General features: G+C 43.0%; 48 protein-coding genes and 2 pseudogenes (2 of these 50 cut by a window edge). 20 read left to right on the top strand and 30 right to left on the bottom strand.

Annotated features, from left to right (window positions below):
- From F7D20_RS09825 to F7D20_RS09805, 5 genes are all read right to left on the bottom strand, one after another.
- Positions 1–1,970, bottom strand: partial view of an Ig-like domain-containing domain gene (locus tag F7D20_RS09825; protein ID WP_437182667.1) — the 5' portion only. The gene continues 4 nt to the left of window position 1, outside the view; 1,970 of the gene's 1,974 nt are visible here — the first part of the coding sequence; its start codon is at positions 1,968–1,970; its stop codon lies off the left edge, out of view.
- A 30-nt stretch (positions 1,971–2,000) separates the two neighbouring features.
- Complete coding sequence (locus F7D20_RS09820; RefSeq protein ID WP_158463889.1) at positions 2,001–3,512, bottom strand: GH3 auxin-responsive promoter family protein; 1,512 nt, start codon at positions 3,510–3,512, stop codon at positions 2,001–2,003.
- A 212-nt stretch (positions 3,513–3,724) separates the two neighbouring features.
- Complete coding sequence (rnc, locus tag F7D20_RS09815; protein ID WP_158463888.1) at positions 3,725–4,777, bottom strand: ribonuclease III; 1,053 nt, start codon at positions 4,775–4,777, stop codon at positions 3,725–3,727.
- Positions 4,767–6,029, bottom strand: coding sequence for a beta-ketoacyl-ACP synthase II (fabF, locus tag F7D20_RS09810; protein WP_158463887.1), 1,263 nt, complete (start codon positions 6,027–6,029; stop codon positions 4,767–4,769). Before fabF ends, rnc begins: the two co-directional genes overlap by 11 nt.
- Positions 6,030–6,051: 22 nt before the next feature.
- Positions 6,052–6,288: an acyl carrier protein gene (locus F7D20_RS09805; RefSeq protein WP_022252037.1), complete on the bottom strand. Its 237-nt coding sequence runs from the start codon at positions 6,286–6,288 to the stop codon at positions 6,052–6,054.
- A 225-nt stretch (positions 6,289–6,513) separates the two neighbouring features.
- Here F7D20_RS09805 and F7D20_RS09800 point away from each other — a divergent pair, with 225 nt between their 5' ends.
- The 6 genes from F7D20_RS09800 (at position 6,514) to F7D20_RS09775 (ending at position 12,932) form a co-directional block, all read left to right on the top strand.
- Positions 6,514–7,119 carry a DUF4254 domain-containing protein gene (locus tag F7D20_RS09800; protein WP_022252036.1) on the top strand — a complete coding sequence of 202 codons (606 nt, stop codon included), beginning with the start codon at positions 6,514–6,516 and terminating at the stop codon, positions 7,117–7,119.
- A gap of 202 nt (positions 7,120–7,321) precedes the next feature.
- Entirely contained in the window at positions 7,322–8,404 is a 1,083-nt protein-coding gene (locus F7D20_RS09795; RefSeq protein ID WP_158463886.1) for a glycosyltransferase family 9 protein, read from the top strand.
- A gap of 847 nt (positions 8,405–9,251) precedes the next feature.
- Positions 9,252–10,244, top strand: coding sequence for a quinolinate synthase NadA (gene nadA, locus F7D20_RS09790; protein ID WP_158463885.1), 993 nt, complete (start codon positions 9,252–9,254; stop codon positions 10,242–10,244).
- Between the two features lie 762 nt (positions 10,245–11,006).
- Positions 11,007–11,663 (top strand): PAQR family membrane homeostasis protein TrhA, encoded by a 657-nt coding sequence (gene trhA, locus F7D20_RS09785; RefSeq protein WP_158463884.1) that lies wholly within the window; start codon positions 11,007–11,009, stop codon positions 11,661–11,663.
- 598 nt (positions 11,664–12,261) lie between these two features.
- A complete protein-coding gene (locus F7D20_RS09780) occupies positions 12,262–12,600 on the top strand; it encodes a type II toxin-antitoxin system RelE/ParE family toxin (RefSeq protein ID WP_158463883.1) in 339 nt (112 codons plus the stop codon).
- Between the two features lie 2 nt (positions 12,601–12,602).
- Complete coding sequence (locus F7D20_RS09775) at positions 12,603–12,932, top strand: helix-turn-helix transcriptional regulator (RefSeq protein WP_009018157.1); 330 nt, start codon at positions 12,603–12,605, stop codon at positions 12,930–12,932.
- 99 nt (positions 12,933–13,031) lie between these two features.
- On the opposite strand, the gene F7D20_RS09770 is transcribed toward F7D20_RS09775, so the two are convergent.
- The 6 genes and pseudogenes from F7D20_RS09770 to F7D20_RS13290 form a co-directional block, all read right to left on the bottom strand.
- Complete coding sequence (locus F7D20_RS09770) at positions 13,032–13,553, bottom strand: hypothetical protein (RefSeq protein WP_158463882.1); 522 nt, start codon at positions 13,551–13,553, stop codon at positions 13,032–13,034.
- A gap of 229 nt (positions 13,554–13,782) precedes the next feature.
- On the bottom strand, positions 13,783–15,825 hold the full coding sequence (locus F7D20_RS09760; RefSeq protein WP_158463880.1) for a hypothetical protein: 2,043 nt from the start codon (positions 15,823–15,825) through the stop codon (positions 13,783–13,785).
- Positions 15,826–15,923: 98 nt separating this feature from the next.
- The gene (locus F7D20_RS09755) at positions 15,924–16,445 is read right to left on the bottom strand and encodes an HAD domain-containing protein (protein ID WP_158463879.1); all 522 of its coding nucleotides are present in this window, start codon (positions 16,443–16,445) and stop codon (positions 15,924–15,926) included.
- On the bottom strand, positions 16,446–17,282 hold the full coding sequence (locus F7D20_RS09750; RefSeq protein ID WP_158463878.1) for a hypothetical protein: 837 nt from the start codon (positions 17,280–17,282) through the stop codon (positions 16,446–16,448).
- Positions 17,283–17,370: 88 nt separating this feature from the next.
- Positions 17,371–18,282, bottom strand: coding sequence for a helix-turn-helix transcriptional regulator (locus F7D20_RS09745; protein ID WP_158463877.1), 912 nt, complete (start codon positions 18,280–18,282; stop codon positions 17,371–17,373).
- A gap of 171 nt (positions 18,283–18,453) precedes the next feature.
- Positions 18,454–18,546, bottom strand: a pseudogene (locus tag F7D20_RS13290) (Arm DNA-binding domain-containing protein); the annotation flags it as partial.
- A gap of 588 nt (positions 18,547–19,134) precedes the next feature.
- Here F7D20_RS13290 and F7D20_RS09740 point away from each other — a divergent pair.
- The 9 genes from F7D20_RS09740 (at position 19,135) to F7D20_RS09700 (ending at position 28,148) form a co-directional block, all read left to right on the top strand.
- Entirely contained in the window at positions 19,135–19,953 is an 819-nt protein-coding gene (locus tag F7D20_RS09740) for an ABC transporter ATP-binding protein (protein ID WP_158463876.1), read from the top strand.
- A gap of 79 nt (positions 19,954–20,032) precedes the next feature.
- On the top strand, positions 20,033–20,893 hold the full coding sequence (locus F7D20_RS09735) for a hypothetical protein (protein WP_158463875.1): 861 nt from the start codon (positions 20,033–20,035) through the stop codon (positions 20,891–20,893).
- A gap of 18 nt (positions 20,894–20,911) precedes the next feature.
- Complete coding sequence (locus F7D20_RS09730; RefSeq protein ID WP_158463874.1) at positions 20,912–21,292, top strand: GntR family transcriptional regulator; 381 nt, start codon at positions 20,912–20,914, stop codon at positions 21,290–21,292.
- A 44-nt stretch (positions 21,293–21,336) separates the two neighbouring features.
- Positions 21,337–22,212: a GIN domain-containing protein gene (locus F7D20_RS09725; protein WP_194253542.1), complete on the top strand. Its 876-nt coding sequence runs from the start codon at positions 21,337–21,339 to the stop codon at positions 22,210–22,212.
- Between the two features lie 20 nt (positions 22,213–22,232).
- Positions 22,233–22,943: an ABC transporter ATP-binding protein gene (locus F7D20_RS09720; protein ID WP_022251248.1), complete on the top strand. Its 711-nt coding sequence runs from the start codon at positions 22,233–22,235 to the stop codon at positions 22,941–22,943.
- A gap of 88 nt (positions 22,944–23,031) precedes the next feature.
- Positions 23,032–24,315 carry an ABC transporter permease gene (locus tag F7D20_RS09715; RefSeq protein ID WP_022251249.1) on the top strand — a complete coding sequence of 428 codons (1,284 nt, stop codon included), beginning with the start codon at positions 23,032–23,034 and terminating at the stop codon, positions 24,313–24,315.
- Positions 24,316–24,372: 57 nt separating this feature from the next.
- Positions 24,373–25,620 carry an ABC transporter permease gene (locus F7D20_RS09710; RefSeq protein ID WP_158463872.1) on the top strand — a complete coding sequence of 416 codons (1,248 nt, stop codon included), beginning with the start codon at positions 24,373–24,375 and terminating at the stop codon, positions 25,618–25,620.
- 55 nt (positions 25,621–25,675) lie between these two features.
- Positions 25,676–26,791: an efflux RND transporter periplasmic adaptor subunit gene (locus F7D20_RS09705; protein WP_158463871.1), complete on the top strand. Its 1,116-nt coding sequence runs from the start codon at positions 25,676–25,678 to the stop codon at positions 26,789–26,791.
- 19 nt (positions 26,792–26,810) lie between these two features.
- Positions 26,811–28,148 (top strand): TolC family protein, encoded by a 1,338-nt coding sequence (locus F7D20_RS09700; protein ID WP_158463870.1) that lies wholly within the window; start codon positions 26,811–26,813, stop codon positions 28,146–28,148.
- Positions 28,149–28,467: 319 nt separating this feature from the next.
- On the opposite strand, the gene F7D20_RS09695 is transcribed toward F7D20_RS09700, so the two are convergent.
- Positions 28,468–28,878: a hypothetical protein gene (locus F7D20_RS09695; RefSeq protein WP_158463869.1), complete on the bottom strand. Its 411-nt coding sequence runs from the start codon at positions 28,876–28,878 to the stop codon at positions 28,468–28,470.
- Between the two features lie 544 nt (positions 28,879–29,422).
- Entirely contained in the window at positions 29,423–30,469 is a 1,047-nt protein-coding gene (locus F7D20_RS09690; protein WP_158463868.1) for a plasmid recombination protein, read from the bottom strand.
- A gap of 319 nt (positions 30,470–30,788) precedes the next feature.
- Between F7D20_RS09690 and F7D20_RS09685 the strand changes: the two genes are divergently transcribed.
- From F7D20_RS09685 to F7D20_RS09670, 4 genes are read left to right on the top strand one after another with little or no spacing between them, the layout of a single operon-like run.
- Positions 30,789–32,054: a peptidase U32 family protein gene (locus F7D20_RS09685; protein WP_158463867.1), complete on the top strand. Its 1,266-nt coding sequence runs from the start codon at positions 30,789–30,791 to the stop codon at positions 32,052–32,054.
- A complete protein-coding gene (locus F7D20_RS09680; RefSeq protein WP_158463866.1) occupies positions 32,054–32,491 on the top strand; it encodes a SufE family protein in 438 nt (145 codons plus the stop codon). Before F7D20_RS09685 ends, F7D20_RS09680 begins: the two co-directional genes overlap by 1 nt.
- On the top strand, positions 32,484–33,026 hold the full coding sequence (locus F7D20_RS09675) for an RNA methyltransferase (RefSeq protein WP_158463865.1): 543 nt from the start codon (positions 32,484–32,486) through the stop codon (positions 33,024–33,026). Before F7D20_RS09680 ends, F7D20_RS09675 begins: the two co-directional genes overlap by 8 nt.
- Positions 33,027–33,061: 35 nt before the next feature.
- Positions 33,062–34,906, top strand: a complete 1,845-nt coding sequence (locus F7D20_RS09670; protein ID WP_158463864.1) for a sulfatase-like hydrolase/transferase — start codon at positions 33,062–33,064, stop codon at positions 34,904–34,906.
- 70 nt (positions 34,907–34,976) lie between these two features.
- Here the strand turns inward: F7D20_RS09670 and F7D20_RS09665 are convergent, their stop codons facing one another.
- From F7D20_RS09665 to F7D20_RS09655, 3 genes are all read right to left on the bottom strand, one after another.
- Positions 34,977–35,351, bottom strand: a complete 375-nt coding sequence (locus F7D20_RS09665; RefSeq protein ID WP_158463908.1) for a desulfoferrodoxin — start codon at positions 35,349–35,351, stop codon at positions 34,977–34,979.
- A gap of 54 nt (positions 35,352–35,405) precedes the next feature.
- Complete coding sequence (gene rd, locus F7D20_RS09660) at positions 35,406–35,567, bottom strand: rubredoxin (RefSeq protein WP_158463863.1); 162 nt, start codon at positions 35,565–35,567, stop codon at positions 35,406–35,408.
- A gap of 163 nt (positions 35,568–35,730) precedes the next feature.
- Positions 35,731–37,578 carry a calcineurin-like phosphoesterase C-terminal domain-containing protein gene (locus F7D20_RS09655; RefSeq protein WP_158463862.1) on the bottom strand — a complete coding sequence of 616 codons (1,848 nt, stop codon included), beginning with the start codon at positions 37,576–37,578 and terminating at the stop codon, positions 35,731–35,733.
- Positions 37,579–37,810: 232 nt separating this feature from the next.
- Between F7D20_RS09655 and mutS the strand changes: the two genes are divergently transcribed.
- A complete protein-coding gene (gene mutS / locus F7D20_RS09650; protein WP_158463861.1) occupies positions 37,811–40,474 on the top strand; it encodes a DNA mismatch repair protein MutS in 2,664 nt (887 codons plus the stop codon).
- Between the two features lie 107 nt (positions 40,475–40,581).
- Here mutS and F7D20_RS09645 read toward each other — a convergent pair whose 3' ends face one another.
- From F7D20_RS09645 to polA, 14 genes and pseudogenes are all read right to left on the bottom strand, one after another.
- A complete protein-coding gene (locus F7D20_RS09645) occupies positions 40,582–41,205 on the bottom strand; it encodes a YiiX/YebB-like N1pC/P60 family cysteine hydrolase (RefSeq protein WP_158463860.1) in 624 nt (207 codons plus the stop codon).
- On the bottom strand, positions 41,202–41,630 hold the full coding sequence (locus tag F7D20_RS09640) for a hypothetical protein (RefSeq protein ID WP_158463859.1): 429 nt from the start codon (positions 41,628–41,630) through the stop codon (positions 41,202–41,204). Before F7D20_RS09640 ends, F7D20_RS09645 begins: the two co-directional genes overlap by 4 nt.
- A gap of 185 nt (positions 41,631–41,815) precedes the next feature.
- The gene (locus F7D20_RS09635) at positions 41,816–42,454 is read right to left on the bottom strand and encodes a hypothetical protein (protein ID WP_158463858.1); all 639 of its coding nucleotides are present in this window, start codon (positions 42,452–42,454) and stop codon (positions 41,816–41,818) included.
- Between the two features lie 194 nt (positions 42,455–42,648).
- Entirely contained in the window at positions 42,649–43,683 is a 1,035-nt protein-coding gene (locus F7D20_RS09630; RefSeq protein WP_158463857.1) for a helix-turn-helix domain-containing protein, read from the bottom strand.
- 671 nt (positions 43,684–44,354) lie between these two features.
- On the bottom strand, positions 44,355–46,910 hold the full coding sequence (locus F7D20_RS09625; RefSeq protein ID WP_158463856.1) for an outer membrane beta-barrel protein: 2,556 nt from the start codon (positions 46,908–46,910) through the stop codon (positions 44,355–44,357).
- 3 nt (positions 46,911–46,913) lie between these two features.
- Entirely contained in the window at positions 46,914–47,618 is a 705-nt protein-coding gene (locus F7D20_RS09620; protein WP_158463855.1) for a DUF4974 domain-containing protein, read from the bottom strand.
- The gene (locus F7D20_RS09615; RefSeq protein WP_158463854.1) at positions 47,615–48,094 is read right to left on the bottom strand and encodes a sigma-70 family RNA polymerase sigma factor; all 480 of its coding nucleotides are present in this window, start codon (positions 48,092–48,094) and stop codon (positions 47,615–47,617) included. The genes F7D20_RS09620 and F7D20_RS09615 overlap by 4 nt, the downstream gene beginning before the upstream one ends.
- A 75-nt stretch (positions 48,095–48,169) precedes the next feature.
- Positions 48,170–49,132, bottom strand: a complete 963-nt coding sequence (locus F7D20_RS09610) for a nucleotidyl transferase AbiEii/AbiGii toxin family protein (RefSeq protein WP_158463853.1) — start codon at positions 49,130–49,132, stop codon at positions 48,170–48,172.
- Positions 49,119–49,883, bottom strand: a complete 765-nt coding sequence (locus F7D20_RS09605) for a type IV toxin-antitoxin system AbiEi family antitoxin domain-containing protein (protein WP_158463852.1) — start codon at positions 49,881–49,883, stop codon at positions 49,119–49,121. Before F7D20_RS09605 ends, F7D20_RS09610 begins: the two co-directional genes overlap by 14 nt.
- 691 nt (positions 49,884–50,574) lie before the next feature.
- Positions 50,575–51,264: pseudogene (locus tag F7D20_RS09600) on the bottom strand (DNA polymerase); the annotation flags it as partial.
- 34 nt (positions 51,265–51,298) lie between these two features.
- The gene (dinD, locus tag F7D20_RS09595) at positions 51,299–52,135 is read right to left on the bottom strand and encodes a DNA damage-inducible protein D (protein ID WP_158463851.1); all 837 of its coding nucleotides are present in this window, start codon (positions 52,133–52,135) and stop codon (positions 51,299–51,301) included.
- A gap of 232 nt (positions 52,136–52,367) precedes the next feature.
- Positions 52,368–54,932, bottom strand: a complete 2,565-nt coding sequence (locus F7D20_RS09590; protein WP_437182666.1) for a DEAD/DEAH box helicase — start codon at positions 54,930–54,932, stop codon at positions 52,368–52,370.
- A gap of 367 nt (positions 54,933–55,299) precedes the next feature.
- Positions 55,300–56,457: a carboxypeptidase-like regulatory domain-containing protein gene (locus F7D20_RS09585; RefSeq protein WP_158463850.1), complete on the bottom strand. Its 1,158-nt coding sequence runs from the start codon at positions 56,455–56,457 to the stop codon at positions 55,300–55,302.
- A gap of 820 nt (positions 56,458–57,277) precedes the next feature.
- On the bottom strand, positions 57,278–57,671 hold the end of the coding sequence (gene polA, locus F7D20_RS09580) for a DNA polymerase I (RefSeq protein WP_158463849.1). 2,369 nt of this gene lie beyond the right edge of the window; only the last 394 of its 2,763 coding nucleotides appear in the window; its start codon lies off the right edge, out of view; its stop codon occupies positions 57,278–57,280.

Raw genomic sequence — 57,671 nt, 5'->3', positions numbered from 1 at the left:
ATTTTAGGAACATACTGAATGCCTAATTTCTTAGCACGATCAGCGTTCTGATTTTTCACTTTTTTCTCCTTGTCTGGCTTCTGCTTGGTAATGACACCAGGCTTCTGTCGGTCGAGAGGCCGTTCCGTAGGGTTCCAACTCTCGGTAATGTCCCATTTGGCCTTGCACTCTATGACCTCAGGATAGTAATACACCTCTTCTGCCTGCTGGTCTTTATCGTAATCACCAGTATCCCATTTGCCATTATTGTTGCGGTCAACTATCAGGCGCAGATAATATTTCTCGGGCTTGAGATAATAGAACTCCGCCACTCCGTTGACAGCCTTGGTTTCCTTCACCACCTGGTCTTGCCCGTTGAGCAGTTGTACCAGCAGGTGCTCGTTTTCAAGACTTGTTATGTTGACCAGCAAGGTGCTGTATTCGTCGAGCGAAGAAACCTTGAAGCCTTGCTTTACAGGCTTGGAAGCCAGCCCGTAGATATCGACAAATGCAGCCGAATCTATCTCAAGACTGTATTCGATGTCGGGTCGCCACTCGCCCCGCAACTTATAGTTTCGGTTGCCCATATCGTCAAACTCGAAAGGAGCTCTGTACCACAATGTGTCGTGCTTGGCATAAAGATGAATGCCTGCCGTATCGACATGGGCAAGAGGTGTAGGGAACGAGAAACTGATGTTCTTGTCGGGATCCAGCTGTGAAGCCACTCCTATCTTCACCTCCAAAGGCTTGGGAGCCATGACCGAGTCGTAGGGTTCGCCTTTCTTCTTGCGCTTCTCCTGCTTCTTGGTCCATTCTTCCAACTCTTTGTTGAGTCGTTTCTGTCGTTTGGCATACGATTCCTTGGCGAGTACATCGAGGGTATCGGTACGTGAGACAAGCACACCTGTACTGTCGGTCATACGATAACTCAGTTCTATTTGCAGCGTATCCTGATTGACCAAGGCAGTATCGCGAAGCCAATAGGTAAGTGTGTCCTGCTGTAAAGAAGACTCGATAAGGAAGGCGTTTTCTGCATCAAAGTTCAATCCTCTGACCACAGGCATGATGGAATCGCCATAGCTGAAGAAGAGTGAGAAATTGTTGGCATCCTTGCGCTCAGCCTTGAGGAAGTAGCGGTCGGTAAGTGACTCTGTGAAAGCTCTCAACACAATATCATCAGGCAGGAAATGAGTATACGCCACCCGGTCGATAGACTTGATATGCAGAGAGTCGACCCACGTTGTATCCTGACGGGTATCAGGCTTGAAAGATGGCACGATGATGTCGTGAGAGAAGGCTATCTTCTCGCTCTTCTGACTGAACATATAGTTGCCATCCATATCCTGAAGAGCATAGATGCGGTAAGAGCCTGGTGCCACACCCTTGATAACGAAGCGGCCACGGCTGTCGGTACGGCTCACACGAAGCATGGGCTTGGTACGGAAAGCCGAATCGGCGGTGTCGCTGTACAGACCTACGAGAATGCCCTTGATGGGCTCCAAGTTTTCTGATTCGAGCACATAGCCCGACACCTCCATCGTATCTATCTTCTCGCCTGTGGAGAAACTGTAGGTATAGTTTCCCATAGGATTGTTCTCATTATTGTCGCTGATGGCATCAGAGAAATCTATCGTGTACGTGGTATTGGGCTTCAGCGAGTCGACCAGCGATACCTGAATCTTCTTGCCTGCCGTCTTGATTTCGGGCACTTCTATCTGAGGAGGCGACACGACGACTTTCTCTGTAGGATTGTCAATCTTGACATATTCATCGAAGTAAATGTTTATTTTCTTTGATGTCACATTCACTCCTTTGTCCTCAGGACTGGCACCTATCACCTTGGGCGGTGTCTCATCAAACCATCCTCCATCAGGCTGTCCCATCTTGGCACACGAAGCCAAAAGCAAAATGGCAAGGACATAGAAGGGCAAATACATAGCACTTGCCTTCTTATGCGTCTTAATCCATTTGTCTATCTTGTTTATCATCATTATTCTCGTGTATCTACCTTTTTGCGCATATTATAGTTTGTTGAGTTCGAGCATCTCGTCGATATTCTTTCGGCTGTTGCTCAGTCGGGGCACCTTGTGCTGTCCGCCCAACTTACCCTTGCTCTTGAGCCAGTCGTTGAAGAGGTTAGGACGGGCCTTCACTATCTCCAAATGCTGAAGTGTGACGTCGTGGAAACGCTTGGCCTCATAGTCGCTGTTGATTTCCTGCAGATGCTTGTCGAGCAAAGATGCAAACTCGTCAAGGCTTGCCGGCTCCTTGGAGAACTCGATGAGCCACTGGTGGCGACACTTGGCATTACTGTCCATAAAGACAGGAGCTGCTGTATATTCTGCCACCTGCGCTCCTGTTTTCTCGCAGGCATACTTCAATCCCTTTTCGGCATTGTCCATGATGAGTTCCTCACCAAAGGCATTGATAAAGTATTTGGTACGTCCGGTAATGACGAACTTGTATGGATTCTTGCTGGTAAACATGACTGTATCGCCGATGAGATAACGCCACAAACCACAAGAGGTAGTGATAACCATGGCGTAATTCTTTCCCACCTCGATGCCCTGAAGAGGAACCACCGTAGGATGATCGGTACCAAACTCGTCCATAGGTATAAACTCATAGAACACGTCATAATCGATCATGAGCGACATGGCCGGGTCGGATGGATCGTCCTGCAAGCCGAAGAATCCCTCGCTGGCATTATAGGTCTCCATATAGTTCATGCCTGGCGAAGTGATGAGTTGCTCGTATTGTTTGCGATAAGGAGTAAAGGCTATACCGCCATGGAAGAACACTTCCAGGTTGGGCCACACTTCCTCCAAATGTTTTTTACCCGTAAGTTCGAGAACACGTACCAGCACACTGAGCATCCAGCTGGGCACTCCCGAGATATTGGTCACATTCTTATTCATCGTCTCGCGGGCTATACGGTCGCGCTTTACCTCGAAGTCGCTCAATAAGGCTGTCTGCTTCTTGGGCACTCTCACAAAGTTGGCCAAAGGATTGATATTCTCGATGAGGATGGCACTCAAGTCGCCCACCAAACTGCCCGAGACATTATAGTTGGGCGAATGACTTCCACCAAGAATAAGGCTCTTTCCATCGAAGAGCTTGCTTTCGGGATGATTTCTCAGATAATAGGCCACCGCATCGAAGCCTCCTGCATAATGAATGCCATGCAATCCGTCGCGTGACACAGGAATGAACTTACTCTTGTCGTTGGTGGTTCCCGACGACTTGGCGTACCATTTCACAGTTCCTGGCCACAACACATTCTGCTCACCGTGGCGCATACGGTCGATGTCACCTTTCAGCTCCTCGTAGGTGTTGACAGGTATATTGTTGGCAAACTTCTCGTAAGAATCGGTATTGTTTAGTAGATGCTTAACGCCGTATTCTGTATTTTTTCCTTTCTCTAAAAGGTGCATGAGTACATTGTGCTGCAGATGTTCTGCATCATACAAGTACTTCTCCAACTCCTTTTGACGAGGTTTGAAGACGTTACTGACTATCTTTGTTAAACTCATAAGTGATATTAATATCTTTTAAGTTGCAAAATTAACCTAAACTTTTAATATACAGAAAGTTTTTACTATTTTTAATACAAATGGCAGTATATAGGCAAAAAAATACTCACTACAACCATTGCTGATAAGCGGGCAATGCCTGTAGTGAGTATATTTTGGATCATGACAAGTCGCCTGAAATCTACAACGATAATAGCCTTGCTATCCTCTTTTTATTTCTCTCCTTCTTCCTCAAAGGCAGCAGCTTCGGCAGCAGCAATGATGTCTTCCTTAGACATTTCCTTGGGAGTGGAAGAAATATCGCTCAGATCGAACTCCTCTTCTTCTTTCACTTCTACTTTAGGTTCTGTATCCTTCTGGGAAGTCTCTTCGTACACCTTTTCGCAGAAGACATCTACCTGTTTTTCTTCTGTTTCGGATTCTTTTGTGATGATGAAGTCACTCTTTACCTCAGTAACAGGCACACTCTGCACAGGTTCTTCCTCCATCTTGGTACGGTTGGACTTGGCAGCAAAGACGGCGTCAATGTACTGAGGTTTCTTACGAAGTTGTTCCAGAGTAAGCTTGGAGGCAATCTGCTGACTTTCCTTCTTGGAATAGCCCTTGCCTGTTCCGCCCTCTATACCTTCTATAACCACCTTGTAGGTGAATACAGGACTTCCGTTCTTGTCCTTTTCCTGTTCCACCTGTACGAAATCGAGCTTTACACGATTCTTCTGGCTCCACTCTATGAGTTTGCTCTTGAAGTTGACCTCCTTGTAAGCCACCTTGTCGATGTTGATCATTTGTGAGAGAATACGCTTCTGCATAAACTCCATGCAGACATTGTAACCTCTGTCCAAATAGACAGCTCCCACGAGAGCCTCAAAGGCGTTTCCTCCCATATAGCTATTGTGCGAATAGCTGTGGCCACTCGACAGAATGAGCTGATTGATGCCCATTTCCTGTGCCAGCTTGTTGAGCGTATCGCGCTGTACCAGCTTGCTTCGGGTATTAGTAAGAAATCCCTCACGCTTGCCGGGGAAATGCTTATATACGATGTCACCCACTACAGCATCAAGCACGGCATCACCGAGAAACTCCAGTCGCTCATTGTTCATGGGTTTTCCCTTTGCGTTGCGGTGCATGATGCTCTTGTGCATCAGCGCCATCTTGTAATAGCTAATTTCGTGTGGATAAAAACCTAAAATCTGATACAAAGAAAAATAAAGCTCTTTGTCCTTTCGGAAAGAGAGCTTTATTCTATCTATAAAATTATTCAGCATATTTCTTGAATACTACACAGCAGTTGTGACCACCGAAACCGAAGGTATTGCTCAATGCAGCACGAACCTCACGCTTCTGAGCTTTGTTGAAGGTGAAATTCAAGTTATAATCGAGCTCTTCGTCCTTATCATCTTCCTCATGGTTGATGGTAGGAGGTACGATGTCGTTCTTAACACTGAGTACGCAGACCATAGCCTCTACAGCACCAGCAGCACCCAACAAGTGACCAGTCATAGACTTGGTAGAACTGATGTTAAGCTTATAAGCTGACTCGCCGAAGACATTCTTGATAGCCTTAGCTTCTGAAATGTCACCTACGTGAGTAGATGTGCCATGAACATTGATGTAGTCAATATCCTCTGGCTTCAAGTTGGCATCCTCAAGGGCGCGCTCCATAACGAGTTTTGCACCGAGACCTTCAGGATGAGAAGCTGTGATGTGATAAGCATCGGCACTCTCGCCTTCGCCTACCATCTCTGCATAAATCTTCGCACCACGAGCCTTGGCGTGCTCCAGTTCCTCAAGAATCAAGCAACCGGCACCCTCGCCCATGATAAATCCGTCGCGGCTTGCGCTGAATGGACGTGAAGCATGCTCAGGGTCATCATTACGAGTAGACAAAGCATGCATAGCGTTGAATCCGCCTACACCACATTCGCAGATAGCAGCCTCGGCACCACCGCTGACGATGATGTTTGCCTTACCCAGACGAATCAGGTTGAAAGCATCTGCCAATGCGTTGCTTGAAGAAGCACATGCGGATGTAGTAGTGTAGTTAGGTCCGTGGAATCCGAAATGGATAGAAATCTGACCTGAAGCGATATCAGCGATCATCTTAGGAATGAAGAATGGATTGAACTTAGGACCATTCTCCTGATGGGTGCCAAAATAAGTCACCTCGTCCTGGAAAGTCTTGATACCACCGATACCTACACCATAAACAACGCCTACATTGTTTAAGTCTTCCTTCTCAAGATCGATACCGGCATCCTTTACACCCTGCATGGCAGAAATAAGAGCCAACTGAGTGTAACGGTCCAACTTGCGGGCTTCCTTACGGTCAATCCAATCGTTGATGTTCAGGTTCTTTACCTCGCAAGCAAACTTGGTCTTGAAAAGGGTTGTATCGAAATGAGTAATAGGAGCTGCGCCGCTCTTACCTGCAAGGAGGTTCTCCCAAGTTTCCTCAGGAGTATTACCTACTGGAGTTACGGCGCCGAGACCTGTTACTACAACTCTCTTTAATTCCATTTATAATAATTGAAGTTGCTAATTACTTGCTGTTCTCCTCGATGTAAGCGATAGCATCACCAACAGTTGCAATCTTCTCAGCCTTATCGTCTGGAATAGAAATGTTGAACTCCTTCTCGAATTCCATGATCAACTCTACTGTATCCAAAGAGTCAGCACCAAGGTCGTTTGTGAAACTTGCTTCTGGCTTAACCTCTGCCTCATCAACACCGAGTTTGTCTACGATAATAGCCTTTACTTTGCTTTCAATTTCTGACATAATTGTAACTTTTAAAATGTTTATAAATTAATTTCTAATTAAAAATCGGGTGCAAAGGAACACTTTTTTTTTCAAATAAACAAACATTTTATAGAAAAAAGTGCTAATTGATGCACAAACACCTATAAACTGTGCACCATTTTTGTGCTTTTTTGTCTTTTTTGTTGGTAATATGCTTTTTTTTAATTACTTTTGTGCATTATTATTAATTAATCTTTTAACATCATGACATTTACAGAAAAAGCAAACAAAATTTTCAATCAGGCTATTGCCGATTATCATATCAAGGACAACATTGATACTCCTATCAACAATCCTTACGAAGACGGCTCCATTGAGAACCGTTTGTACCTGAAATGCTGGATTGATACCGTACAGTGGCATTTCGAGGATATCATCCGCGACCCACAGATTGACCCTGCAGAGGCTTTGATCCTGAAACGACGCATCGACAAGAGCAACCAGGACCGCACCGACCTCGTTGAGCAGATCGACTCATACTTCCGTGAGTTGTATGCCAAGGTGAAAGTATTGCCCGATGCACGCATCAACACAGAGAGTCCGGCATGGGCTGTCGACCGTCTGAGCATCCTGGCCCTGAAGATTTACCACATGCGTGAGCAGGCTGAACGTACTGAGGCTTCTGCAGAACACAAGGCTAAATGTCAGGCTAAACTCGATGTGCTGCTCGAACAGCAGGTTGACCTCAGTACTGCCATCGACCAGTTGCTCGAAGATATCGAGGCTGGAAGAAAGTATATGAAAGTGTACAGACAGATGAAGATGTACAACGATCCTTCTACCAATCCTGTACTCTACAACAAGAAATAATAAGGTTTACACCTATTATATATATAGCACAATCGAAAACAGGAAAGTCAGAAGAAGGAAACTTAGCGGCAATATTCACAGTATTTCATATCTTTTCCCCTAAAAAGAAAGCTATGAAACGATTGTCACCCAGTTTCCTTCTCTTCTTTGTCTTCCCTTGACTTGAAACAAATAGAGTCCATTACTAAGATAAATAAACGAAATGAAGACTGAGCATATTCTCATCATTCGATTTTCGGCCATGGGCGATGTTGCCATGACTGTGCCTGTGGTTTATTCGCTTGCCACCCAGTATCCTGCCGTCAGGATTACTGTGCTCAGCCGCCCGTTTGCCCGTCCTTTTTTCGAAAATTTAGCTCCTAATGTCGGCTTCATGGAAGCCGACATCAAAAACGAGTATCATGGAATAAAGGGACTCAATGCCCTCTACCGTCGCCTTTCGGCAAAGCATTTCACAGCCATAGCCGACCTGCACAGTGTACTGCGATCCAGCTATCTGCGCATGAGGTTTAATCTCGACAACTTCAAGGTGGCGCATATCGACAAGCACCGCAAGGGCAAACGCCAGCTCACATCACAAAACGACAAGAAGTTCGTACAGCAACCCACATCGTTTGAAAACTATGCTGAAGTTCTTGCCAAACTGGGTTATCCTGTCAAACTGGATTTCACTTCTATCTTTGGCTCAGAGAAAGGCGACCTCAACCTGTTGCCAGAAACGCTGTGGAACAAGGCCAACACAGAAGTAAACAGAGATATCCACAGCGACGAAAAACCCTGGATAGGCTTGGCTCCCTTTGCTGCACACGAGGGAAAGATATATCCATTGCCTCTGATGGAAAGAGTTATACTGGGAGTTATCCACACTTATCCACAATGCAGAATATTTCTTTTCGGAGGTGGAGAGAAGGAAACTGAGGTCATGAACCGATGGGCAGAGACATGGCCCGAAGTATGTAATGCGTCGGCTCAGCTCAAGGGTCTGCAGCAAGAACTCATCCTCATGAGCCATCTGCAGGTGATGGTCAGCATGGACAGCGCCAATATGCACTTGGCATCACTTGTCCACACACCCGTGGTAAGTATATGGGGCGCAACCCATCCCTACGCCGGCTTCATGGGATGGAACCAAAACCCTACCAATGCCGTACAGGTAGACTTACCCTGCCGCCCTTGCAGTATCTATGGCAATAAGCCATGTATGCGAGGCGATATGGCTTGCATGAACCAAATCAAGCCAGAAGATATCATTCAAAGAATAGAAACTGTTTTGAAACAAAAATAAAACATTAAGTAGAGAGCGTATTTATATATGCTCTCTGCAAATATCCCTTTTATTATTTTACTTTTTTGAGAAATAAATAGAAAGCATTCCAAATAGATAAAGAAAAAATACATGGAAAGAAAATATCACTCCATTTATTTAAACTAACCCTTTCTATAATTTCTATTAAATAGACAACTTGTAAAGCTAATAAAAATATCAATATTATATACTTAGTTATTTTTGTCATAATTACTCCAATATTCAAAAATAGAAACTGCAACGCTCAATGCTTGACGAATTAATGTTCTATCCAATTCTGAAAAGCCGCAGTTATAAAAAATATTATCTTTTAAATCTGCTCTGCAAAGATACTATTTTTTTTATAACTACCATTATTACAGGTAAAAAATAATATTATCTTGCACAGGCTATGCATTTAATACAGCAGAACATAGCATAGCATACATACTTTTATCCACAAACCTGTGGAAAAACGCAGGGAAAAAACATCCAATAACTTATTCATAACTTTCAAGATATCCACCAATCACTTTCCTGCCTCCTCGGAATGAGGATATCCACATAGTTATTATTAAGTTTTAATGAAGTTTTTAGGAATTTTAGAACGGAAAAAGATATAAACTTATTAACTTTGCACCAGAATAGGAAAATGTGGATAAAACATCTAAAGCATTAAGAACCAAGAAAAAGAAATGCAACAGATGTATTGATAACTTACTATCAGGGTGTGGATAATAAAACTGGCAAGAAATCGTCCAAATATTTATCCACTTATCCACGTTATATCATCATTCCTATATCCATAAAAAAAAGAAGAAGAAAGAAATAAAATAATAATAATGTTATGGTGAAAAAAGAATGGATAGAGAAAGGTTTTGTCGATGAACCTGTTGATGCAACCTTAGACTTGAAGCAGGAGATCCGCCGACTCTGCAAAGAGAAAGATGCGATCATCCTGGCTCATTACTATACCGTAGGCGATATTCAGGATATTGCTGACTTCGTGGGCGACTCTTTGGCGCTGGCACGCAAGGCTGCAGAAACTGATGCCAAGGTAATGGTGATGTGCGGTGTGCACTTTATGGCAGAAACTTGCAAACTGCTGAGTCCTGACAAGACTGTACTTTGTCCTGACCTGAATGCGGGTTGTTCGCTTGCCGACAGCTGCAAGGCCGAAGACCTGAAGCAGTATAAGGCTGAGCATCCTGGATACAAGGTGGTGAGCTATGTCAATACGACAGCAGCTGTCAAGGCGCTTACCGATTGTGTGGTGACGAGTGGTAATGCCAAGAAGGTGATTGACAGTTTTCCGCATGATGAAAAGATTATCTTTGGTCCCGACTATAACTTAGGCAACTATATCAATAGCGTTACAGGCCGCAATATGTTGCTCTGGAATGGTGGATGTCATGTTCATGAGAAATTCTCTGTCGAGGCAATCGTGAAGCTGAAGAGCGAGCATCCTGAGGCTGTCGTGATGGCTCATCTTGAGTGCAAGGCTCCTGTGTTGGCTGTAGCCGATGTAAAGGGTTCTACTGCCACAATGCTTCAATATGCCGAGAAGCATCCTGAAATCAAGGAGTATATTATCGCCACAGAAGCTGGTATTCTTCACGAGCTGGAGCGCAACTGTCCTGGTGTAACCTTCTATCCTGTGCCACCAGAGGTGAGCGAAGGTGGATTAGGATGCAGCTGCAATGAGTGCGAATATATGAAGATGAACACGCTTCAGAAGATTTATAATGCCCTGAAGTATGATTGGCCCACTGTAGAGGTTGACGAAGCAATCGCACGCGATGCTGTCAAGCCTATCGAGAAGATGCTCTCGCTTTCTTAAGATTTTCAGATAATCATATATTCATCTGAGTCAAGTATCTTACTGAGTCCACTTGAAAAAGTCGAAAATCGTATTTTTTGTCTTTGCAACTTGATAATCAAGAATAGGTTTTCGTAAAATTGACTTTTTCAAGTGGGCTCAGTTTTTATGTCTATTTTCAAGTCCACAAAGGCTGTTGGCTATAACTTCTAACGAATGAAGGGAGTGATAACTTCTCTAACTTCTTTAACTTCTCCTACCTTTAACCTCTAATTTTTTAAACCTCTGAACTGATTCAAAATTTCATTTTTCCTCTTTCATTTTCATCAATTTCTAAATTTACAAATACGCAAAAAACGTCTCTAAATGATGTTTTTGTTAGCTACAAGTGCTTTTTGTAGATGTATTATTGTACTTGATACATTTTTATACAAAGTGTCTATTAACACTAATAAGTTTGGTGTTTTTAAGCAAATGAGTGGTAAAATCGGTTCATTTTAGTTCAAAAAATAATTTTTACCCCCTAAAAGATAAAAAAATCACCTGTTAAAAAACAAATTTTACTACTTTTGCATTGGTTTTAAACAAGGTGCGTTGTGAAACGCAGATATCATCTTTTACTTATACAATTTATATTTACATCGTAATGAGAATTTCCGAGTGCGGAGGTTCTCATTATTTTTTTTTAACGTCACGATGGTCTTCGATTACAGATAATAGGGTTATCTTTGCAAAAGATAAGCTGCACAGGACAAACTATATTTTAAGCACGATAAAAGAAATATGAAACTCAAGATACATTTCAGTCACAAGGAGGAACTTTGGAATTCCTGGTCGCATGCTGGTGGCATTCTTTTGGGAGTCATCGTAGGCATTATTTTCCTGTATTGGTGTTTTACCAATCACAACGGTTGGGCAACGGCAGGAGTGATACTTTATCTCTTTGGCATGCTCATGTCGTACATCGCTTCTACTGTGTATCATGCTCTCTCGGCATGGAGCAAGTGGAAAGAGCGACTGCGCAAATGGGATCATGCTGCCATCTATTGGCATATTGCAGGTTCATACTCTCCCATCACACTCATAGCTATGCGCGATCAGGGTTATTGGGGCTGGAGTCTGTTCTGTTTTATCTGGGCTTGCGCCATTGCCGGAACTGTTATGAGTTTTTGTCGGCTGAAGGATCACAGCAACTTGGAAACCATTTGTTTCGTTGGCATGGGACTTTCCGTGTTGGTTGCTTTCAAGCCTCTTATTGATTCTGTTTCGCCTGCTACGGTCATTTGGATTATTGCCGAGGGCGTTTGTTATATTACTGGTGCTGTGTTCTATAGTATCAACAAGCGCAAGTATATGCATTCTGTCTTCCATTTCTTCGTATTGGCTGGTAGTATCTGTCATATCATAGCAGTCTGGGACATTTTGATGAAGTATATCTAACTCAACTTTCTGATTTACGGAAGTTGTGTTAGTTAGACAACAGCTTTGTGGACTTGAAATTAAACATAAAATATTCCCACAAAAGCTATTGTTTCTAATTTTCTATAATTTTTGAGCCCAGCGAAAGCTCAATTGATAATATTATTTTCCTTTGCGGTAAAATTGTTCCTTAAAGAGCACAAATGTGCCCCACGTAGGGCACATTTGTGCCATAAGTAGGCATTTTGATAGAATCAGTTTTAAAAAATTACGCTAAAATCTGCAGAATAGCTTAAAATGAGCGATTTATGAGTGTTTCACCTCAATAGAGGTAATGATTTGGCAATAGTTCTAACTTCTGTGTTATACATAAGTTTGCTTGTCAAACAACTCTTTTAGCAAAGGTACTACAATTAAGTGGATTAACGAAAATCATATCTATTTTTTAGATTTTATTTTCAGTTGATGTTCGCTTTACCCCAATCCAACCATTGTAAGTTCTTTATGCGTAATTATTCGGTTCCAAAATGTTAAAAAATGAGCTATAAGATACATTTAAGCACCAATTGTTTCTTATTTATGAAACATAATACCTATCTTTGCAGCAAATTGAGAATGTATGGCACAAAATATCTTCCGACTTGTCTTGACTGACGAGGCACAAGACTTTATTGAGAGTTTACCCGAAGCGGTATCTTACAAGATTTACTACAACATCAAGCGTGTTGTAGGTGGAGAACGTAACAAAGAACTTTTCAAGAAGTTGGAAAATTCGGAAATATGGGAGTTCCGTACATTATACAACAAAACTGCTTATCGCTTGTTTGCCTTCTGGGATAAGGACGAAGAAACTCTTGTGATTGCCACCCATGGCATCATTAAGAAAACTCAAAAGACACCGAGTAAGGAAATAGCGAAAGCAGAAGCAATAAGAAAAGAATATTTCAAAAATAAATAATTATGGCACAAATGAATCTTACCCCATTGGACGATGTGCTCGACAAGCACTTTGGGAAAGTTGGCACTCCAAAACGTGATGCTTTTGAAAGTGATGTGGATGAAGCATTGCATGCATACCGTTTGGGAGAAGCCATCAAGAAGGCTCGCATAGAACAGAACTTGACACAAGAACAACTTGGTGAGCGTATAGGTGTGAAAAGAGCGCAGATTTCTCGCTTGGAAAGAGGTTATAGTATAACAATACCTACTATGCGAAGAGTATTCAAAGCTCTTGGTGTGGTAACTGCAACCATTGATTTGGGGATTGCAGGAAAAGTAGCATTATGGTAGATAAAAAGCTATGCATGTGGCTTTAGAGTATTTGAAACTAAAGCCATATGCATTGCTTTCCTTTGACAATAGTCGTGTACCGGTACCTAAAATAATAATTTAAGACAGAATTTTCTTTTTGATTGCTTTTATGCGGTGTTCGATAATATTGTCCCACAGCTTAGAACCGCCCAGTTCTGATGCAGAAATATAATCTCCATACTTTTCGAGAAATTCCTCATTGTAGGTAATAGAATCGTCACCATATCGATCTATTATGTATGCCCAATTCCATCTGTCAGCATACTTTATTAAAAGTTCGTGGGTCATGTCGATACAAGACTTGTCTGATAGCACTTCCCAATCCCAACAATCCTTAAATGTCTCTATGTTGTCTTCTGTAAACAATAGTGTACTACTGTTTGATGTCAATTCGTGCCAGTCAAGTTTGTGCTTGAATTTTTCAAGTAGGCTTTTGGTCCACACTACATTGTAGTTTCTTGAAATTTCTTTCCAGTCCACATAGTTCATATACTTCTCAAGCAACAGTTCTGTCCATGGAAAGTCTTTGGAGAGTTCTTTCCATGCAGCATCGTCCATCATACGAGAAACCAACTCTTTGTTTAACTTATCATTTGCCATATCTTTGAAAATTTAATTACGCTATTGGGTGCAAAGGTATGGCTATGGTGCCCCATTATTTATGACAGGTTAGAACTAAATTAAAATTCCTTGAAAGTTTTATTGTTGATTCAATATGTTAATGGCTCTCATTGCACCGTGCCTGTCTTGCCATATTTTTCCTCCAAACTGTAATTGTCTTTGATGGTATTCTGTATTCAGAACACCATCAAAGTCAAAAAAGATGATTTTAGAAAGTTTCTTTGCCATAAACGATCTTAGGAATTTTATGTTTCTTCATTTCTTTTTCATTGTTCACCATATTATATAAACACATGGCTGCATAGTAGGCATTTGGATGTTGTGGAAGCATCATGAAAGGCAGGCGATTGTCCCATGCTTTTACTGGTGTTCCAAGAATCATACTCCAAGGGCGTTCATACAAATAGAACTCTTCTTCGGGAGCCTGACTTTCTACTATTTGCCCCGTCCTTTTGGTTTTAAACTTATGTGCAATAACTACCCATGTTCCTGACGCCCACATAAAACCATTTTTGTATGGGCACGGAGTGACGTGACGATATGCTTTAAGCAAGGCATAGACTCTGTGCAATACCGTGAAGTTATTATTTACCTTTGAATCTTCGTTTTTCTGTTGCAAGCATGCCAAGACATCTTCCCAAGTGCTGTTCTTTATATAAAACAGCAACGTAGGCAAAAGCGGCTCTGTCAATTGGTTAACAAAGCCCTCACTCAATAATCGACCTGCATTCAAACGAACGATTTCATGAAATCTCCTTTTTGCTTTAGTTCCCAGCCTTGTTTTTCTTATGCACATTAAACTGAATGGAGGATGCTTCACTGCTTCTATCTTTTGCAACGGATTGTTAGAACAATCAACGATTGTAAGCAACGGATTCTTTCTGAGGTTGATTCTTTGCAGCCTATTTCCATGTACATCAAGCACAGAGAGATATTCAGTCTTGCTTAAAGACATTTGTTTCAACATTTGATTTGGGCACAATAGATGCGTCAATCCCTTACAGCCGGAAACGTCTATTGAGCATATTGCCTTTTGAGAAACAATATGGAATCCCGTCAATACGTTCTCCTCGTCTGTTTTTATTGTAATACAGTAATAGCCTGGCGATTGATATGAATGTCTTACCTGTCCCCAGTCATCCACTTTCCATTTTGCTGATTCAGTTTCACCATCACCCCATTCAATTGTGACTATTGCATTCATCATGACCTTCAACTGAAGAACCATGTCGTTACATTTTTGGCAAGTCGCAAGTGTCAGACAGTCAACTATAGGGTTGAGCTTCTTCTTCATCTGTCTAAAAGCAATCTCCAATCGAAGTGGAAACAAGTCTTTCGGCTCATCTCTCCTGTAGAAGCTGTACTTGCCATACTTGTGGCTATCAATATTTTTCCTATAGTACCACATCGCTTCTATATAGTTATGCCTTCGCTCAGCCAACCATCCTAACTGGTATTCTGCTTTGTCTCCCCAGCAGTAACCATTTTCAAGCTCTTTGTAGTATTGAGCCCCTTTGTCGAGATTTTGCTCTACACCTAATCCATAGGTATATAGATGAGCGAGTTTGTGAGTGATTTCTTGCTTAATCGCCCAATCATACCATTCGGTTGTCTGCATTTTCTCATGCAAAGCTTTAAATAAAAGAAACGCCTTGGAAAATTGACATTTATCGAAGTAGTAAAGTGACACACGTTCCATGGAAGGAATGTCGCCTTTAGCCGCAAGATGCTCCAACACTTCCAAAGCCAAACTGTTACCTTCCTGAAGATGGTAGAACAGAGGAAAATGGAAATTGCGCCAGTAGAAAGCGTCATTGCGAACAAATGGAGAAAGCGGATTGTAGGGTTCAGTTTGTGCAGGATGATTCATCAAGTGTTCAAACCAAGGATGGCGCATCATGTCGGCAAACGTAGGATGTTTGCCAAAGATGTTTTCGCAGACAGTCCTTGAACATTCTGTGCATCCCTTTCCTATCACAAAGTCCAGCAGAATCTCCTCCACCAGATAACTATCAGGCTCTCCTGTCAATTCGAGAAGATAGGACAACAGCTGTCTCACTTCGCTTGAATCCTTTGAAAAGTTCAACTGACTGACGGTGTTGTAGAACAGTTCATCTTGGAGGAGAATTTCATCGCTAAGGCTTTTGTCTCCGTAAGCATTAACAACAAGAATCTGACGAAGTATCATATTGAATGTAGGAATACGCAAAGTAGATTTATCCAACTTTTTGTTTGATTTATCATTAGTCATATCTTTGAAACTTTAATTGCTTAACTGAGTGCAAAGATATGGCGATGGTGTCCCACAAATTATGACACGTCGAGACTAAGATTAAATTATTTTGCTTTTTATTGCCGATTCAGAATACCAATGGCTCTCATTGCCAATTCTTCTATAAGACCATCGTAGGGATTGGTTAAAATGAAATGAGGAAGTTGAGATTCCAATATAACATACTCATCATCAATAATGACATACGGAACCTCTTGCATATTATTCTCATGAAGCCACGAAGCTATTTCCGCCCCTTTACAATGAAGCATAGAAGAATCTAACACCTCCAAGTCTGTCGAGAGCAAAATGTTATCACTGATAGCAGACGGAGTTATACCTATTACTTTTCCTGGCAATTGTCTGTCTTTCCACATGTCTTGCATTGCCTCCAAACCGAGATATTTCCATGAGGATTCTATTACGATGTCCGCATGGGTCATATCTACTATGGTTTGCAGTTGTTTCACGGCTTCTGGGTCAAAACAAGTTCCATATTTGTCTTGCCACGCTTTCCTTTCATACAGTAATTGTCTTTGATGGTGTTCTGTGTTCAAAACACCATCAAAATCGAGAAATATAATCTTAGAATGATTCATCTATTTATTGTTGAAAATATCATCGAGATGTTCCTTCATATCATCAAAGATGGCATGATAATACTTCCATTTCTCTGCATCTGTGATACCCTTATCTCCATCCTTGGTCGCTGTAGGATGATAGGTCTTGTAAGCAAGGCTGATGCCTTCAATATCAAGTTTTGCCACAGCATCAACATTATGTCCTGCCAGAGGCTTTAGCGAACCTTTTACGGTAAAGTTATCTTGGATGTAGCTGTAATAGGTGTTTTGACCAGGACCAGTCAAGAAGATGAGAACATCAGGCTTCAATATCTCTATCTCCTGAGGGATGACATGGAAGTATTCTTTCTCCAAATTATGAATGCCAGAATCAACACCCTTGCGTCCACCTACAGACAACTTTGAAATGTTGTTCCAAAGGTATGCTACTTTCTTGTCGGAATACTGTTCGCCGAGAACGAAGTCTTTGATACCCGACATGATACCATTGAATCCCATGCTGAAGAACTTATTCTTAGCCAAGTGATTGTCAGAATCAGTAAGGAAATATTGCCCTTTATAATTGTCAGAATAGAAACGTTGGTATAGTTCTACGAAATCGTCCGACTGTATTTGAGTTCCATCATCCGATACAGGTATGGGCCAATTGAGGGCTTCTTGTCCGAATACCATCACCTTCAAGTCGGCATCAGTCCACCAACTCTCGTCAACATAACCTCCTTGGTTGTTATGTTCCAATGCTACACCCAGCATAAAAGGTGCTTGCACCTTGATGTCTTGGGCATCCAACTGTTGTTTCAGTTCATTCCATTTTGGCTCGTATAAGTTAGCCAGTTGTTTTGTTAAATTGTTCATGATTAATATGGTTTATAATTAAACTTTTGGTTCGTACAAGTATAGAACCTCTACAAAAAACTTTTGTACATGTTATCTATATATTTTGTTAGTCGTTTTCATATAACTCCCACAAGTCACTTACCCAACCTTTCATGGTCTGTCGTAGGGATTGTGGTTCCAATACCTCTATCATATTTCCAAAATGTAACAGTTCCATGATGAAATCATAGGTAGGTCGCAATGTCAGTTCGAAGTCTGCGTAGTCCTTGCAGGTGAATATCTCTTTCTGCGTAGGATGTAGTGGCAGGGAACGAAGATAATGCTGATGTTGTCTATTTGCCCGAACCACAATGCGTTGCAATGGGATGGTCTCGTCTGTTACTATTCCATAGAATGAGGAAAAATAGGTGTTTGCATCAAAATTCTTGGGCATCGTGAAATGCTCTTTGGTTTCCTCAAAATTTTCCAAACGGTCAAGCCCATAGATACGCAGATTGTTATCAACGAGATTCTTCGCCAATAAATACCATCTTTTTTGGAACATCTTTAGGCAGTAAGGTTCTACAGAAAACGTATGGGAGGAGCCATGTATAAAACTTCTGTATGTCAGCGTCACCACATGGTTGTTCTTCATCGCCTCTATGATGTTTGTCAAGTAGTTACGGTTGGATGGTATTTCTTCAACAAGTATTCTGTCTTTCAACTGAATGCTTTGCGACAAGGTATTTGCTGTAGAATACGTATCCAGTAGCCAACGGACCAGCCCACCTTCACTCAAACATTCAGGGTTGGAGATGTAATAGCGATAACCACCTTTTAACCGGCATTCTATGTTTACACCGAGCATCATCAAAATGTTTCCTTTCCATCGGTCGAAGGTTTGCCGTGGCAAAGGCTCTCCATTGCTGATGTTCTCGTCATGTATCCACTTGTCGTTGAGTTCTTTCAGCGACAATCCTCTATCTCCTTTGTTATAGAGTGTTCTTACTATCCAAATATATTTCTCCAATGCAGTCATATTTTGAATCTTTTGTTTGAAAAACGTACAATACTCTTCAATATTGTTTGAAGTCATATCTTATTGATTTCGACTGCAAAAATACGGCTAAGGTGTCTCAATTTATATGACATGTTTAATAAATGAGTGATTTCGAAGCAGATTTTCCTAATTAGGACAAGAATCTTGCTCACGCTCTCTATCGGCATCCCAGATAGCCTTTGTAACGCTCTGCTTGCAACTGAACTGTGCGATAGTTCCGTTGATTGTCACACGTCCCATGACCGATCCGAGCCATCTATTGTGACCGGTCCAAGCCATCTATTATGACCGATTCGAGTCATCTATTATGACCCAGTTAAGGCTTCTATGATGCTTGCATAGAAACTTAAATAACTTTCAAACAAGACTTCCTCAACTCTAAGAGAAGCTTATTTCTCTCCCATTATAACAGCTCCAAAACGAACGATGCAATGTATAAACGCGGAGCGCTTACCCAATGAGAATGAAGGGAGATGAAGGGTGATGAAGGGTGGATTTGTGTCATTCAACCCCTGAAACCCCGATAAACACAGGGGATTCCAAGGGATAGATGAAGGGTGAAGGGTTTTTGTATGATTCCTTTTTTAAAAAAATGGATACCATGATGGCAACAGGTGTCTTATTGCTTTGCATCTCAGTGTGGGACAGATATTTAAACTTTCGTAGTGTTCAGAATTTGAGTATGTTTATATTATTATCTTTATAAAATAAGGTGGAAAAGTTAACGTTGTGTTAAAAGCAAAAAATAATTGCTTGAAAATTTGGAAGCTATTGCTTTTTGTTATACTTTTGCAGTGTAATATTAAAGTAGTACACTAAAACGGTTTGATTATGATACAAGTAAACAATTTGAGTTTCCATTATCAAGGAGTCAAGAGAAACGTGTTCAATGATTTCAATATGACTCTTAAGGAAAATAATATCTATGGACTTTTAGGTAAGAATGGTACAGGCAAGAGTACTCTGCTCTACCTGATCAGTGGTTTGCTGCGTCAACAGCAGGGCACTATTCTTATCGACGGAATATCTTCATGTGATCGTCGCCCAGATGTACTTCGCGACATTTTTATTGTGACAGAGGAATTTTTTCTCCCCAATGTTTCGCTCGATGTTTATGTGAAGATGAACCGTCCCTTCTATCCCAACTTCAGTCAGGAAGTGTTGGACAGATGTTTGCAGGATTTCGAATTACCTCTCTCTCTTAATTTGAACGAACTCTCGATGGGACAAAAGAAAAAGGCTTATATGAGTTTTGCCCTTGCCACAGGTACAAAATACCTTTTCATGGACGAGCCCACCAATGGCCTTGACATCCCATCGAAGAGTCAGTTCCGCAAGGTGATAGCCAACAATATGACCGATGAGCGAATGTTGATTATCTCTACTCATCAGGTTCATGACATCGAGTCTTTGCTCGACCACATTGTTATTCTCAATCAGAATAATCTCTTGCTCGATGCCTCGGTGGCAGATATTTGTGAGGACTATTCCTTCGAGTACCGCACACCTGCAGAAATGGACGATACGGTACTCTATGCAGAGCCTACACTTCAGGGCAATGCCGTGATAGCCAAGCGCAAGGCTGGCAGCCGGGAGACTCAGATGAACCTCGAGCTTCTCTTCAATGCAGTCATCAACGGCAAGTTGTAAATAAAGAGTGAGGTTTCTATTTTTATTTTTTAATTATCATAACTTCTGAACTTTTGAAAGTTCAAAAAAAGACAATAATATGAATAAGGTTTTAGATTTTCATCGTTTGGCAATGGTTTTGCGTTGGGACGCATTATCCAACTGGAAGAAATATGTGCGCAACACCTTGGGATTGGCTTTTGTATTTTCCTTTATCTGTATTTGGTATCAGTTTAATATGCGAAGCAATGGTTATGTTACATATAATGATGTGAAGGACTTATACTTGGGAAGTGTTTCTGGTTTGTTCATGTTTATCAGTTTCATTATTTTCTTTTTCTGTGGGTCAAGAATCTTCATTAACATGAAGACCAAGGCTTCCCGCTCTTTGTTCTTGATGCTGCCAGCCACCAATATGGAGAAGTTTACTTCCCGTTTGCTGTACACCGTTTTAGGAACATCCTTGATGATAGTCGCTTCGTGGATAATAGCCGACATCATTCAGTTTGTGTTCAGCCTCTTTCTTACTCCAGGCATGCAGGGCTCTCTCGTAGGCACGGTTTTTGAAGAGTTGTTCTTGAAAGATAATTTCGACAGTTCTCACTTTATAGTACGCAATGGCACCAGCGTGTTGGGACAGACTTTCCCTGTGGGTATGCTTTTGTTATCGTTGACGATCTTTACCCATTCCTTCTTTACTTTGGGAGGCACTGTTTTCCGCAAGTCTGCCACCTTGCTGACCATTTGCTCCAGTTTCATTCTGATGTTTCTGATGGCATTGATATCTTCCTTCGTGGATGAAGATGTACTGCGTCATCTCGTCCAATCCATTGAACCTAACACTTTCGGATGGCTTATGGTGATGGTTCTTCTGCTTTTGTCGGCATTCAATTACTGGGCAGCCTACAAGCTTTTCACTCATATGCAGATTATCAATAACAAGTGGTTTAACATATTGTAAAACAATAAAAAACAAACTATGGATTTCAGCAACGACAAAGCGATATACATACAGATAGCCGAACGATTGTGCGACGAGATACTGGCAGGTAAATATCGAGAAGACGAGCGTGTGCCAAGTGTGCGTGAATATGCAGTCTTGCTCGAGGTAAACACCAATACCACAGTCAAATCGTACGACCAGTTGGCTTCAGAAGGCATCATCTACAACAAACGAGGGCTGGGCTATTTCGTATCATCAGGAGCCAAGCGACAGATCAAGAAGACTCGCAAGCAGGAGTTTATGAAAGAACGCCTGCCCGAGTTGGCCCGCCAGATGGTATTGCTTGATATTTCACTCGATGAGGTGAAGGAAGCCTTGCAGAGTAAACTCGATGAGATGGATGTAATGCCGCAATAGAAGTTTTTAACCCCCATAAATACATGAAGAAAATGAAAACAAAAATGATAATAACAGCACTGTTTGCTATACTGAGTTTCACCAGTTGTGTCAATTTTATGAGCAAGCAGAATGTTCCACAACAAGTAAAACATCTGGATAACGAGAAAGTCATCAAGCAGTCGTTCGCCTTAAAAGACTTTCATGCCATCAGCAATGCGATAGGTATTGATGTTTACTATACGCAGTCGGCTGCCTATAGTGTTTCAGTGGAAGGCACCGAGCAATGTATAGCACAGGCCAAACTTGAGGTTACCGATGGAGTACTGAATATCATGAACAGATATGCCCATTTCTACAATACTTCCTCTTATAGTCTTAAGGTTTATATCAGTGCTCCCTCTATCGACCAAATCAGCAACAATGGAGCTTTAGATTTCTATGGCGACATCAATCAGAGTAAGTCTTTGGCGATTTCCAACCAAGGTTCGTTCGATTACGACAAGGGAACAGTGAAGGCTGGCCATGTATCTATTGACAATAATGGTTCTTTAGATATTGATAATCCTATGCAGATTACAGATTCTCTTCGAATCAACAATTATGGTTCAATGGATATCAATAACGACATGAATATAGCAGGTTCTGTACATATCAACAATAATGGCTCTTTCGATGTTGATAAAATGATGCATATTACAGGTTCTGCCTTTATCAATAATTATGGTTCATTTGACGGCAGTTTTGGTCTTAAGGGAAGAGACTTCGAGGTTTCCAATTATGGCAGCTTCGACTCATATCTTAAAGCCGATTGTGACTACATCAAAGTTAATTCGTTTGGATCTACCGATATGGATATAACGGGTACAACGAAGCAAATAAGTATCAATGACAAGGGATCTACCGACATTGATACTACTCAACTCAAAGTACTCAAATAAATATAAAACCATTCAAGACAATGATTCACTTAAAAGACGTCAATAAGACCTATCAGGGTGCACAGCCCCTGCATGTGCTGAAAGGTATCAGTCTCGACATAGAGCGTGGCGAGTTTGTGAGTATCATGGGTGCATCGGGTTCAGGAAAGTCTACCCTGCTCAACATATTGGGTATACTCGATAATTACGATTCGGGTGAGTACCGTCTGAATGATGTGATTATCAAAGACTTGAGCGAAACTCGGGCTGCTGAATATCGCAACAAAATGATAGGATTCATCTTTCAGTCGTTCAATCTCATCTCGTTCAAGACAGCAGTAGAAAACGTAGAATTGCCATTATTTTACCAGGGAGTGGGTCGCCGTAAGCGCCATGAGTTGGCTATGCAGTATCTCGACAAGTTAGGCTTGGCGCAATGGGCGAACCACTACCCTAACGAGATGTCGGGTGGACAGAAGCAGCGTGTGGCCATAGCCCGTGCCCTTATTACCAAACCACAGATTATCCTTGCCGATGAACCTACCGGTGCACTCGATTCCAAGACAAGTGTCGAGGTGATGGACCTGTTGAAGGAACTGCACCAGAAAGAAGGCATGACCATTGTGGTGGTGACTCATGAAAGCGGTGTGGCCAACGAGACCGACAAGGTAATACATATCAAGGATGGACTCATAGGAAGTATAGAGGACAACCGGGATCATCATCTTGTGTCGAAAGACTACGTCAAGTAAGTGAAGAACGAAGAGTAAAGAGAGAAGAATTCTAATGACTTCCTCGTATAGTTCTTCGGCTTTACTAACTTATAAATAATTAATGCAAATGAAATTTTCATCCTTCACCTTTCACTCCTCACTCCTGTCAGAGATATGGAGTACGTCGAAGCGCAACAAGCTTCGTACATCGCTTACAGGCTTTGCCGTGGCATGGGGCATCTTTATGCTCATCTTCCTCTTGGGAGCAGGCAATGGGCTCATCAACGCCCAGTTGCAGCAGAGTGACCGATTTCTGGCCAACTCAATGGTAGTATATGGACAGAACACTTCGAAGGCCTATAATGGTCTGAAAGAAGGAAGACCTATCGACCTCAACGACAAGGATATGCTCATCACCGATCATGTCTATGCACATCAGGTAGGCGATGTGGGCGGACAGTTGCAGCAATATAGTGTGAATATCAATTATGGCGACAACTATATAGCCGACCAGACGCTGACAGGTGTTTATCCTTCCCATACCAAAATCAACAAAATAGAGATGCTGAAAGGGCGATTCATCAATCAAATAGATATGCAGCAGCGCAGAAAGGTGGTTGTGATGAGTCGTAGTCAGGCCAAGGAACTGGTAAAAGACTATCGGTTGCTCGTAGGCAAGAATGTCAAGTTGGGCGACCTTTCCTTCAAGGTGGTAGGAATCTACAAGGACGATGAGACGCGACAGAATAACGAGGCATTCACCTCTTTCTATACCGTCAAGACCATTTATGCCAAGGGCGATAAGGCTGGCGACATTGAGTTTACTCTCAAGAATATGAAGAGTGAGGAAGACAATCGGGCCTTTGAGAAAAATTATCGTGCCAGCATCAACAAGAACCATCAGGCAGCTCCTGATGACGAGCGAAGTCTATGGCTGTGGAACCGCTATTTGGACAATATACAGATGAATCAGGGTATCGCCATCATCCAGTCTGCCCTCTGGATAATAGGACTCTTTACCCTACTGAGCGGCATCGTGGGCGTGAGCAACATTATGCTCATCACCGTAAAGGAACGGACTCGCGAGTTTGGTGTGCGTAAGGCCATAGGAGCCAAACCTTGGTCAATATTGAAGCTCATCATCACCGAGAGTATCATCATCACTTCGTTCTTTGGATATATAGGTATGGTGTGTGGCGTGGCAGCCAATGAGCTGATGGACAAAACCATAGGTCATACTACCGTAGATACGGGACTTTTCAAAGCAGCCATGTTTGTCAACCCCACAGTGGGTATAGGTACTTGTATCGGAGCCACCATCACCATCGTGATAGCAGGAACCATTGCCGGACTCATACCTGCTATCAAGGCAGCTAAAATACGTCCTATAGAGGCGTTGAGAGCGGAATAGTCATTTAATGTTTAATGTGAAGTATTTAATTTTTAATTAGGCTTACACCTTTAATATATGCGTTTCGATTTAGATACATATAAGGAGATTCTCGACACCATCACGAGAAACAAGAGCCGCAGTCTCTTGACAGGTTTCGGTGTGTTCTGGGGTGTGTTCATGCTCATTGTCCTGATGGGAGGTGGACAGGGACTGAAGGAGTTGCTGCAAGCTAACTTCTCTGGATTTGCCACCAATACCGCAGTAATATGGGCACAGAATACCACCAAACCTTATAAAGGATTCAATAAAGGACGTTCCTGGCAGATGGAGGAAAAAGACCTGGAACGACTGCGCCAGCGGATGCCTGAGCTTGATGTCATCACCCCGCTCCTCTTCGGAGGAAGAAAAAATGTTGTCTTTGCCGACAAGAGTTTCAGTGGCAGCGCACAGGGCGTCAATTCTGATTATGCAAAAGTCTCTGTTCCAAAGATGTTTTATGGCAGATACATCAACGATATGGATGTGCGCCAGCAGCGCAAGGTATGTGTCATTGGAAAACAGATCTATAAGAATCTCTTCCCAGGTGGCGGCGACCCATGTGGCAAGACGGTCAGGGTGGATTCCACCTACTATACCGTAGTGGGAGTAGACTACCGTTCGGGCAATGGAGTGAACCTTGGAGGACAGGCCGACGAGACTATCACCCTACCCCTGTCTGTCTTGCGTACAGCTTATAATCGTGGTACGGCTGTCGATATCATAGCCGTAACGGGCAATAAAGGTGTTGTGATGAGCAAGTTGTCGCAGCGTATGCGCGAAACCGTTGCACGTGCCCACTCCATTGATCCTACTGACGAAAAAGGACTCATGGTGTTCAATACCGAGGTACTCTTCCAGATGCTCGACAACCTGTTTAATGGAGTCAACTTCCTCATCTGGTTGGTAGGCATAGGCACCCTGTTGGCCGGAGCTATCGGTGTGAGCAACATCATGATGGTAACGGTAAAGGAACGCACCACCGAGATAGGAATCCGGCGTGCCATCGGCGCCACTCCCAGGATGATACTGTCACAAATCATCTCGGAGAGTATTATCCTGACCCTTGTAGCAGGTATGAGTGGCATTATCTTCGGTGTGGCAATCCTGCAGCTGATAGAATTGGCCAATACCACAGACGGTATTTTGGCTGCCCACTTCCAGGTCAACTTCTGGACGGCCATCTTCTCTGCCCTGCTCATCAGTCTCCTTGGAGGTTTGGCAGGACTGGCACCCGCCTGGCGAGCCATGAGTATCAAACCCGTAGATGCTATGCGTGATGAATAAACTATCCAGCTAAAGTTCAATAAGTTACATCATGAAAATATAAAAAAACAACGATATGAAAAAGTATTCCAAACTGATTGTAGCGGCCATTGTCGCCTTGATTTTTGTAGGGACATTCGTCTTCCTGTATCAGAAATCTCAACCCAAAGCTACCGAGTATAGCGAGTTTGTACCTAAGATAGGTGATGTGTTGAAAACCACCGTCATAACAGGTAAGATAGAACCACGCAACGAGGTAAGCGTAAAGCCACAGATAAGCGGTATCATTACCGAGATTTGCAAGGAGGCTGGCGACTATGTGCAGGCTGGCGAGGTGATAGCCAAGGTAAAGGTGATTCCCGATATGGGACAGCTTAGCAGCGCTCAGGCTCGTGTGCGACTGGCTGAAATCAATCTGAAACAGGCACAGGTAGACTTCGGACGTGAGGACAACCTGTATAAGAAGCAGTTGGTTAGCGCCGACGAGTTCGACAAGGTAAAGCAGGCCCTCAAGCAGGCACGCGAGGAAAAGGTGGCTGCCGAAGATGCTCTCGAAGTTGTACGTGATGGTGTGTCGAAGAGTAATGCCAATGCCTCTTCTACCCTCATACGTTCCACTATCTCGGGTATTATTCTCGATATTCCTGTCAAGGTGGGCAACTCGGTCATTCTTTCCAATACCTTCAATGACGGTACTACCATAGCCAGTGTGGCAAATATGAACGACCTTATCTTCCGTGGCAACATCGACGAGACTGAGGTGGAAAATCTTGTTATAGGAATGCCGATGAAGATCACCATTGGTGCCATGCAGGATCTTAAGTTTGATGCCGACTTGGAGTATATTTCTCCTAAGGCTGTAGAGAACAATGGTGCCAACCAGTTTGAGGTGAAGGCTGCTGTTCGTTCTGTCAAGGGTGGCAAGATTCGCTCTGGCTATAGTGCCAATGCAGAGATAGTTCTGGCCAAGGCCTTGAATGTTGTTACCGTGCCCGAGAGTGCCATCGAGTTTAGTGGCGACAGTACCTTTGTATATATTGTCAAGGGTAGTGGTGAGAAGAAAACCTATGAGCGCAAGCAGGTGGTGACAGGACTGAGCGACGGCGTGAATATTGAGATCAAGAAGGGCTTGTCGCTGAAAGACAGAGTGAGAGGTCCTGAGATTGTGGCAGACAACAAGGATGATGAATAAGCATACTAATAAATAAAGCATGAAAATGATGAATATCCGTTTTACTATATTGTCGGCAATGGCTTTCTTTGCTTTGGGCGAGGCTCAGGCACAGAAGGCATGGAGCCTTCGCCAGTGCATCGACTATGCTTTAGAGCACAATATCACAGTGAAGCAGATGCAGAACATACGCGAGCAGCAGGCTTTGCAGCTCAATACCAATAAGAACTCTCGCCTACCCGACCTCAATGCCTCGGTTGGCGAGAACATCTCCTTCGGTCGTGGACTGACGGCACAGAATACTTACGAAGACCGTACCACCAGTTCTACCTCTTTCTCATTGGGAACAACAGTCTCTCTCTTCGATGGCAACAAGACGACCCACAACATACGTCTTAGCAAACTCAATCTTGATGCAGCTGATGCCGACCTGAGTAAGGCACGCAACGATTTGAGTATGAATGTGGCCAAGGCATACATCGAGGCTCTCAATAATATGGAGATAGCCGATGTGGCTCGCCGACAGGTGAGTATCGACTCCATGCAAGTGGCTCGCCTGCAGACTATTGTAGAGAACGGTAAGGCAAGTGTGGCAGAACTCTCTCAGCAGAAAGCTGCTTTGGCGCAGAGCCAGCTTACGCTTACCACAGCCAGCAACAACTGCCAGCTCTCCCTACTCGACCTGTCGCAGTTGCTCGAACTCCCCTCGCCCGATGGCTTCTCTATCCTGCGTCCTGAGACCTCGCATATCAATCCCGAGTCTTATGTGCCTGCATCTCCCTCTGTCGTCTTTGCCGATGCCCTTGTGAGCAAACCCGAGATCAAAGCACAGGAGTTGCGTGTTAAGGGAGCCGACCATTCTGTTCTTATAGCCAAATCGGCTTATTATCCTCAACTGGCGTTCAATGCAGGGCTGGGCAGCAACTATTACAAGACGAGTGGTTTTGATGCCGAATCGTTTGGCAAGCAACTTAAAAACAATTTCAGTCAGTATCTTGGTTTGAGTCTCAACGTGCCTATCTTCAATCGTTTCTCCACCCGCAACAGTGTGCGTTCAGCCCGTATAGACCGTGACAATCAGGTACTTAAGTTAGAGGATGCCAAGAAATCTCTTTATAAGGAGATTCAGCAGGTGTACTACAATGCCATAGCTGCCGAGTCGCGCTATGTGAGCAGCCGACAGGCTGTGGCAAGCAATGAGGATGCCTTCCGGCTTACTCAGGGAAAGTACGAGAATGGTAAGGCCAGCATTACTGAGTTTAATGAGGCTAAGAACAATCTCCTCAAAGCACAAAGCGACATGGTGCAAGCCAAGTATGAGTCGCTCTATCAGAATAGTCTTCTCGACTTTTATCGTGGCAAGAGTCTTGACTTTTAGGTCAAGGCTCTTGCTGTTTGTATGCTCGGCATGAGTTTATTCTAATGGTTGGGGATATGCCAAGAGAAAGCAAAAACTTGAAGAGTACATAGGGGGTGGTAGGTTATTTCAGTTTTTTATTATCAGCAGTGTAAGTAAAATCAAATTTATTTGTGTTGTCTGTTCCTTTATAATACCAATATTTTCCTGATGTATTGTTCGTAAAGTCATATTTGTAATAAGTCCGCGTGGAATTTTCAGTATAGGATGTTACCCATCTGCTAACCTCAATCGTTTTACCTGATGCCATAGATTTAATGACCGACTGGATGTAAAGCTTCTAAACTTCCTCTTTACAGCATCCAAAAATGCTAAAGTCTTCAAAGCCTTTATTTTCGTACCCCAAGCCCTCTGTTAGTACATCTTTCAAAGAGGGAGAAGCTTGTGCATTTTTATTTGTTCTATTGTTTTCTATTGATAGGTCTGCAACCATATTTCCACTCTCATCATATAAGGCATCGTTCCGAAGATAAAACATATATCCGTTTATCTCAAACGGACGACCTATACTATCAGTTTTCGTCACTACGGGAACAGGCTTGTCAAAATCTCTAAAGGACATATAGAGTCCATAGCCTCCAACCAATATTATTCCACATAGTATTAAAATAGCGAAGCAACGTGTGATGATTTGCTTTCCGTTAACCATAAGCAGTTTAATATACCATATCCTTAATCCAAATATATCCATCTGCTCGGCAGAAGATATTTTTGTACCTACTAAGCCGCGCACTTACCTGATTGACAGGTAGTACAGCATTGTCACCTCTTGAATATAAACGACGGGTATTTATGTAATCGGTAACGTCTTGGATGTGTTGTTTCCCTCCACCCAATTCATTTATAGCCTTAATCATTGCTTCGTGTAAAGTCATCACTTCTAATTATTTGTTACTATTAATCAGTTCGTCTGGTGGGCTGATACACAAAAAAGCGCAGCCCCGCCATATCTCTCTCAGGCTCACTACAAGAGCCAAAAACGCTATGGAGAAGTCTGCGCTATGGAGCGCGACCTCTGCGTTTTTGGATATTTGCTCGTTTTCTTTTCCGAGGTGGTGATTCGAGAGAGAAAATTGAGCAATAAGTTATGCCTCTTAAGAGAACACGGTCCAAATTTACAAAAACTTTCCCAAATAATAGGCATTCCAAAGGAAAAAGTGAAAAATAAAGGCACATAAACCAAATTGAAAAGAAGGAAAGGGGGCTTGATATAGTATTCCGCCCCCTATTCCATGTTAGCGTCTGATTCCTCTCCGTTGTTCTTGCCCTATCCCGAATTGCCCCTTAAACCATTGAGCAATGGGTGTCTGGTTGATATGTAGGAACAAGTTACGCTTCTCATCCCTTATCACTTGTGCCGTGACATTATCGGCAAGAACGTTGCGCCTGTACTCATTTGAATGAAGCCACCCACTATAATTGACTGCATGCCCGTATAGCAGTTTATTGGTCTGTTCCATGTTGAAGCCACAATCCTGACACTCATGCTCCATATTGAAGAAGCGTTTGAAACTCGGAAACCACTTATAAGTCTTGTCAATAAGGCGTTTCAGATTGTTCACCTCTTGTTGGTGCTTCTCATTGGTGCGGTTAAGTTCCCTTGCATGGTTGTCGTTTAACTTCTGCATGTCGGTGTGTAGCCTTTCAATCTGCTCATTCAAATCTTCAACCTCCCTGTGCAGTTGGGCATTCTCTTTCTCTAATCGGTTCACCTTGTTGTCACCAAGAAGAGAATTTAGTCCGTTGAGTGCTGTGGTGGCAGTCTTTGTGGCGGAGTTCTTCAATTCCTCCGTCTTAGCCTCTGCCTTGATACGGGCAAAGTCTTTCCTTGTCTGTTCCGCCTCTGCTATCACCTCTTTTGCCTTTTCCTGTTCTTTCAGTAGTTGTGTGATATTCGCCTGCAAGTCCTCGCCCTGTGCAATGAGGCTGCGGTAATACTCATGCATGGATATGTGCTGCGCCTCTGAGCCTTTGACGCCTCTCTGCAATCCGTATGCTGCCATCTGCTCTATCTGTTCCATATCGGCATGGGTGCCAGTGAGTACGATGCGGATGGCCTGTACCTGGTTCTTGCCAATCTTCCGTTTCAGTCCTGCTGTATTGAGGTGGTGCTGGATGGCTACTGTTCGGTTACGAACACCATCGGGGAACTGGATGAGTTCACGGTTAAGGTGTGTCCTTGTCGGGTCGGTGTTCTTGGATTGTATGGTTCTCTCAATATGGGCAGACATGCCGCTGTCCGCTCTCTTTGCTTTCTCTAAGTGTAATACTGCGTATCCCATTTATTTGTTAAAATTTATTCGTTTGACATTCTGTTTCTTTGGTCTTTTGTTTCTGTCTGTGTTCGGCTTCTGCCGACCTTGTAAGAGCCAAAAGCCACCACATTTCTTAATCTCCGAGGTCGATTGACGGGGTTACGATTTGGCAACTTAACTCTTGCCGCAATCTTCCCAGATTTGCGTAGAGCCTCCCGACCGTATTGCTTCGTATTTCCTCGAAATGCCTTTATCTATGCATTTTGTTGCGTTAATTCTCCAAAATTGCTTTTCAAAGTTAGACTTTTTGCGTAACTTTGCAGCCGCAAAGTAATAAATGACATTTATGAATGATAAGATAAAAGAATTTGAGGTCATGGCACCAGTAGGCTCACGCGAGTCGTTGGCTGCTGCCATACAGGCTGGTGCAGACTCGGTATACTTCGGTATTGGCAAGTTGAATATGCGTTCACACTCTGCCAACCATTTTACCATCGACGACCTGCGCGAGATAGCTGCTACCTGCAATGAGCACGGCATCAAGACCTATCTGACGGTAAATACCGTGATATATGATGATGATATTGCTACGATGAAAGAAATCATTGATGCAGCCAAGGAGGCAGGCATCTCGGCGGTTATAGCCAGCGATGTGGCTGTCATGGCCTACTGTAATGAGGTAGGAGAGGAGGTACACCTTTCTACCCAGCTCAACATCTCCAATACAGAGGCTCTGAAGTTCTATGCCCGTTTTGCTGATGTGTCGGTACTGGCACGCGAACTGAATATGGACCAGGTGAAGCATATCCATGAAGAGATAGAACGACAGAACATCTGCGGCCCTATGGGTAAGAAGATAAGGATAGAAATGTTCTGTCATGGTGCTTTGTGTATGGCAGTATCGGGCAAGTGTTATATGAGTCTTGCCAATGCCAACCGTTCAGCCAACCGTGGAGAGTGTGTGCAGATATGTCGTCGAAGCTATACGGTTACCGACAATGAAACAGGCAATCAGCTCGAGATAGACAACAAGTACGTGATGAGTCCTAAAGACCTGAAGACAATACGCTTCATCGACCGTATGATGGATGCTGGTGTGCGTGTGTTCAAGATAGAGGGACGTGCACGTGGTGCAGAATATGTATACACCGTAGTGAAATGCTACAAGGAGGCCATCGCCTCTGTGCTCGACGGAACCTTTACCGAGGAGAAGAAGGATGCCTGGGACGAGAAACTGGCAACTGTCTTCAATCGCGGTTTCTGGGACGGATATTATCAGGGACAGACTCTTGGCGAATGGAATAAGCACTATGGCTCTGTAGCTACCGAGAAGAAGGTGCTCGTGGGCAAGGTGATGAAATACTTCTCCAAGCTTGGTGTGGCAGAGGTGGCTATAGAGGCTTCTGAGATTGAGCAGGGACAGAAACTGCTCATTACGGGCAACACCACAGGTGTGATGTATCTCCATGCCGATGAGATCCGTTATGATTTGAAACCTGTAGAGCTGGCCAAGCAGGGCTGGAGAGTATCTATCCCTGTGCCTGGCAAGGTGCGCCCTAATGACAAACTATACAAACTGATAACTGTAAACGAAATAAAGGAGATAAAATAATGGCAACAATCAACGAATTGCAGGACGAGGTAGTAGAGGAGTTTCAGGACTTTACCGACTGGATGGACAAGTATCAGATGCTCATAGACTTGGGCAACGAACTGACTCCTCTCGACGAGAAATACAAGAACGAGCAGAACTTAATCGACGGCTGTCAGAGCCGTGTGTGGCTGCAATGTGACTATAAGGACGGTAAACTTGTCTTCACAGCCGACAGCGATGCGCTCATCGTAAAAGGCATTATAGCCCTTTTGATACGTGTGTTGAGCGGTCATACTCCTTCTGAAATCATGGATGCCGACCTGTATTTTGTAGAGAAGATAGGACTGAAGGATCACTTGAGTCCTACTCGCAGCAACGGTCTCTTGGCCATGATCAAGCAGATACGTATGTACGCCTTGGCTTATAAAACAAAGGAAGCAGAGGGAAATGCGTAAGTTAAGAACGATAGAGATGAACCGCCTCACGCTGGAGGAGTTCAAGGAAGCAGAGAAACTGCCCCTGATAGTGGTTCTCGACGATGTACGCTCTTTGTATAATGTGGGAAGCGTGTTCCGTTCGTGCGATGCCTTCAGGGTAGAGGGTGTTTATCTGTGCGGCATTACTGCCACGCCTCCTAATGCCGAGATACACAAGACTGCTCTTGGCGGAGAGGACAGCGTAGACTGGGAATACTTCAAGACCACCGAGGAAGCTGTGGAGAAATTGAAGGAGAAAGGCTATTTTGTATATAGTATCGAGCAGGTGGAAGGATCTACCAAACTGCAGAATCTCCCTGATGCTCATAATACTTCACACTCTACAGGCTATGCCGTTATTTTCGGCAACGAGGTAAAAGGAGTAAAGCAGGACGTGGTGGATATGAGTGATGGTTGCCTTGAGATACCTCAGTTTGGCACCAAGCACTCGCTCAATGTCAGCGTTACGGCAGGAATCGTGGTATGGGAGTTTGCCAAACTCCTGAAGCTATAGACAAGTTTGGAAGAAAAAAAGTTTTTTACCTAAATATGACTTATAAGAATCAATTGATAAATGGCCTGAAACAAGGATTTTTGTTTTATGCCTTTTCCACAATATTGATAGCTATTCAGTTTAGCTTCTACATCGTGGGTAGTCCCATCCTCGACTATATGGATTTAGAGGGATGGGTTTTCTTTGCAGCATCTTGTGTGAGCCATGCCTCGCAGTTTGCCTTGGTGCCTTATCTGTTGGGCATCCTTGTGCTGTTCTGCCGTTTTCCCAAGACAGCAAGGGTTGTGCAGATAGTGGGCGTGGTGTTGCTCTGTGTGCTCAACTATCTTAACTCTCAGGTTTATGCTATCTACCATTTCCATATCAATGGCTTTGTGTTGAGTATGGTTTTCGGTGAGGGAGCAGGAGAGATATTCAACTTCGATGCCTTGCTTTATCTTAAGGAAGCAGGACTATTTGCCATCGTTGCCGCCATTGTAGTGGGCGTTTGGTATCTGTCACATCGCGTGTGGCTGTTGAGGAAGAAAGCTTATGTTTGGTTGGTGGCAGGTATTTTCGTAGGCTGTACACTTTATGCTCATCTATGGCATATCTATGCTGCATTCTATCAGCATCAGTCGGTGATGAAGAGCGCTACCTTGCTGCCTTATTATTTCCCTACTACCTCGAATGGTTTGTTGCTCAAATGGGGCTGCAAACAGCCAAGAGGAGTGGGGCAGACCAGTGGTCGACAGAGTACAGACTTGCTGTATCCCGTACATCAGCTTGAGACGGTGGAACCCGATTCTCTGCCCAATATTGTGGTTATCTTGTTAGATTCATGGAATCGCAGGGCACTTACTCCAGAATGTATGCCTCATACCTATCAGTTTGCTGAACAGAATCAATGGTTTGCCAATCATGTGAGTGGCAGCAATGGTACGCGAAGTGGTGTGTTCAGTCTCTTCTTTGGTTTGTCGTGCTATTATTGGGAGAGTTTTGAGCCGGCTCGTGTCCAGCCATTGCTTATCCGCAGACTGCAAGCTCTGGGCTACGACATTCAGACTTATCCCAGTGCTACATGGGCAGACCCTCCTTTTGGAAGAGTTATCTTTGGAGGTGTGCCCGGCATACACACCGAGACCAAGGGCAATACTGCCTTGGAGCGTGATACGAGAGTGGCCAATATGTTTATTGCCGATATGGAAGGCAGAAAGGACAAGAAAAAGCCTTTCTTCTCGTTCCTCTTCTTCGACCTACCCCATAGTTTTGAGTTGCCAGCCGACAAGAACAAACATTTCCAACCAGCATGGGCGTTTGCCGATTATACCAAGCTTAACAACGATATGGACCCAACTCCTTTCTGGAACCTGTATCGCAACACCTGCTATCAGGACGACTTGCTGTTGGGCAAGGTGTTTGAGGCCTTGAAAAAACAGGGACTTATGGATAATACCATCGTTGTGCTGACAGGCGACCACAGTCAGGAGTTCAATGAGAATCATCGCAACTACTGGGGACATAACAGCAATTTCTCAGTTCATCAGATAGGAGTGCCAATGATATGGCATGTTCCTGGACAACAGGCACATAAGTACACACATCGTACTACTCATTATGACATGGTTCCTACGTTGATGAAAGAATATTTGGGTGTGAAGAATCCTACAGACGACTATTCTATGGGTCGGCTGATGACCGATAAGACTCCGCGTCTGTGGCATGTGGTGGGAAGCAATCTGAACTATGCTTTCATCATAGGCAAAGACAGTATTTTAGAGAAGACTGCTCAGGGTTCTCTTGATGTCTATGATGCCAAGATGAATCCTGTGAAGAACTATGTGTTGCCTGCCAAGCAGTTTGATAAGGCTATGAAACAGCTGAATCGCTTTTTCAAGTAAGTGATGGTAAAAAATAACAAGGACCATGAGCATGAGTGCTCATGGTCCTTTTTAGTATCAATGAAATGATTTATTTTCCTTTCCATAATCCGTGCAGGTTGCAGTATTCGCGGGCAGTCACCTCGGTGGCGTCTGTCATGAATATAGCCTCGGGTTTCTCGCCTGGTTTCAGTTCATGGCGCAACACATCGGTAGGGGTGAGTAATTCTATCCACTCGATATAGTGCTCGGGAAGCATCGGATGTTCTACGCTTCCTACCGTTACACGATATCCGCCCTCGATAGGTTCTATCACAGGCACATGCTTCTCATAAGCTCCGTCGGTGGCGTTTTCTTCCATCAACTGCATGGGTTGTCCACAGCAACTCAGAACGGCTCCTGAGTGCAATACTTCTACTACGTTGCCGCAGATAGGGCAGCGGTACACTTGTCTTGTTTTAGTCATCATGTTTCCTCCTATATAAAAAAGTTAAAAGAATGAGTGGGTTAGTGACTCATATCAGTCCATGGGGCTGAACTCGTCTTTGCCTACTCCGCACAGAGGGCAAACCCAGTCGTCGGGAATGTCTTCGAAAGCTGTTCCTGGTGCTATACCGCCTTCAGGATCGCCTACTTCTGGGTCGTACACCCAGCCACATACATCACATACATACTTTTTCATAATGTTTCGTTTTAAAAAGTTATTTTTTAAGGTTAATTACTTTCACTATTCATCATGATGATGATGGATAGATGTGGCAAATATATAACTTTTTTGGATAAGTTCCAAATTATTCTGTGCAAATGATGTTAAATGTAAGTTCTTTTAAGTCAAAGCGATAAGATTACTGTATTGCATTGGCATGGTCTTCTTTCTTTGTTTCGAGCGAATCTTTGCGCATCTGTTCCTTCTGCTTCTTAACTTCTTTGTATTCGCTCTTGTAGTAGTGTGCGAAGTTGGCAAAGGGTTCGGTGATGACGTCAGAACTGCTGGCCGTATAGGTGTGTCCATAAGGGTCGATCGCCTTGATGGTGATATGGGCATCGGGATTCTTGGGCTCATAATAGTACAGGTGGTTCATGATGAGGTAACCATTCTGCTTGCTGACGAACCAGTAGGATACCGATTTGCTGTACTTGTGGTGATAACCCGTGGCAAAGGCATCCTGTCCCTTGCTGCTGATGCGGTGCATGGGATATTGTCTGCCGTCTTCGATGGCATATATCTTCCAACGGCTGTCGGCATTGAACACATTGGCTATCAGTACATTCTTTTTTGATGGCAGGTTCCAATCGTCGGCGTATGATTCCTGATTGAAGTTGGTTTCGGCACGAAAGAGTGTCATCTGCTTGTTGGCTTTCCAGAATGTGCCCTTGTAGTAGCAGTCGGCGAGGTGGGTGCCTTCGAAGGTATAGACATAATAGCCATTGGGCGTTCCGCAGATGTTTACGTTCGACTGCCAGATGTTTCCGCAGGCGGCAGCATGGCAATGCTCCATGACATGGCGTCCCTCATATTCTATCTCATGGTTGCAGGCAAAGTGGGTGTGACCGCAGAAGAGTTCGTATCCTCCCTCGAATGATTCTAAAAGAGCAAGCAGCGACGACAGGCGGGAAGACGTGAAGTGTCCTTTCTCGCTCTCTATGCCAACGGGTTTTGCCTTTCTGTAGGGGGCGTTGCCAAAGGTGAATGGAATGTGGTAGCAAAGTATTACCTTCTTATTTTTGGGGGTGAGCGCGAGGTCTTGTTTGAGCCATCGCATCTGCGAGGCGTGCAGTTCGCCAGGCGAATAATAGGCCTTGCCCTTGGTGAAGAAACAATTGTTGATGCATACATAGTGCTCATCGCCACGGTCGAAGGAATAGTCGGTAGGTCCGAAGTTTTCCTCCCATTTGCGTTTGTAGAGTGACTTTCCGTCCTGGTCGTGGTTGCCTATAACGGAGAAGAGTCGCATCTCTGACGAGCCTAAAGCCTCGCGAATCTGACGTTCCAGTTGTGGATTGTAGCCACCATAGTATTGTACATCATCGCCCATACTGAGTCCATAGACGGGTGTACCGGGTTTCTGGTCTCTGATAGTTTGTCGGATGTCGCGCATCGTCTGGGTAGTAAATCGTTCTACGTCGCTTTTCTTGATGGGATTGTCGTCTGGCGAGTCGTAATAGGGGCTGATGGCATTGGTAACCTGCGGGTCGCCGATAACGATCATCTTATACTGCCTCTCCTTGCCATAAGGCAGGCGGGTAAGCGTAAAGTCGTATATCTTCTTTTTAGCTTTGACAGCCTGATAGAAGCAAGCCGTGCGGTCGGTATCAGAATGGGTGGGAACCTCGCAATCGGCTGGAACAGAATAGTATATAAACCGTGCCAGACTGTCTCGCTTCATCTTGTATCTGCCTGTAGAATCGGTTTTCACACAGGTGTAGCCATCGCTGACGATGACGTCGGCCACTCCGTTCCCCTCCTCGTCGGTAAGAGTTCCGCTGATGGTGTAGTCTGTTTTTCTGACTACAGGTTTCACCTTCTTAATGGTGTCTTTGGGCTGTGGCTTTTCCTTTGCCACGATATTGGGTTTAGGAGTGGGGGCGGGTGGTGTAGAGGCTTTTCTGCCAAAGTGTAAAGTCATGCCTATTGCCACAAGTATGCAGCAAGTGATGGCTAAAGCTATGATGTATGTTTGTCGTTTTGTCATATTTGCTTTTCTGTTGGTCTTCTTTCGTAACTCAACTTTTCGATACAAAAGTACGTAATTATTATCGAAAACGTTCAAAAGGAAGCTCTTTTCCATCAAAAAAACATTAAATTAATGTAGAATCATTTTGTTTTCTCCTCATTTTTTCATATTTTTGCAATTCTGATGATACGGCTGGAAAAGTCATGGTATAGCCGTTTCGGGACAAATAAATTAGTACAGAAAATAAACAATGGCAAACAACGATAAAGGTCTGACGCCCATGATGAGGCAGTTTTTCGAGATGAAGGCAAAGCATCCCGAGGCATTGTTGCTCTTCAGATGTGGCGACTTCTATGAAACATATTGCGAGGATGCGATAGAGGCTTCCAGGGTTCTCGGCATCACGCTGACACGTCGTAACAATGGCGGTTCGGCAGGTGGAGCAGAGATGGCTGGTTTCCCTCATCATGCTCTCGACACTTATCTGCCCAAGTTGATAAGGGCTGGTAAGCGCGTGGCTGTTTGCGACCAGCTGGAAGACCCTAAGAAGAAGCGTCAGGAAATAAAGGGCAAGAAAGGACTGAGCCAGATGGACAAGATGGTGAAGCGTGGCATTACCGAACTGGTGACACCGGGTGTGGCCATGGGCGATAATGTGCTGAACTACAAGGAAAACAACTTTCTTGCTGCCGTGCACTTCGGAAAGGCGGCCTGCGGTGTGGCTTTCCTCGATATCTCTACAGGAGAGTTCCTGACAGGAGAGGGAACTCCCGATTATGTGGAGAAACTGATGGCAAATTTTCAGCCTAAAGAGGTGCTTTATGACCGTGCCATGAAGTCGAAGTTTGAGCAGGCTTTCGGTACCAAATACTGTACTTTCGAACTGGACGACTGGGTGTTTACAGAACAGACAGCTCGCCAGAAACTGTTGGGGCATTTCAAGACCAAGTCGTTGAAGGGCTTTGGTGTGGAACACCTGAAGAATGGTGTTATCGCCAGCGGTGCCATCATGCAGTATCTTGAGATTACTCAGCATACCCAGATTAACCATATCACGGCCCTCTCGCGCATAGAGGAAGACAAGTTTGTACGCATGGACCGCTTCACCATACGTAGTTTGGAACTTGTAGCTCCGATGCAGGAGGATGGTTCTTCGCTGCTGAATGTTATCGACCGCACGGTAACGGCCATGGGTGGACGTATGCTCCGCAGATGGCTTGTATTCCCTTTGAAGGATGTACGCCCTATCAATGAGCGACTCGACATCGTGGAATATTTCTTCAAAGAGCCAGAATTCCGTCAACTACTGGATGAACAGCTGCATCGCATAGGCGACCTGGAACGTATTATTTCCAAGGTTGCCGTGGGCAGAGTTTCTCCACGTGAGGTAGTGCAGCTGCAGCATGCCCTGGAAGCCATTCGGCCTATCAAGACAGCTTGCGAGCATGCCAAGAATGAGGCTTTGAGACGAGTGGGAGAGCAACTCAATCTGTGTGATACGCTGAGGGAACGCATCGCCAAGGAGATACAGCCCGATCCGCCTCAGTTGGTTAATAAGGGAGATGTTATAGCCGATGGCTATCATGCCGAACTGGACGACCTGCGTGCTATCAGCCGACATGGAAAGGACTATCTGCTCAAGATACAGGAGCGGGAGATAGAGAAGACGGGTATATCGAGCCTTAAAGTGGGCTATAACAATGTCTTTGGTTATTATCTCGAGGTTCGTAATACCTTTAAGGACAAGGTGCCTGAAGACTGGATTCGCAAGCAGACTCTGGCGCAGGCAGAACGTTACATCACCCAGGAACTGAAGGAATATGAGGAGAAGATTCTCGGTGCAGATGAGAAGATATTGATCTTGGAAACGCAGCTTTTCAATGAGCTGATTGTTGCCATGCAGGAATATATTCCACAAATACAGATCAACGCCAACCTGATAGCCCGAATGGACTGTCTGTTGTCGTTTGCAAAGGCTTCGGACGAGAACAGATATGTAAGGCCTGTGATAGACGACTCGCAGGTGCTCGACATCAAGCAGGGACGTCATCCTGTTATCGAGACCCAGTTGCCATTAGGGGAAAGATATGTGCCTAATGATGTGTTGCTTGATACAGAGAAACAGCAGATAATGATGATTACGGGTCCTAATATGGCTGGTAAATCGGCTCTGTTGCGACAGACGGCTTTGATAGTTCTGTTGGCTCAAGTGGGTTGTTTTGTTCCTGCTGAGAGTGCGAGAGTAGGTTTGGTGGATAAGATCTTCACCCGTGTGGGAGCCAGCGACAATATCTCTTTGGGAGAGTCTACCTTTATGGTGGAGATGACAGAGGCTGCTAACATTTTGAATAATGTATCGCCTCGCTCGTTGGTGCTCTTCGACGAATTGGGACGTGGTACTTCCACCTATGACGGCATCTCTATAGCATGGGCCATTGTGGAGTATCTGCACGAGCATAAGAAGGCTCAGGCGCGTACACTCTTTGCCACTCATTATCATGAACTTAACGAGATGGAGAAGAACTTCGCGCGTATCAAAAACTTCAATGTGAGTGTGAAGGAGGTGAGCGGAAAAGTTATCTTCCTGCGCAAGTTGGAACCAGGTGGAAGTGAGCATTCTTTCGGTATTCATGTAGCTGAGATAGCGGGTATGCCCAGAAGCATTGTAAATCGTGCCAACGTGATACTGAAACAGTTGGAAGATGATAATGCGGGAGTAGGGGGTGCAGGCAAGCCTAATGTAAAGCATCTTGATGAGCAGAAGGAGGGTATGCAACTCAGTTTCTTCCAGCTTGATGATCCTGTGTTGACGCAGATACGTGATGAAATCCTCGGTTTGGATGTCAACAATCTTACCCCGGTAGAGGCATTGAATAAGCTCAACGATATCAAGAAGATATTGTTGGGAAGATAATTATCAAGTAGGGTGTATCAAAAAGGATGACACACCCTACTTGCTTTTTTTCTGTTATCATGTATGATGACAACGAGTTTTGTCATCTTCTGTTACCATTAATGGCTTTAGTGTTTTTTACTTGATTCTTCCTGCAGAGCAATCAGAGTCAAAAGATCGACGGGATACATATAGCTATGTTTACGTAACTTGGAGAAGCAGAAGTAATTGTTGGCTTCAAATACGCTTACCACCATCTCTGTGCAGTAGAGGGCATCAGGGGTTGTATGGTCGAATTTGAAATCAAAAGGCACACCTTTCGACACCAATGCCTCTACGGTTTTTCTGATGGCCAGGGTGTCCACTCTACAGGGAGCCTTCCTGGTATAGATGCAGTATGAGCCGTTGTTGCGTAGATATTCTTCTGTTGTTTCCATGACGATCTTTTTGGCTACAGTAGAGGCATGAACTAACTTCACCCCATCGTCATACCTGATGACTATGCCGCAATGGGATGGGGTAGAGTCGGCCACCTCAAGGGATCTGGTACCCGATAGTGCCCTTACAGCTACCGATTCCCACGAGTCACCCACGCTGAAAAAGATATCACCTGTTTCAAACCTTGTTGTGTCGGGCATGAGATAGGGAGGGCGGTTGAGCAGGCATATACCTATCCAGACTGCGATAGCCAGAAAGAATAAGGTGCTTCCACAGCCGATAAGATAGTAGAAGCGCCTTTTCGATTTTATCATTCTGTTTTGTTTTTTGCCAATTTTTCGATATTACATAAAGCGATGCCTACTGCGGCTGTCACCATATAAAGCCAACCACCCCAAGCTAAACTGACTTGATCTTTCAGTGTTAAGCCAAAGACAGCGCAGAGGATGAATCCTACTACGAAGCATATGGTGTAGTAGTTCTCATTCATCTTGCCAGTAAACTTCAGTTTTACAGATTTGCCTAATACTATCAGTATCGGAACTAATAATATTAACAATGCTAAAAACCAGTGAAAACCTAATTTACTGCCTTTAAACAACAAGTTCAATCCGTTCATCTGGACTTTCCCCATCACGTCAAGTACAGAACCGAATCCGAAGAATATAAACATAAGGACTGCGCTGGCATTTATAGCGATTCCTTTATATTGTTTGATGGTTTTTATGAGTTCTTCCATAATCTTCTTTTTTTTTATTTACTGAACTTTCGCATACCAGGAAGTTAAAGGAATTAAGGAGGAAGTTAAGACGTATGTCTTGCTACTTTAAAACTGCGCCAAAAAGTCTATTGTCTTTACTCCTCAGCGACCGTAGGGAGCGATAACTCCTTTAACTTCTGAACTTGCGAAACTTGGATTATTTATTAGAGGCGTTTAAGTTCCAACTTGTAGGTCTTGGCATCCTTGCAACCATTTTCGATGTCTGACTTACTGAATTTTAACTTTTTAAATTCCACGGGTGTGCCAGCTTTTACAAATGCCTTACCATCCACATTTTCAGCTGCAATGTTGCCTACCAGGGTCTTGTAAACCTCCTGACCTTCAGTGTTGTACCCTACGAGGTAAACATTCTCGCTTGGGAGGACAAAATCATTGCCTGTCTTCATGTCTGATGTGGCTGTAGCTTCACCATTTATCTTGAATGATGGCGTCAAGTTAGAGTTGCTATAGAAGTCTGTAAACTCTAATGAGAGGGGAGTTGTTATTGTGAAATCACATTTCTCTACCTTGATAGGTTTGCCATTGAGAGTTTTTGCACATTCTTCGATCTTTACTTTCCATTCCGCTTGCATCTTTTCCGATTTCTCGATCAATTCCTTTTTGTCGGCTTCTGTCTTGATGTTCTCGGCCTGTTTCTTCAGATCAGCTTTTTCCTGCATAAACTTTTCATATTTCTCTGGTAGAGAGCCATACAGGTTGGTGTCGGTCGAACTGCCTCCTGAGCAAGCAAATAAGAGTGGCATCAACAAGACTGCAAGTGCCATTTGTTTCATTTTCTTCATAAGCTTTGTAGTTAGATGATTGATTAATTGATTATTAGTAATATAGATGACTTTTATGTTTTCATCTTTTTGCAAATTTAGGAATAAACGAAGAAAGATAGTTAACAATCTCTCAAATTATTCTTTGCAAAAGGTAAATAGAGGTGGCAATGCGTAAAAAAACGATTCGCAACGTATTCTAAATACATTGCGAATCATCTGTTTCTCTCTTTACGATATTTGCTGGGAGATATTCCTTTTATCTTGGTGAAAACACGGATAAAAGCCTGCGCACTATTGAATCCAGAAGTCTCAGCTATCTGAACGATTTTGTCGTCCGTACAGTCAAGTTGCTTACAGGCGTATTCGATGCGGAATCTGTTGACATAGTCGTAGAAGGTACATTGAGTTTCTTTGTTGAAGTATGCACTGACGTAGGTGCGATTGGTGCCTATGGTTGCAGCTATGTCTGATACTTTGAGGTTAGGGTTCAGATAAACCTTTTCTATTTCGAAAAGAATGGCTATGCGTTTTCCGATTTGGGTGTCTTTTGTGATGGTTGCAGTGTCATCTTGCATGTCAATATATTGACTGTCAGATAGTTCGTCAAGCACTGACTCGTGTTTATAGATATAGTAGCTTATGAACATCCATACCACCAAAGAAATGCTCATATATAGTGCTTCGATGATATAATCTGCATATATGCTGTTAGCTATCCAGAGTATCAAGATAAATACAAATGACAGAAATATGGCGCGCAACCAGTTTAGATTGATGTTTTTGGTGTAGGAGAAGCGTTGTTTTAGTTCTCTGTTGTATCTGGGAATGGCGATGATTCCCCATATCGTAAAATAAAGGCCATAAGCGAATGTTTCGAACACCTCAGCGTAATAGAATAAGACATTTTTGGTCAAGATGAAGAGGACAAAAGGTGCTATAAATAGTAGCTCATGCAAGATGATAGTACGACGGGTGAGGCTTGTAGGACTGCATAGTTCGATGAGGATAAAGGCGTATAAAGGGATTGCCACCACGTCGGAAGCTATTGTCATCATCCATCTTATCTCGTTAGGATCGTTTATGGGTTTGATAAAATATAGATTCTTCAAACATTGCACACCGATAACCAGCATCAAGACTGCCACGAGTCTTGATAGTAGTTCTTTGTCCTTATGGAAGAAGAGCCATGACATCATGAAATAGAACATGACGCACAGTCCGTAAATGAAATAAATGGTGTGCAACATTTTGTTATTGTCTGTTTAGGTTGTAGAGCAAAGTCTACCGCAAATATACACATTTTATTTGAATAATTATCTCTTAGTCCTTTTTTTATTCAATCTTTCTTTCATTATGAAGTCGTCATTGGGGGAATTTTGCTTTCGTTTGTTACCATACTATCCCCTTGGTATCGTTACTTGTGTTCTTTTTATCCTCATTCTTTTCATCATATCATCTTGCAGGATTTACGAAAAGAAAAAAGGACAGATTTTTCTAATCATTGGGGCAATAGAAATCCCTCGAAATATGAAAGCGGCTTCGATAGTCAATGAAGCCTATTTCGATGGCCATCACAAGTACTTTCATTTTTGGGGGCGTTTTTTTAAATAGAAATTCTGCCCAAATATTCAGAATAGCTTAAAATTAGCGATTTATGAGTGTTTCACCTCAATTGAGGTAATGATTTGGCAATAGTGCTAAATTCTGCAAATTGCATACGTTTGCTTGTCAAACAACTCTTTTTGTCTGCAAAAATACAATAATTTATGTGACACACAAAGAAATATATATATTTTAACTGGCGAATCTCTAAAAGAAATTCTGTGGATTAAGTTTACCCATTAGAAAAATATTGGCAAACTTCATCACACAGAATTTTATTTTTCCGCTTTGTTGCGGAATCATGTATTGAGAGAGTTTATAGTCTATCTATTTCTTCACTTGCAGCACTTTCGCCCTTATAGCGTTTTTTGTCTTTGAATGTATATCTTACTAAGAGGCTGATGCGGCGACCATCCTTGAAACTGCTTTTGTCGAATATGTAATCTGAGGCATATCTTGTCTCTCGTTCTTTTGTGCCGAGGATATTGTTAAGACTCAGCCTTACCAACCATGCATTGTCAGCAAAATGCTTGGTTACTCCTAGGCTAAACCATAATGCCTGTTTAACCAGATATTCCCTCATGTTTCCATCAGAATTGTAACTTAGCAGTACGTAAGGCATCCAATGGTGGCGCAAGTTGAAATAGCTGTTGAACGACATTGATATATAAGGCTTGTCATTCTTGATTTTTCTTCCATCCGTATTATAGAGTGACATATAAGTTCGCATCATGTTAAGGTTGAAATATGGTTCCCAAACACCCACATTCGTATGATAAGCCAAACTTGCATTTACTGCAGAATAATGTGGAAAATTTTCAGGCTTTGACATTGCCACCAATGGGGCTGCCTGCTGAATGATATTCGTTGAGATGATGTAATCTTTTATCCTTTGATAATCGACTGAGAAACGCAATTGATGCCATTGCAACGAATAGGATATATCTGTCGTATATTGTGGAAGTAGCCATGGATTACCTGCCTCGATGGAATAACGGTTAAAATATTCTTCGCTGTTTCTAAGTTCGTAATAGCTTGGACGTTTTACCTTGGTTGTCATACTTAATCCCATTTCGACATTCTTTACAGGCAAAGACAATGAGAAGAAAGGATAAAAATGACGATAAGTCTTATCCACCAAACTATTTTGGGAGATGTCATCACGATACAGCATACGAAATGACTCAAATCGCATTCCCAGTTGGGCAGACAATTTGGCGATAGATACATTGCATCCGGCAAAGGCGGCGAGTTTTGTTTCTTCTGCATGAAGACGACTCGTTGCGCTTGACTTCTCGTTTTCAAGGCTCTGATAATCTTTTTCTTCTTCCACATAACTTGCATCAGCACCTATGTTAAAAGTCAAGTTTTTGTTGGCTTGATAATTGATTTTCATATTCCCTGCATAGATGTCGTGAGTAGTCTCATTTTCATTTTTCACCTCATGCGCATCCGTCATGCTTCCAGACTCTTGATTAAGACGGCTATCTGCAGCTTTTCTGCTAACATAATCAGCATTCAACGTCATTTTCCATTTTTGGGAGAATTTTCCATCGTAGAAGATGTTTCCTATCCATTGATCATAGTTTGCATGAGAATGGATGTTAGAGGATAAATCTTCAAACAGAAGATTGTTATGAAACATTTGGCTGGCAGAATGTCCTCCCCACTTGTCCGTTTCCTTGGAGTATGACATACTTGCGCCAATGGTATGATTCTTTGCCAATTCTGCACTGATACCTCCGTTAATGGTTTGATTATAATAATTGGAATTCCATTTAGGCATATCACTTTCCATATTCCAGACAGAATGATCAGCCAAAGTCTGTTCCTTATTGGTTTGATCTGTTTTATATCTACTGCTTGAATTGGTAAAGGAAAGGAATCCATTTATGTTCTCGGTATCGTAAGTGAGCTGCACCTGTTCCGAATCAGAGTTTTTTCTGCCTTGGCTGTCAAATACAGAAGTTCTGATGCCTAATCCTCCATCAACCTTATGTCTCAAGTTGATTTTAATGACAGCGTGGGTGTCTGCATCATACTCTACCCCAGGATTGTTGATTACCTCTATCGTAGAAATATCCTTGGAATTCAAGCGGCTCAACTCACTTTTGTCCCTCATCTTACGATTGTTGATATATACATCTGCAATTCCCCGTCCAAAGACAGAATAGCTGCCATCGCTACCTGACACTGTTGGTAATTGCGCAACAACATCATCGGCACTTCCAAAATCGCTTAATACAGATTTCTGAACATCCACGATAAGCTTTGCTCCGTCTGACTTATAAATCTTCCGATGACCTTTCACGACTACCTTTTGTAGATTTAGCGTAGCTTCGCTTAAGGCTATTGTACCTATTTTGCCAGTACTAAAGATATTGCGATAAGTGTTATATCCTACACATGTTACTTTTACAATAGCCTTTTGAGCATTGCAAGGTATTACAAATTGTCCGTTTTCATTGGTCACACCACCAGTAATAAACGAAGAGTCATTGACATTCAGAAGTGAAACATTGGCGAAATCGACAGGTTGATGATGAGTGTCCACGATGCGTCCCATCATTCTGTTAGAAGCCTTTTGGATACATTCAACGATAATAACATTATCCACTTGTTTCATCTTGATAGGATAAAAGCCTATCAAGTTCATGATGGCATCTGGAACACTTTCATTTTTGATGCTCTTCGTCACCTTGAAATCCTCCAACTCGTCATACACAAAGTTGATGACATACTTATCCTGTCGAGCATTCAAATCCTTCAATGCCGCAGAGAATGATACATTATTATATTGTCGGGTAATGCGTTGGGCAGACATACCCATGCTTATCATCAACAACATTAAGTTAAAAACAATCTTCTTCATAACTTACTCCACTCTTAAAGTTCCATCCACTTCCGTTATCTGTATGCGCTCAAAAGCATTCAATATTTCGAGATTCTGCTTCAATGTCTTAGTCTTGTCCCAATTGAAGAAGATACGAATATGCTGTGATTCTGCTTTGCCGTATTCCACCTTGACATGATAGAAGGCAGCAAGCTGCGACACGACATCGCCCAACTCGGTATTGTCAAAGACAACAGGTTTGAGGTCGAGACTATCAGCCTTCTCCGTAGCACTCACCTTGATGTTATCCATCTTGTTCAAATCAGAAGTAGAAGATACTTGCTCCGTCTTGGCTTGTTTAGCCTCATCCGAAGAAGAGAAACGGAAAATGCCTGAATGAATTGCAGCGAAAGTAATGCCTGAGAGGAAAACAATGCCAATGATGGCTGCTGCTATCTTCCAGTGATTGCTGGATGTTTTATCAGAAGTTTCGTTGGCCTTTAATCCTTGCTTATCAGCAAACTTCTTCCACGCTTCGTCTACATTCACTTTCTTTGGATTTCCTTTTTTCATCGCCATCCTAACCATCGCCATATCGTGAAAGAAATCCTTTACGTCTTCATCGGCAAGCAAACGTTCCACCTGCTCGTCGGTATAGCGATCGGGATGCTCCTGCATATCGAAGAACATCTGTCGCTTCTCTTCTTTACTCTTGTTAAATTCCTTGTTTGTCATTGTCTTGCTCATTTAAATTGTTCCTTAATCCAGTCCATCGCCTTCGAAAGATGGTTGAACACCGTCACCTTGCTCACTCCCACTTCATCAGCCACCTCTTGATAAGATTTCTCCTGAAGATAGCGCAGACGGAAAATGAGTTGTCGGATAGGCGGTTCCAGGTCTTCGATGAGAAGCATCAGCTGGTCGAGTCTCTCGTCGGTCTCTTCCGAGAGAATCACGTCGACATCATCCAGCAGCAGCTTTGCTACCATTTCCTTCACGCTCTTATGGGCTATCAGGTTGAGACAGCGGTTGCGGACGCTCCTCATCAGGAATCCTTCCTCACTCTCAGGCATCAGGACTACATCATCGGCAAGAATCGTGGTAAAGACTTCGCTCACTACATCCTTGCTTTCATCGTCATCGGAGAGGATGCTTCTGGCCAGATTATACATCTTCTCGTAATGCTGACGAAACATTCTTTCTATGTCCTTTTCCTGTTTCATACACTATCTATACAGTTGAGCCAAGCAAAAAACTAAGCAAAACAATAACTTTTTCAAAATTTACAGAAAAAACATTCAACGACTCCTTGTCTTCCACAAAGCCATAGGATGAAATTTGATTCTATTGACCATCTCTTTATCTTCGAACAGCAATTCTGGAATATACTTCTTGTCATTGAATTCCCGCACATATTCTTTCTCTGATTCTGTCAGAATCAATAGCTTTGAGAGAAAGTCTTTCACTTCTGTCTTGGCTTTTTCAAAGTCAAAATGCTCACTGCGCCTAAGCACAGGCAAGAGTTGCGAACGAATCTGCGGAAAACGGATCTTGTCTATCTGCGGAAAGTCAGTATATTCCGTAGGCGTAGCGTTGTCTTTTCTGCTTGAGCCAACAGTCAGATAAAAAACGGTCGCTTTTCTCAGCAACGTTTTCTCTTCATCGCTCACGAATAGTTGATGCTTCACCATGTTATAGACATCATAAATGTCACGTGCAGCACTTCTACCTATCAAGGCGTTTATCTTGGTGGCAAACAATTCGACAGGTGAAAGAGAACGTACCTTCACATCGCTCAGAAACGGAATGGACACATGAGTCTCTATGGCAGGCAGGATATGGCAACGGTCGGAATAGTTGATTTCTATCTTGATGCCATCGTTGTTGCCTGCGGCATTGGTATAATGAAACACCCATGAGTCAAGCGTATGCGGTGTCTTGGAACCTGGCGCAAGATGATAACCTTCCGACTCCATATAGCGTAGAATCTCGTTATTCACTTCTTGGCGAATGGAGAGCATGGACTCTCGGTCACAATCCACCGTAAAGTCAAGGTCTATATCTACCGAGAGTCTTGGCAGTTGGAAAACGGTGAGATTGATGGCTGTGCCACCTTTCAGCACAAGAGATTTAGACAGCAAAGGACTGTCGTGGAAATAGTTGAGTATCTCCACCAATCGCATCACCTTTTCGAGGTTGTCGCGAATAAAGCCTTGCTCCTTGGCGATGATGTCAAGAGCTTGTTTGTTATATGAGTTCATATTCTTCCTTTGATGTTAGTTCTTGCGGCACATACATGCGCCATTTATTTACAAATGTATCCGACTCTTCGTTGTTAGTCAACCACTTGACGCTTTTGGCTCCCTTGGCTCGACACAGCTCCAAGAGGGATTCTGAGATGTTGGCTTGTTCCTTGATTCGCTCCAACAGATAGCCTGTCTTCTGGTACAGGAATGCCTTGTCGTACCTCGCGAGATAATCGATGAGCCTTTCCTCATTGAGCAAGACGATACCCTCCATGCAATGCAGCAATTCCTCAATACCACCAGCTCGGTCGATACGGTCAAAGCAATCCAACAACGTACTCTCCACATCCGTTACTCGCACATAAGGGTTTCCCTTGGGTGTCATCATACCAACGATTTCCTTTGTTTGTCGGCAATAGGTATAATCCACATCGTCGAAAGAAAAGGAATTGAAGCGAGACATGCTTTTCACAAAAACCTCATTAAAGGGTTGATGAGCCAATCCATGAAATTCCAATGCTGTGTGATAACTGATGCAAGCTGTATGTGACAAGTGGCTTCCTATCTCATACTTGTCGCAAACAGGTAAGCCAGATGCAATATCCTTCATGCAATAGGTATTGCGCCGTATAGCCACAATCCACCCTTGTTGCTTGTACCGAGCAAGCAACGCTTCCACCGATTTCACCTTGCCTTTCAGAGCCTCAGAAAGTTCATCCAAAGTGAATATCCGCAGCTTATATAATATACTCAATAGTTCTGTCATTGTTTCTAATTTTGCACAAAAATATAAAATCTAATACGTTTATGAGAAAAATCAGAAACTTTTTATACTTTTTTATATGTTCTTTCCATCTTAATTGTCCGACTACGGAGGAACAAATCACCGACAGGCAAGTTCTTTTGGGAGTAATCCAAAAGGTTTCGAGTAACTCGAAACATACCTTGCTGTGTCTTTGTGGACACAATGTTTTGGCAAGAATAAAACCTAATATCATTGAAAACACTTCGGTGGTTTCCGTTTCTCTCCTTGCTTCCATTTACATAGAAGACTGTCTCGAAAGTGCATCTCATAATTCTTACTTTTTTGTTCGGTGCAAAATTAAACGATGAGAGTTGCATGGCAAAACCAAAACCTACGCAGAATGGAGAAGATTGAACCGACACCGTTAAAAATGCTTATTAGGGCGTTTCCATTGGGTAATGATTTGAAAGCGTTTCTACTTCTCTAATCTGCTTTTTCCTCATTTCCTTGTCACTGCCAACTAAAGCCAACGACTGCCACAACCACTTGAAACTCAAAACAAATGCTCTATTTTACTATTTTTGCCTTTTTAGGCGTTCTTTTATATGAAAAAAGTAAGATATGATACTTTGATGACTACTATATCTTACTTTGCTAAATCTAAAATCGAGTGAACTAAAATCGTTTCTGATGTGAGTAGTCAGGGTGGGGATTAATGAGCTTCGAGCCAATTGTTTCCCCAACCGGCATCTGCTACCAAAGGTACGTTCAGTTGATAGGCATTCTGCATTTCCTCTACTACGATTTGCTCTACTTTCTCTTTCTCTTCGGGATAAACAGAGAAGTTGAGTTCGTCGTGTACCTGGATGATCATTTTGCTCTTGATGTCTTCAGCCTTGAAGCGTTTGAAGATGCGCACCATAGCCACTTTGATAATGTCGGCCTCGGAACCCTGGATAGGAGCATTGATGGCATTGCTTTCGGCAAATCCACGCACAGTGCCATTGTGACTGTTGATGTCCGGCAAATAGCGGCGACGGTGAAAGAGGGTTTCGGCATAGCCTTTTTTCCGAACTATCTCTTTGGATTTTTCCATGTATGCCTTGATGCCAGGGAAGGTGTGGAAATAGTCCTCGATGCTTTGTTTGGCTTCCTTGTTCTCGATATTCATGCGTTGTGCCAGTCAGAAAGTGGTAATACCATAGATGATTCCGAAGTTGGCAGTCTTTGCTTTTTTGCGTTGAGCATCAGTGACTTGCGAAATGTATTCGTGCCATATTTTGGCAGCTGTAGCCGCATGGATGTCGTTGCCTTCGCGGAAGGCTTCCGTCATATTGGGATCCTCGCTGAGATGGGCCATGATGCGTAGCTCTATTTGAGAGTAGTCGGCAGAAAAGAACAGCCTTGTAAGCCTTCAGAACGGTAACCGATGGATATTATTTCTTTTTGCTATTCTTTTTAGTCAATGTTTTTTCGTCAGATTTCAATCTGCGTTCTACTTTCTTGACATCTTCACCAGCTGGTAGATCTTCTGGCACAATACCACGTTGGAGCATCATGTTACGAACAGCCTTATTATTATCGACATGTTCTTGACAGATAGTTTGCTGACCATGCAAATCCTTTTGCTGAACGTTGACAGAAGTCATTTCTGCAGCAAAATCTTTGGCTTTGATATTGAGTGTAAGGAGGAAATCGGCGAGAGGTCGGCTGTTAGGAGCACCCAATTTTCGTTTGAGAAGAGCCGTGTCGAGATTAAACAACGCCTTGTCGCCCAAGGAGCGAATGATGGCAAAGCCTTTGCTGTCCACACCTCTTTCATATAATACACCAGAGAGACGTTTCTCTGTTTCTGCAAGTTTTGCACGTGCTTGTACACGTTCGTATTCCAGCAAACGCTTTTGAACCAGTTCTGCTCGGCGAGTTTGTACGGCAAAGTAGTTTTGGGCAAAAGAGATTTGTGGCTTGCGTGGATCGCCATTTTGGGCAATAAGGTAGCAAGCATAACGAGTCAGCATGTAGTCTTTGACTTCACGCTGAGCACCTTTTGCTAGAGGTATCATTTTGCTGACGTCAGCAAAATGATATGACACCTCTTGTTCTGCATTGGTACAAGATGCTTTTGCTTTTTCGATAATTCCTTCGAAATTACGCCATTGGCTATAACCCAACACTTGTGCAAGTTCTCTTGCGCTCCAACACTCTACGCCTTCGTATTCGTTGGCGATAGCTTCGAATTGCTCGAACAATTCTTTGATTTCCTCTTCCTTCATAATCGTTTATTTTTATGATATTTCGACAAAGTTACGCTTTTTATTTGGTTGCTGCAAGGAAATCTTATATTTCTCATATAAAATTTGGTTTATTCATCAGTAAAGTAAATCGTATCTTTGCAGTGAAAAGGGAGTATCCTGGTTTTGGCGAAGGGTTGCTGTGTGCATCTATCGGTAGGAAGCATTCAGCCATTTTCCCAACCGTTGGGAAAATGGCTGAATGATATGGAGTTTATTTTGCAAATAATTTTCCGATGAGATTCAAGAGATTAGAAACAGTTTCTTTGCTCTCTACAGGAATCTTGATGGAGGTTTCGCCTGTCTCCTCGTCTTTTTCAATAATGGAATCAACCAGTTGGGCAGTGGCTTCTGGCGACTTTAAAGTTTCGGCTAAGCCTGAGAGGAAAGATACTCCTTGAGTTACTAAATCCTTTGGCTGATTTGAGCGATTAGAAACGGATTCTCTGTTCAGAGATGAGCTCGTATGCTGCTGGATGGAAACCTCTTCTTTATTCTCGTCTGATTTATGTTCGTTGCGAGACTTGTCTGTTTCCAATTCCTTAGGATTGATAGTTGTAAAGTCTTCCTCGGCCTTCGGCGTTTCAGTCTGACCTTCGGAATCTTTAACGTTATTAGAATCAGCATCCTTAACCTTCTCTGTTTCTTCATTTTCTTCCACCATACCGCTTACGGTTTCCATCATCTTGCTGAACTTATCATCTGTGATGAATACAGAATCCTCGCCATCATCGAGTACGCCCTCAAACATGGAGGTCTTGAAGCGCAACTTACCGAGCATCTCTTCCTCGATGGAATGTGGAGTTACGAGATTGATAACCTGGATGTTGTTCTGCTGGCCAAGGCGATAGATGCGACCGATACGCTGTTCGAGAACGGCAGGATTCCAAGGCAAGTCGATATTGATGATGGTTGCTGCTGATTGCAGATTCAAGCCCGTGCTGCCAGCATCAGTAGAGAGGAAAACTCGGCTTGATGGTTCGTTCATGAAGTTATCTACCAGGTTCTTGCGCTTTTCGGATGGCACGCCACCATGCAGATATTCAAAGCCTATTTCTTTTTTCTCCAGATCCTTGGCGATGAGGCGGGTCATGCGTTCCCACTGACTGAATACCACAACCTTTTCGCCTTCCTCGCTGATGATGTCGCTGATGATGTTCACGCATTCATCTACCTTGGTGTCGTATCTCGTCTTTTGGTCGAGGATATAACTGCTGTCGCATACCATGCGCATCTGCGAGAGGAAGAGCAGGAGACGCTTGCGGTCTTTATCGGATAGGAAATGCATCTTGCGCCATTTCAGAACCAGAAGACGTACCTGATTCTGCCACTCCTGATGCATGTCCTTCTGCTCGTTGGTCATCGGAATAAAAAGGTTTTTGTCTGAACGCTCAGGCATCTGGAGTTTTACATCTTTCTTGCGACGGCGAATGAGGATATCGCTCAGCTTCTTGCCTATATCGTTTAAGTTCTTATAGCCCAGTACTTTTCCAGTTTCATCAGTAATGATATGCTTGTCTTTGAAGAGATAGTAAGGGGCGAGGCGGAAATTATCAACAAACTCCACGATGGAATAGAGTTCATCGAGCTTGTTCTCCAATGGGGTACCGGATAGAATTACGGAATAGTCTGACTCAATCTTTCTTGCAGCACGGGAAATCTGTGTGTTCCAGTTCTTCAGGCGCTGCACCTCGTCCATGATGAGCATGTCGGTCTGCAAACTGCCGAGTATTTTGATGTCATTGGCGGCACTGTTATAGGAGATAATCTTGTAAGGTTCCGGGCGGTTATACGCTTCCTTTCTCTTGAGATGACTTCCCTCAATGACGAAGACTTCGGCATTCGTAAACTTTTTGATTTCACTGCGCCACTGGTATTTGAGCGAGGTTGGGCAGAGGACAAGTACAGATCCAATAAGACCTTCCTTGCGTAACAGTTCGGCAGTACCGATAGCTTGGATGGTCTTTCCAAGACCCATCTCGTCAGCAATAATAGCCTTTCCTGCCTTTGCAGCAAAGCGGATGCCCTCTTTCTGGTAAGGATAGAGGTTTACTTTCAGAAGATTGTCGAGTTTCTCGTCATTGTATGTCTTCACAATCTTCTCTCTTTTCGCTTTTTCGCGAATGTCGATGATAAAGTCAATGGCATCTTTATAGCATCTGAAAGTATCGCTGATTTGGCGAGCTTGTTTCAAGAAAGAGCCAATGCGGGCATAGGCTGTCTTCTTCAAAACGTGGTTCTCGTCGAAGTAATCCTTGGCTAACTGTTCGTATGCCTCCTTGTTGTCGGAGCCGATGCGAATCTTTACGCATCGCTCGTCTCGATAGGAGAGATAGACTGAAGTATAAGGTGGCAATTCCCGGTGTACATGCACACCCTTCTTTCCGCCAAACCATTTCTTGACGGCTTCGATATGTTTGCAAGTGCCGAGTCTCGAAGTCTTGAAATCCATGCAGGAACAATAATTCCATTCGCTGTTGGCTCCACGATACACCACCTTGTATTCGTTGTTTTTCTCTGGGTTGCGAACGATGTATTCGCCAGGGAAAAGGTCATCATCTACACAACTGATGTTGAAGTGCTCTATATCGGTCACCTGCTTGCGCAGTTTGATTTGCCATTCCTCCAAGCTCATCTTCTCAGGCTTAACGATATGGGAGATAACCTGCTTCTTTTTCCTCTTGGTGGTTTTCTTGGTGGAGTCTGTGGCTTTGCGAGATGAAGTCATGTTAGCCTTGTCGCTCTGGTTGTTAGTGCTTTTATTGTTGTTTCTTGCCATTGTTGTTATTTTTTATGGAATTAATATTTTACGCAGAAGTATCATAAATATCTGAAACTACAAACATTTCTTCGAAAAGTTCCTTTACGAGGAAAGTCTTTCCCACACGTCACCTACCATAGATGGCAATGAATTCCGATTTACGGCTTGCGATGTAGTTCTCAAGCTTCTCAATCTCTATTTCTCTTCCTATTATATTCTTCTTCATCATTGTCGTTATTTATTAAAACCTATCGCAAAGTTACAAAAAACACGAGATTACGACAACTTTCTAATTAGAAGAGTGTCGTAATTTCGCTTTTTTCTTGAGATTGCGACCAGTTTTAACAAATCTTGGCTCTTTGTTTGGCACGTATCCAATACTTTACTATTTCACGTTGGTAAATACATTCTTGTTCTCGAAGAGTTCTATCACTTGGCGTTCCAGTTTAGTTCTCTTGATGCCAAAGTTTATTTTCCAAAATTGTGGATTGTATTTCTGCTTGGCTATAATCTCTTTGAGGTTATAGTTGTATTTGATATGCTTCTTTCCTTTAAACTTATTCTCGCCCATGTTAAATACGAGCATGTTGATGCGAATCTGCTTGCCGAGATAGTGATAGCTACCGTTGATGTCTTCGCTTTCAACCTCTGTAAATCCTCGTTGCGAAGTATATAAAGTGGTTATGGATAGATTGAGTGGAAGTTTCTCGTGTTTGGACGGAGATAGAGTGGAATGCGAAAGATGGCCGGCAAACTTAAGAACATCAAGCGATTCACTGTCCACGTAAAGATTGCCTTCAAGAATACTGCGGTGAATGCCTTTCTTTGCTTTGAAGGAAATTATATAGATGTAATGTTGCTGGTTTTGGATAACGGTATAGTCTACATGATAATACTTCTTATAGTCTTTTGTCAAAATGGGAATAGGCATGTTTTTCACCACTTTGCGTGATAAGATTCCAAGTTGGGATAAAGAGAAGAAGTTGGTGCAATATGAATATCTATTGCTTTCCGTTGAGGGTAGGGCAGCATATCTGCCTGTAATCAAAGACAATCCTCTGAGAGAAATCTCAGACTTTGCACAGAAGCAACTCTCAATGAACTCGTTGCAGACTTTATCGTTAAAGGTGGATTGGCGGAAGAAGAAATTAGACGTTTGTTCTTTATGTTGAACGGTTTCTGCCAGTAACTTGTTGATAATCTTATTGATGATGGCATCTATAGGATAAGCTGTAACCTCCTTTAGATTGATGGTGTAAGGTTTAAGTTTGATGATGGAATTGAGAGAGGCAACTGGCACAATGGCTTCTTGATACCCCACACAACTAATTTTGGCATGGCCAGTAGCTGAGGTCTCTATGGAAAATTCTCCGTTTGCATTAGCCAAGGCTTTATGGTCGGCATCAACATAGATAGTGGCAAATGGCAAACTTTGTTGGCTTTCAGAGTCAACGATACTTCCTTGGTATTTCTGAGCATGAATCGTTAGGCTCAGAAATACCAAAATAGTGAATAGCAGGTTCTTTTTGATATTCTCCTTCATTTGTTTTGTTGCTTTTTTAAAAACTTTTTAAATTTAATGTAAAGGTACACATTATAAATGAAAGATACGAAAAAATCGTGGAAAATTAACTAAAAAGGCATCCACAGCCCTCGTGGATGCCTTTATGATAGCTTTTTAAAGAGTTTCTTTTGAATGGTGTAACTTCTCAGACCAATTAGGTGCTATTGGATAAATACGTGAAATGTTCTTTACACTTCCTTCGCTGAGATTTCTGTATTTTTGTCAGACTCTTTTTTGTTTGTAAATATCGAAAATATGAAGGCAGAAGCCAATTTGTTAAAAATCAGATGGTTATGATTATAAAGAATTAATGGTCATGTTCCGTGTTTTCCATGTCGTACGACATTGCATCCTATAGTTGTACAACATAAGCGCTATAGTCGTACGGCATGAACCGTAAAAACGTACGATATGAGTATGTATAGTTGTACGACTATAGAATTATAGTTTGAGAAAAGTTGTAAAATACGGGTGCTACTGATGCTAAAATCTATTTTTTTTACTGTTAGATGCCTCAACAAAGAGTAGGTAAAATAGTGTAATAAATAATTACATTTAGTTCTTTTAGAAAAAGAAATCAAACCTGTTTTTGGATTTCAATAGAAATCAATCAAGGCAAAAGATGCAAGTGACGTAAATATCTATAAATGAGCGATATGCTGTATTTACGGCAATGCTAATCAGGCATAGAATAGATGTGTTGGTAGAACACCTCTTTTTGCAGAGAGACAGTATTGGTTGATAGTAACATCCCGGTTGTTTCATGTGGAACAACCGGGATGTAATGGTATGAATGTTTTTAATGAGCTTCGAGCCAATTGTTTCCCCAACCGGCATCTGCTACCAAAGGTACGTTCAGTTGATAGGCATTCTGCATTTCCTCTACTACGATTTGCTCTACTTTCTCTTTCTCTTCGGGATAAACAGAGAAGTTGAGTTCGTCGTGTACCTGGATGATCATTTTGCTCTTGATGTCTTCAGCCTTGAAGCGTTTGAAGATGCGCACCATAGCCACCTTGATAATGTCGGCCTCGGAACCCTGGATAGGAGCATTGATGGCATTGCGTTCGGCAAATCCACGCACAGTGCCATTGTGACTGTTGATGTCCGGCAAATAGCGGCGACGGTGAAAGAGGGTTTCGGCATAGCCTTTTTTCCGAACTATCTCTTTGGATTTTTCCATGTATGCCTTG

Source organism: Segatella copri (assembly GCF_009495355.1).
In the GTDB taxonomy this organism is placed as follows: Bacteria; Bacteroidota; Bacteroidia; order Bacteroidales; family Bacteroidaceae; genus Prevotella.
Note: the sequence above shows the minus strand (reverse complement) of the source record. Positions and strands in the feature narration are given on the sequence as shown.

Bases quoted from the DNA above. Each gene is read 5' to 3' on its own strand.
- F7D20_RS09820 (WP_158463889.1), bottom strand. From the start codon at position 3,512: ATGAGTTTAACAAAGATAGTCAGTAACGTCTTCAAACCTCGTCAAAAG.
- rnc (WP_158463888.1), bottom strand. From the start codon at position 4,777: ATGCTGAATAATTTTATAGATAGAATAAAGCTCTCTTTCCGAAAGGAC.
- fabF (WP_158463887.1), bottom strand. From the start codon at position 6,029: ATGGAATTAAAGAGAGTTGTAGTAACAGGTCTCGGCGCCGTAACTCCA.
- F7D20_RS09805 (WP_022252037.1), bottom strand. From the start codon at position 6,288: ATGTCAGAAATTGAAAGCAAAGTAAAGGCTATTATCGTAGACAAACTC.
- F7D20_RS09800 (WP_022252036.1), top strand. From the start codon at position 6,514: ATGACATTTACAGAAAAAGCAAACAAAATTTTCAATCAGGCTATTGCC.
- F7D20_RS09795 (WP_158463886.1), top strand. From the start codon at position 7,322: ATGAAGACTGAGCATATTCTCATCATTCGATTTTCGGCCATGGGCGAT.
- nadA (WP_158463885.1), top strand. From the start codon at position 9,252: ATGGTGAAAAAAGAATGGATAGAGAAAGGTTTTGTCGATGAACCTGTT.
- trhA (WP_158463884.1), top strand. From the start codon at position 11,007: ATGAAACTCAAGATACATTTCAGTCACAAGGAGGAACTTTGGAATTCC.
- F7D20_RS09780 (WP_158463883.1), top strand. From the start codon at position 12,262: ATGGCACAAAATATCTTCCGACTTGTCTTGACTGACGAGGCACAAGAC.
- F7D20_RS09775 (WP_009018157.1), top strand. From the start codon at position 12,603: ATGGCACAAATGAATCTTACCCCATTGGACGATGTGCTCGACAAGCAC.
- F7D20_RS09770 (WP_158463882.1), bottom strand. From the start codon at position 13,553: ATGGCAAATGATAAGTTAAACAAAGAGTTGGTTTCTCGTATGATGGAC.
- F7D20_RS09760 (WP_158463880.1), bottom strand. From the start codon at position 15,825: ATGACTAATGATAAATCAAACAAAAAGTTGGATAAATCTACTTTGCGT.
- F7D20_RS09755 (WP_158463879.1), bottom strand. From the start codon at position 16,445: ATGAATCATTCTAAGATTATATTTCTCGATTTTGATGGTGTTTTGAAC.
- F7D20_RS09750 (WP_158463878.1), bottom strand. From the start codon at position 17,282: ATGAACAATTTAACAAAACAACTGGCTAACTTATACGAGCCAAAATGG.
- F7D20_RS09745 (WP_158463877.1), bottom strand. From the start codon at position 18,282: ATGACTGCATTGGAGAAATATATTTGGATAGTAAGAACACTCTATAAC.
- F7D20_RS09740 (WP_158463876.1), top strand. From the start codon at position 19,135: ATGATACAAGTAAACAATTTGAGTTTCCATTATCAAGGAGTCAAGAGA.
- F7D20_RS09735 (WP_158463875.1), top strand. From the start codon at position 20,033: ATGAATAAGGTTTTAGATTTTCATCGTTTGGCAATGGTTTTGCGTTGG.
- F7D20_RS09730 (WP_158463874.1), top strand. From the start codon at position 20,912: ATGGATTTCAGCAACGACAAAGCGATATACATACAGATAGCCGAACGA.
- F7D20_RS09725 (WP_194253542.1), top strand. From the start codon at position 21,337: ATGATAATAACAGCACTGTTTGCTATACTGAGTTTCACCAGTTGTGTC.
- F7D20_RS09720 (WP_022251248.1), top strand. From the start codon at position 22,233: ATGATTCACTTAAAAGACGTCAATAAGACCTATCAGGGTGCACAGCCC.
- F7D20_RS09715 (WP_022251249.1), top strand. From the start codon at position 23,032: ATGAAATTTTCATCCTTCACCTTTCACTCCTCACTCCTGTCAGAGATA.
- F7D20_RS09710 (WP_158463872.1), top strand. From the start codon at position 24,373: ATGCGTTTCGATTTAGATACATATAAGGAGATTCTCGACACCATCACG.
- F7D20_RS09705 (WP_158463871.1), top strand. From the start codon at position 25,676: ATGAAAAAGTATTCCAAACTGATTGTAGCGGCCATTGTCGCCTTGATT.
- F7D20_RS09700 (WP_158463870.1), top strand. From the start codon at position 26,811: ATGAAAATGATGAATATCCGTTTTACTATATTGTCGGCAATGGCTTTC.
- F7D20_RS09695 (WP_158463869.1), bottom strand. From the start codon at position 28,878: ATGGATATATTTGGATTAAGGATATGGTATATTAAACTGCTTATGGTT.
- F7D20_RS09690 (WP_158463868.1), bottom strand. From the start codon at position 30,469: ATGGGATACGCAGTATTACACTTAGAGAAAGCAAAGAGAGCGGACAGC.
- F7D20_RS09685 (WP_158463867.1), top strand. From the start codon at position 30,789: ATGAATGATAAGATAAAAGAATTTGAGGTCATGGCACCAGTAGGCTCA.
- F7D20_RS09680 (WP_158463866.1), top strand. From the start codon at position 32,054: ATGGCAACAATCAACGAATTGCAGGACGAGGTAGTAGAGGAGTTTCAG.
- F7D20_RS09675 (WP_158463865.1), top strand. From the start codon at position 32,484: ATGCGTAAGTTAAGAACGATAGAGATGAACCGCCTCACGCTGGAGGAG.
- F7D20_RS09670 (WP_158463864.1), top strand. From the start codon at position 33,062: ATGACTTATAAGAATCAATTGATAAATGGCCTGAAACAAGGATTTTTG.
- F7D20_RS09665 (WP_158463908.1), bottom strand. From the start codon at position 35,351: ATGACTAAAACAAGACAAGTGTACCGCTGCCCTATCTGCGGCAACGTA.
- rd (WP_158463863.1), bottom strand. From the start codon at position 35,567: ATGAAAAAGTATGTATGTGATGTATGTGGCTGGGTGTACGACCCAGAA.
- F7D20_RS09655 (WP_158463862.1), bottom strand. From the start codon at position 37,578: ATGACAAAACGACAAACATACATCATAGCTTTAGCCATCACTTGCTGC.
- mutS (WP_158463861.1), top strand. From the start codon at position 37,811: ATGGCAAACAACGATAAAGGTCTGACGCCCATGATGAGGCAGTTTTTC.
- F7D20_RS09645 (WP_158463860.1), bottom strand. From the start codon at position 41,205: ATGATAAAATCGAAAAGGCGCTTCTACTATCTTATCGGCTGTGGAAGC.
- F7D20_RS09640 (WP_158463859.1), bottom strand. From the start codon at position 41,630: ATGGAAGAACTCATAAAAACCATCAAACAATATAAAGGAATCGCTATA.
- F7D20_RS09635 (WP_158463858.1), bottom strand. From the start codon at position 42,454: ATGAAGAAAATGAAACAAATGGCACTTGCAGTCTTGTTGATGCCACTC.
- F7D20_RS09630 (WP_158463857.1), bottom strand. From the start codon at position 43,683: ATGTTGCACACCATTTATTTCATTTACGGACTGTGCGTCATGTTCTAT.
- F7D20_RS09625 (WP_158463856.1), bottom strand. From the start codon at position 46,910: ATGAAGAAGATTGTTTTTAACTTAATGTTGTTGATGATAAGCATGGGT.
- F7D20_RS09620 (WP_158463855.1), bottom strand. From the start codon at position 47,618: ATGAGCAAGACAATGACAAACAAGGAATTTAACAAGAGTAAAGAAGAG.
- F7D20_RS09615 (WP_158463854.1), bottom strand. From the start codon at position 48,094: ATGAAACAGGAAAAGGACATAGAAAGAATGTTTCGTCAGCATTACGAG.
- F7D20_RS09610 (WP_158463853.1), bottom strand. From the start codon at position 49,132: ATGAACTCATATAACAAACAAGCTCTTGACATCATCGCCAAGGAGCAA.
- F7D20_RS09605 (WP_158463852.1), bottom strand. From the start codon at position 49,883: ATGACAGAACTATTGAGTATATTATATAAGCTGCGGATATTCACTTTG.
- dinD (WP_158463851.1), bottom strand. From the start codon at position 52,135: ATGAAGGAAGAGGAAATCAAAGAATTGTTCGAGCAATTCGAAGCTATC.
- F7D20_RS09590 (WP_437182666.1), bottom strand. From the start codon at position 54,932: ATGGCAAGAAACAACAATAAAAGCACTAACAACCAGAGCGACAAGGCT.
- F7D20_RS09585 (WP_158463850.1), bottom strand. From the start codon at position 56,457: ATGAAGGAGAATATCAAAAAGAACCTGCTATTCACTATTTTGGTATTT.